The 57671-nt window shown below is 70.1% G+C and carries 14 protein-coding genes (2 of these 14 only partly in view); all 14 read right to left on the bottom strand.

All coding sequences use genetic code 11. The annotated features are described in order from the left end of the window. Positions 1 to 30832: the 5' portion of a non-ribosomal peptide synthase/polyketide synthase gene (locus JJ683_RS01965; protein ID WP_200170984.1), read on the bottom strand. 2933 nt of this gene lie to the left of the window's left edge; 30832 of the gene's 33765 nt are visible here — the first part of the coding sequence; its start codon is at positions 30830 to 30832; the stop codon falls past the left edge of the window. Between the two features lie 315 nt (positions 30833 to 31147). Next, positions 31148 to 32338, bottom strand: a complete 1191-nt coding sequence (gene tuf / locus JJ683_RS01970; RefSeq protein WP_182347946.1) for an elongation factor Tu — start codon at positions 32336 to 32338, stop codon at positions 31148 to 31150. 206 nt (positions 32339 to 32544) lie between these two features. Beyond that, entirely contained in the window at positions 32545 to 34647 is a 2103-nt protein-coding gene (gene fusA / locus JJ683_RS01975; protein WP_200170985.1) for an elongation factor G, read from the bottom strand. A 139-nt stretch (positions 34648 to 34786) separates the two neighbouring features. Next, a complete protein-coding gene (rpsG, locus tag JJ683_RS01980) occupies positions 34787 to 35257 on the bottom strand; it encodes a 30S ribosomal protein S7 (RefSeq protein ID WP_143906423.1) in 471 nt (156 codons plus the stop codon). Then, a complete protein-coding gene (rpsL, locus tag JJ683_RS01985) occupies positions 35257 to 35631 on the bottom strand; it encodes a 30S ribosomal protein S12 (RefSeq protein ID WP_200170986.1) in 375 nt (124 codons plus the stop codon). The genes rpsG and rpsL overlap by 1 nt, the downstream gene beginning before the upstream one ends. 350 nt (positions 35632 to 35981) lie before the next feature. Next, on the bottom strand, positions 35982 to 36989 hold the full coding sequence (locus tag JJ683_RS01990; RefSeq protein WP_307810631.1) for an ABC transporter permease: 1008 nt from the start codon (positions 36987 to 36989) through the stop codon (positions 35982 to 35984). Then, complete coding sequence (locus JJ683_RS01995; protein WP_200170987.1) at positions 36986 to 37984, bottom strand: ATP-binding cassette domain-containing protein; 999 nt, start codon at positions 37982 to 37984, stop codon at positions 36986 to 36988. Before JJ683_RS01995 ends, JJ683_RS01990 begins: the two co-directional genes overlap by 4 nt. Next, entirely contained in the window at positions 37981 to 38250 is a 270-nt protein-coding gene (locus JJ683_RS02000) for an MbtH family protein (protein WP_200170988.1), read from the bottom strand. Before JJ683_RS02000 ends, JJ683_RS01995 begins: the two co-directional genes overlap by 4 nt. Further along, the gene (locus tag JJ683_RS02005) at positions 38247 to 52442 is read right to left on the bottom strand and encodes a non-ribosomal peptide synthetase (RefSeq protein WP_200170989.1); all 14196 of its coding nucleotides are present in this window, start codon (positions 52440 to 52442) and stop codon (positions 38247 to 38249) included. Before JJ683_RS02005 ends, JJ683_RS02000 begins: the two co-directional genes overlap by 4 nt. A 203-nt stretch (positions 52443 to 52645) precedes the next feature. Continuing rightward, positions 52646 to 53281, bottom strand: coding sequence for a TetR/AcrR family transcriptional regulator (locus JJ683_RS02010; RefSeq protein ID WP_200170990.1), 636 nt, complete (start codon positions 53279 to 53281; stop codon positions 52646 to 52648). A gap of 56 nt (positions 53282 to 53337) precedes the next feature. Further along, positions 53338 to 54150: an enoyl-CoA hydratase family protein gene (locus JJ683_RS02015; RefSeq protein ID WP_200170991.1), complete on the bottom strand. Its 813-nt coding sequence runs from the start codon at positions 54148 to 54150 to the stop codon at positions 53338 to 53340. Between the two features lie 51 nt (positions 54151 to 54201). Then, entirely contained in the window at positions 54202 to 55362 is a 1161-nt protein-coding gene (locus tag JJ683_RS02020) for an acyl-CoA dehydrogenase family protein (RefSeq protein ID WP_200170992.1), read from the bottom strand. Continuing rightward, positions 55359 to 57479, bottom strand: coding sequence for an acetyl/propionyl/methylcrotonyl-CoA carboxylase subunit alpha (locus tag JJ683_RS02025; RefSeq protein WP_200171038.1), 2121 nt, complete (start codon positions 57477 to 57479; stop codon positions 55359 to 55361). The genes JJ683_RS02020 and JJ683_RS02025 overlap by 4 nt, the downstream gene beginning before the upstream one ends. Before the next feature lie 22 nt (positions 57480 to 57501). After that, positions 57502 to 57671 carry the 3' portion of an acyl-CoA carboxylase subunit beta gene (locus JJ683_RS02030; protein WP_200170993.1) on the bottom strand. It continues 1441 nt past the right edge of the window, so the window shows 170 of its 1611 coding nt (coding positions 1442-1611); the start codon falls outside the window, past its right edge; it ends in the stop codon at positions 57502 to 57504.

Raw genomic sequence — 57671 nt, forward strand, 5'->3', positions numbered from 1 at the left:
ACACGCACACTGGGCGCGCGGACGCGACGACATGCGCGATGCGGTCGGCTGGATGCTCCGGATCCATCGGCACGTACGCGCCCCCCGCGGCGATCACCGCGTGCACGGCCACCACCATCCGGGTCGAGCGGCGCATTCCCACCGCGACGGTGGTGCCCGGGCCGACGCCTGAGGCGATCAGGTGGCGGGCCAAGCGCCGCACCCGTGCCGCGAAATCGCGATAGGACACCGATCCGTGGTCGTCCGTGAGCGCGGGCGCGTCAGGCGTCCGCTCCGCCTGCTGATCGACCAGATCGGCGAGCGTCGCCTGCGGCACGTCCCGCTCGGTGCGGTTGAACCGCTCGAGGACGGTGCGTCGCTCCTCGTCACCGAGCAGCCCCACTGCCGACGTACGCGTCCGCGGTGCGTGCGCGACTGTGGCGAGGATGCGCGCGAGCCGCTCGGATATCGCCGTGGCGGCATCCGGCGACACCGCACCGGGAAGATGCTTGACCGTCAGCCGCAAGCGCGGATCCGCCTCGGCGAGCAGGCTCAACGGGTAATGGGTGGCATCCTGCATCGCCACGCCCGTCAACCGCATGCCGTTGATATCGGTCTGCTCGGCGAGCCCCGCCTGGTCGACCGGATAGGACTCGAAGACGGTCAGCGTGTCGAACAGCGCGCCCACGCCCGCAGCCTGCTGGATCTGCGGCAACCCCACGTGATGGTGATCGAGCAGATCGGCCTGCCGGGCCTGCACCCGCTCGATCAGGTCGACGAGGGCCTCGCCCCGGACCTCGTCGAGACGCACGCGTACCGGCACGGTATTGATGAACAGTCCCACCATCGACTCGATGCCGTTGACCGACGGTGGCCGTCCGGACACCGTCGCACCGAAAACCACGTCGGAGCTGTCGGTCATCCTGGCGAGCAGCAACCCCCAGGCGGTCTGCACGATCGTGTTGAGCGTGACGCCCCGGTCACGTGCCAGCTCGGCCAAGGCATCGGCGACCGTGTCGGGCACATCGACCGCCACGTCCTGCGGATCGCGTCCGTCGTCGCCGCCGTCCGGAGCGATCAGCGTCGGCTGCTCGACCCCGTCGAGCGCCTCGCGCCACGCCCGCATCGACGCCTGCTCGTCCTGCCGGGCGAGCCACGCCAAGTAATCCTGGTACGGCCGCACCCGCGGGAGCACTGTCGCGTCGCCGCCGGCGGCGTAGAGCACCAGCAGGTCCTTGAGCAGCAGCGGCAGCGACCAGCCGTCGAGCAGAATGTGATGGTTGGCGATCGCGAAACGGTAGTGTTCGTCGCCTGTGCGGACCAGCAGGAATCGCAGCAACGGCGGGCGCGCCATATCGAACGCGGCCGTGCGGTTGTCCTCCAGCAACCGGCGGCATTCCTCGTCGCGTCGGTCCGAATCCACCGATCGCAGATCGATCTCCGCCCACGGCAGGTCGACCGAGTCGACGATCACCTGCACGGCCTCGCCGGAATCGCCGGCGACGAAGCCCGCGCGCAGATTCGGGTGCCGCCCGACCAGCGCTTCGGCCGCCGCACGCAACCCGGACGCATCGACCGTCCCTTGGAGCTCGAGCACCACCTGCGACGTGTAGACGTCGTGGCCCCGCTCGGCCAGCAGCGCATGGAAGAACATGCCCAGCTGCAGCGGTGCAAGCGACCAGACATCGGCCAGGCGCGGGTACTGCCGCTCGAGCACCTCGAGCCGTGGCTGGTCGACCGCCACGAGCGGCACGTCCGACGGGGTGAGCCCGCCGGCGCTTCCGCCGCGCGCACGCTGCGCCAGCGCGTCGGCGGCCCGGCACCACAGCCCGGCGATGGCGCGGGCGTCGTGCTCGCCGAGCGCCCCGGCCGCATGCGCGAAGTTCGCGCGCAACACCGGCCCGGCATCCGACTCCGTGGTCACGGCGTTGATGCTCAGCACGGCCGGGGCCGCCATGCCGTCGTCGGCGGCGCCGCCCAGGGCGGCCGACTCGCCGTCCGGGAGCCAGCCGACGCCCGACAGATCCGCCGACACTGCACTCGAGCCCATCCGGCCGAGGTAGTTGAAGCTCACCTGCGGCACCGCGAGCCGCGCCAGCTCCTCGCCCGCGTCGTCATCGAGGTAGCGCAGCATGCCGAAGCCGACGCCCCGGCCCGGCACGGCCAGCAGCTGCTCCTTGACGGCTTTGACCGCGGCGTCCGCGCCTTCCCCGGCCGCGTAGGCGTCGTCGACGTCCACGCCGGTGAGGTCGAGCAGCACCGGGTACATGCTCGTGAACCAGCCGACGGTGCGCCCCACGTCCGCGCCCGGTACGGCGTCCTCTTCGCGCCCGTGACCCTCCATGTTGATCAATGCCGACGGGACATCGGAACCGTGCCCGCTCTGCGCGCGCCACGCAGCCACTGCAAGCGCCAGCGCGGCGAGCAGGCCGTCGTTGGCCCCGCCGCGGAACGCCGCCGGCAGATCCGTCAGCAGCGCCTCGGTCGTCTCCGCCGACAACGACACGTCGAATCGCTCAACGGTCGCCATTACGTCGATCGCCGGATCGAATCGGCGCGAGCCCAACGCGGGATCGTCGTACCCGAGCACCGCGCGCCAATGGTCCATCTCCGCGGACCGCCCACCGGAGCGCGCCTGCTCCTCGAGCGCATGGGCCCAGCGTCGCATCGAAGTCCCCCCCGGCGCGAGCACAGGTTCTTCGCCGGCGGCGACCTGCGACCACGCCGAGGCGAGGTCTGGCACGATCAGGCGCCACGAGACCCCGTCCACCGCGAGGTGGTGCACGAGGACGAGGAGCCTCCCGTCGTGCGCGTCCAGCCCGCCGGCCGGGGCGAACCAGACGAACCGCACCATCGTTCCGCCACGCGGATCGAGGCGGGCCGCAGCCGCCTCCTGCGCGTCTTCGGCCAGCCGCGCGAAGGCGTCGGACCCTGGTGCGTCGGTAAACTCGATGCACTCGATGAGATCGTCCACGGACACGGCACCGGGCGCGGGCACCGCGAAGCGCATTCCCTCGCCACCGGACCGCGCTGCGTCGGCCTCCACCCGCGCACGCAGCATGTCGTGGCGATCGAGCACCGCCTGCAGCGTGCGTACCAGGCGCGGGCGGTCGATGCCCTCCGGCAGCGTCAGCAGACTCGCCTGGGAGAAGCGATCGTAGCCGCCGCCGTTACCCACCAGCCACTGCGCGATCGGAGTGAGCGGGAACGTGCCCACCGCCCCGCCAGGCAGCTCGTCGAGGGTGCGGATGGCGTCAGTGTCGGAAGCCCACTGCGCGATATCAGCGAGGCCGGCGACGGATTTGCGCTCGAACACGTCGCGCGCGGTGACGACGATCCCGGCTTCCTTGGCGCGCGTGACCAGCTGGATCGACACGATACTGTCGCCGCCGAGCGCGAAGAAGGAGTCCTCCACGCCCACGCGCTCGAGCCCCAGCACCTCCGCGAACACCGCGGCGATCGATCGCTCCATCGCCGTCGACGGCGCGACGTACTCGGCCGACGAGTCGACGAACACCGGCTCCGGCAGCGCCTCGCGATCGACCTTCCCGGATGGCGTGAGCGGGAACTCGTCGACGACGGTGATAGCCGACGGCACCATGTAGTCCGGCAACGTGCCGGAAACGAATGCGACGAGCTCGGGTACGTCAATCTCGGCGCCGTCGACGGCATGCACGTACGACACCAAGGTCGTCGTCGCGCCGGTGCGTTCGTAGCCGATGGTCATCGCGAAATCGACGGCCTCGTGACGCCCCAGGGCCGCGTCGATCTCACCGAGCTCGATGCGGAAGCCGCGGACCTTGACCTGGAAGTCCGTACGCCCGAGGTACTCGAGTGCGCCCGGCCCGCCACCACCGTCGGTGATCCACCGCGCCAGATCCCCGGTGCGGTACATCCGTTCGCCGGCTCCGCCGAACGGGTTCGCGACGAAGTTCGCGGCAGTCTGCCCCTGGCGCTGGTGGTACCCGCGTGCCAGGCCCGACCCCGCGATGTACAGCTCTCCCGATACCCCCACGGGAACGGGCTGCAGCCGCTGGTCGAGCACCAGCAGGCCGACGCCGCGCACCGGTCCGCCGATAGTGACGGGCAGCGCGGGATCCAACGCGCCGGTCGCCGTCGACCACACCGTGTCTTCGGTGGGGCCGTACAGGTTGAACATCGCGCGGCCCGGGGCCCACCTCGCCATGAGTTCAGGCGGGCATGCCTCGCCGCCCACGCTGAGCACCTCGAGACTTTCGAGTCCGACCGGTTCCATCGACGCAAGCGCCGCCGGAGTGATGAAGGCATGGGTCACCGCGTGCGCACGCAGCAGCTCGGCGAGCTCCTCGCCTCCGAACACGCTCGTGGGGACTATCACGATCGTCGCAGAGGCTCCGAAGGCGAAGAGATACTCGAACACCGACGCATCGAAACTCGGCGATGCGAAATGCAGTACACGCGACGAGGAAGTCGTACGCATACGTTCCCGTTGTTCGGTCGCCATGGTCTCGAGGCCGCGATGCGTCACGACGACGCCCTTCGGAAGTCCCGTGGATCCGGAGGTGTAGATCACGTATGCCGCGTCTTCACCGCGCACCGGGCCGCGATCGACGTCCGTCACGGGATCAGTCGCCGCTCCGTCGATCAACGCGCGGACAGTCGGGTCGTCGAGGACCAGCCACGTCACATCGTCCGGCAGGTGCGCACGGTGCGCCGACGTCGTCACGCCCACCTTCGCCCCGCAGTCCGAGATCATGTGCGCTATGCGGTCGGCGGGATACTCGGGGTCCACAGGCACGAAGGCGGCCCCGGTCTTCACGATCGACCAGATGCCGAGCACGGATTCAAACGACCGCGGCAGACCCATCACCACCGTCGAACCGGAACGGACGCCCTGGCCCAGCATGACGCGTGCGAGCCGTGTCGATTCCGCGTCGAGTTCTCCATAGCTCACGTGACGGTCGCCGACGATGAGCGCAGTCGCCCGCGGTTCGCGGGATGCCGCCCGCGCCAGGATCTCGGCGAACGTCGCCTGCGGCGCCGGCCGCAGTCCACGCACCGGAGCCATGTTCTCGGTCTCCTCGCGGCCGAGCACGGGCAGATCCCCCACGGGCGTGTCCGGCGTGCCGACCGCCCCGGCGAGGAGGCGCTCGAAAATCTGCGCGAACCTGCGGATCGTGCCCTCGTCGAACAGATCGGTCGCGTAGATGAAGTTCGCGTCCAGTCCACCGCCGGGAGCATCCGAGATCGTCAGTTGCAGGTCGAACTTCGCAGCCGCCACATCGGTGTCGACCCCGGACACGGTCAGACCGGGCAGTTCCAGATGCGCCTGTTCGATGTTCTGGAACGCGAGCACCACTTGGAACAGGGGCGAGTGCGCCGTGGAACGCTCGGGTGCGAGTTCGTCGACGAGTTGCTCGAAGGGCACGTCCGTGTGTGTGAACGCGGCAAGGTCGTCCTCACGTACGCGGCCGAGCAGGTCGGCGAACGATTCGGCCGGATCGACGGCCGTGCGCAGCACCAGGGTGTTGACGAACATTCCCACCAGATCGTCGAGCGCGGCCTCGCCGCGCCCCTCGATCGCGGAACCGATGGCGATGTCGCCGCTTCCGCTCAAACGGGACAGCAACACCGCCAGTGCGGCGTGGACGACCATGAACGACGAGGCGCCCCGCTCGCGCGCCAGCGCGTCCACGCCGGCGCGCACGTCCGTGTCGATGACGAAGTCGAACTGCGCGCCGCGCATCGACTGCACCGACGGGCGCGGCCGGTCCGTCGGCAGCTCGAGCACCTCCGGCAGCCCTGCGAGGGCGTCCTTCCAGAAGCCGAGCTGGCGGGAGACCTCCGAATCGGTGTCCGCCGCGTCTCCGAGCACTTCCCGCTGCCACAACGCGTAATCGGCGTACTGCACGGCCAACGGCCGCCACATCGGCTCGTCCCCCGCGGCGCGGGCTCCATAGGCGGTCATCACATCGCGTGCCAACGGCGCCGTCGAGGCCGCGTCGCCCGCGATGTGGTGCAGCACCAGCACCAGCATGTGCTCCGCGTCGCCGAAATGGATCAGACGCGCGCGCACGGGAACCTGCGCCGCGACGTCGAATCCGCGCTCCACCTCGGCGGCGACCAGTGCGCGAAGGTGCGACTCATCGGCGGCGTCGTCGACGGCCAGAGCGGCGCCATCGACGACGTCCAACGGCAGAATCCGCTGACGCGGGCCGGACCCGTCGTCCGGGTACACGGTGCGCAGGATCTCATGCCGCGAGACGACGTCGACGACCGCCGAGCGCAACGCCTCGACGTCGAGCTCCCCGGATAGACGCACCACCAGCGGAATGTTGTACGCCGCCGAGGATGTGTCGAACTGGTTGATGAACCACATCCGCTTCTGCGCCAGCGACAACGGCACCCGATCCGGTCGCGCCACAGGCTCGAGCGCCGGCCGCGCCGTACCGGTGCTCTGCTCTGCGCGCTCGGCCAGCCGCGATACCGTCGGCGCCTCGAAAAGCTCCCGGACACCGATCGAGACATCGAGCGCCGCGTTGACGCGCGCGATGACGCGCGTACCGATCAGCGAATTGCCTCCCAGATCGAAGAAGTCGTCCTCGATCCCGACTCGCTCCTGGCCGGTGACGTCGGCGAAGACGCCTGCGATGATCTCCTCGACCGGAGTGCGCGGCGCGACGTACGCGCTCCGCGCGGAATCGAGGTCCGGCAAGGGAAGCGCCTTGCGATCCAGCTTCCCGTTCACGCTCAGCGGGAGTGCATCGAGCATCATCACGACCGACGGCACCATATATCCGGGCAGCCTGCGCCCGGCCGCTTCCTGCACGCGCTTGGACTCCAGCTCCGCGCCCGGGGCCGCCACGACGTAGCCGACGATGCGGGCACCGGTGCGCGCATCCTGGTGGACGACCACCGCCGTCTGCGCAACGCCGTCCTGCGCCGACAGCGCGGCTTCGATCTCGCCCAGCTCGATGCGGAATCCGCGGATCTTGACCTGGAAGTCGGCGCGTCCCACATAGTCGAGCTCGCCACCGTCCGTCCAGCGCGCGACGTCCCCGGTGCGGTACATCCGCTCCCCCGGCCCGCCGAACGGGTCGGCCACGAAACTTTCGGCAGTCAAATCGACGCGCCCGAAGTACCCGCGGGCCAGTTGCGTGCCCGCCAGGTACAGGTCTCCCGCGACACCGGCGGGGACCGGCTGCAGGCGCGCGTCGAGCACGTACGCGCGAACGTTCCACTCCGGACGACCGATCGGCACCGAACCGATCTCCTTTACCGCGCATTCGTGGTAGGTCACGCTCACCGCGGCCTCGGTCGGTCCGTACAGGTTGTGCATCGACGCATCGCAGAACGCGCGGAAGCGCGTCACCGTCTCCGCCGGCAACGCCTCGCCGATGCACAGCACGCGACGCAGCGAAGCGACCCGTTCCGGTTCGACGACGGCCATGAAAGCCGTGAGCAGCGAAGGTACGAAGTGCGCCGCGGTCACCCCGTGCCGCTCGATCAGCCCGCCGAGGTATTCGGGGTCGCCATGCCCGTCGGGCCGGGCGACGACGAGCCGTGCACCACTGGTGAGCGCCCACCAGAACTCCCAGACCGACAGGTCGAAGGTGAACGGGGTGCGCTGGAGCACGGCGTCGTCGGAGCTCAGCGGGTAGGCGTTCTGCTTCCAGAGCAGCTGGTTGCAGATGGCCGCGTGCGGCACTGCCACGCCCTTGGGCCGGCCGGTCGAACCCGAGGTGTAGATGATGTACGCCGTGTTGCCCGGCCGCAGCGGCGCAGTCCGCTCGTTATCGGTGATCGGCGTCGCAGCGAATCCGTCTACCTCGAGCAGTTCCACCGCAACGCACTCGACCGTATCCGGCAGCTGCGACGCCGCCGCCGCCGTCGTGAGCACGAACGCCGGACGTGCGCTGTCGAGAACGTACTCGTTTCGCGCGGCGGGGTGGTCCGGGTCGATAGGCAGATACACGCCGCCCGTCTTCGCGATGGCGTACATGGCGACCAGCAATTCCACCGATCGCGGAATCGCGAGCCCCACGATGACCTCGGGACCAACGCCCTTGTCGATCAGGCAGCGGGCCAGCCGGTTGATCCGCGCATCGAACTGCGCATACGTCAGTTCTTCATCTTCGAAGATCAGCGCGGTCGCATCTCCGTGCCGCGTGACTGCATCGTCGACCAAGTCTGGCAATGTACGAGCGGGAAGCGGCACGTACGTGTCGTTCCACTGCTCGATGATCCGAGCGCGTTCCGTCGATTCGAGCAGTTCCGCGTCGCCTACAGCGTGGCCCGGGCGGTCGAGCAGCTCACCGAACAGCCGCACGAATCGTTCGGCAATGCGCTCGACCGTCGACCGCTCGAACAAGTCCTCCGCATAGGTGAAAACGCCCGCGATGCCGGCGGGATCGCCGGATTCGTCGTACTCGTCCTGCAGGATCAAGTGCAGGTCGAACTGCGCCGTGTCGCCGCCGGCCTCGAGCGGCGTGATCGTCATGCCCGGAAGTTCCAGTTCCGTGCGCGTGGTGTTCTGGAACGAGAAACCCACCTGGAAGATCGGGTGGTGCGCAGTGCTGCGCGCAGGGTTGAGCGCCTCGACCAAGCTCTCGAACGGGATGTCGGCGTGCGCGAACGCCGCGAGGTCACGCTCGCGTACGAGCCCGAGCACGTCCGCGAACGACGCGGCCGGATCCACTTGCACACGCAGCGCCAGGGTGTTGACGAACATGCCGATGATGTCGTCAAGCTCGGGTTCGCCTCGGCCTGCGATCGGCGTGCCGACGACGATGTCCCCGCCGTCGGCCAGGCGGCTGAGCAGCACGGCGAAGGCGGCATGCGCCACCATGAACGGCGTCGCACCGTGCTGCTTCGCCAGCGCTTCGATGCGCTCGTGCATCCGCCGGTCCACTGGGAAATCCACCCGGTCGCCGCGCAACGTCTGAACCGCCGGACGCGTATGGTCCGTGGGCAGTTCGAGCACGTCCGGCGCGCCGCTGAGCGCGTGGCGCCAGAAGGCGATCTGCGCCGCGGCGAGACTGTTTGCGTCGTCTTCGTCGCCGAGCAGGTCCCGTTGCCACAGTGCGAAGTCCGCGTATTGGACCGCCAGCGCGGTGAACTCCGGCGACGTGCCCGCGTGCCGTGCGACATAGGCGGACACGAGGTCGCGGACGAACGGCGCCGTCGATTCGCCGTCGGTCGAGACGTGGTGGATCACGGCGGCCAGCACGTGGTCGTCTTCGCCGAGCTCGAAGAGGCGCAGGCGCACCGGCACCGCCGCCGTCACGTCGAACCCCGCGGAGACCAGCTCCAGGAGGAGGCGGGGCAACTGGTCTTCATCCACGGCTCGCGCAGTGAGATCGAATGAGACATCTCCGGCCGGCAGCACCAACTGGTGGGGTCCGTCCTCGGCGTCCGGATACACCGTCCGCAGCGTCTCGTGGCGTTCCGCCAGGTCGTCGACCGCCGCTGCGAGGGCCGCCATGTTCAGCCGCCCCTGCAACCGAACGGCCAGCGGAATATTGTAGGCGGCCGAGTCCGGGTCGAACCTGTTGAGGAACCACATCCGCTTCTGCGCCAGCGACAGCGGCAGGCGATCCGGACGCGGCCCGGCCACCAGCGGGGGTCTGCCGGCCCCGGAGCCGATGTTCGGCTCGAGACGCTCGGCGAGCAGCGCCACCGTCGGCGCCTCGAACAGTTCGCGCACGCCGACCTGCGTGTCCGTGGCAGCGCGGATGCGCGAGACGGCGCGGGTGGCGATCAGCGAGTTTCCGCCCAGATCGAAGAAGCTGTCGTCGATGCCCACCTCGTCGAGCCCCAGGATCTCGCCGAAGACGCCGGCGATCGTATGCTGCAGCGACGTTGAAGGCGCCCGATACACCGCGACGGACGATGCCGACAAGCGCGGCTCAGGCAACCGCTTGCGGTCGAGCTTACCGATGGGCGTCAGCGGAATCTCGTCGAGAACGATCACCGCCGACGGCACCATGTACGACGGCAGGGACCGGGCGACGACACCCGTGAGATCCGCGGGATCGGCGATGTGCCCGTTCGCCGCGTGCACGTAGGAGACCAGGGCGGTCTGCCCGGACGGGTCCTCGACGCCGACGGTCACCGCGAAGTCCACGGCATCGGAGGCGGCCAGCACCGAGTCGATCTCGCCGAGTTCGACCCTGTTCCCCCGCACCTTCACCTGATGGTCCGAACGCCCGAGATGCTCGAGGACGTGATCGTCGCCCCACCGGGACAGGTCGCCGGTGCGGTACATCAGCGATCCCGGAGCCCCATGGGGGTTCGCCACGAACCGTTCCGCGGTCAAGTCGCTGCGTCCGAGGTAGCCGCGCGCCAGGCCCGGGCCCGCGATGTACAGCTCGCCGGGCACGCCCCGCGGCACGGGCCGCAGTCGCTCGTCGAGCACCAGCGCGGTGACGCCGCGCATAGGCGCACCGATCGTGACCGGCGCGCCGGGCCGCATCGGTTCGGTGATGGTGACGAGGACCGACGTCTCCGTAGGGCCGTACCCGTTGTGGAAACGGTGTGCGCCGCCCCAGCGGGATACCAGTTCAGGAGGGCACGCATCGCCACCGACGGTGACCGAGCCGACGGTGTCGAGGCCCGCCGGGTCGACGGTCATCAAGGCCGTCGGGGTGAGTACGACGTTGGTGATCCGGTTCGCCGCGATGAAATCCGCGAGCTCGTCGCCGCCGAACACGTCCGGAGGCGAAACCACCAACGTGGCACCCGCGCTGAACGCCGCGAGCATCTCGCCGACTGAAGTGTCGAAGTTCGGCGCAGCGACCTGCAGCAGGCGCGCGCCCGGGTTCGCCTCGTAACGATGCCGAAGGTCCATCGCCAGATTCGCCAGGCCGCGGTGCGTCACCACGACACCCTTCGGCTTTCCCGTCGAGCCGGAGGTGTACAGCACGTAAGCCGGATGGTCGACGAGCAGCGTGCGAAGGCGGTCGGCATCGTCGATGGGGCCGCTCGGAGACTGCGCAAGCAGTTCAGCGGTGGCCGTGTCGTCGAGCACGATCCACTCGATCGAGTCTGGCAGTGCATCCCGGTATGCGCGCAGCGTCAGCCCGACGGCGGCACCGCTGTCCGCGACGATCTCCCCGTTGCGTTCCACGGGGTGCTTCGGATCGAGCGGAAGGTACGCACCGCCCGCTTTCTCGACCGCCCAGATCCCCACGACGGTGTGCGCCGAGCGCGGGATGGCGATCGGGACCACCGACTCCGGCCCCACCGCGCGGGAGATCAACACGTGTGCGAGCCGGCTCGAATCCTCGTCCAGCTCGCGGTATGTCATCCCGGTGCCGTCGGCCTCGACCGCAACGGCTTCGGCATCGACAGCGACGCCGTCCGCGTACAGATCCGGCAATGTGCGCGACGGCAAGGCGCTCGCACCCTGCTCCTCAACAAGCACAGCGCGCTCGCGGCCCGAAAGGATTTCGATGTCGCCGACAGTGACGTCGGGGTCGGCGACGACCGCCTCGAGGATCCGCAGCAGCCGGTCTGCGAATCCACGGACCGTGGCTTCGTCGAACAGATCGGTGGCGTAATCAAACGCGGCGTCGATTCCCGCGCCACGTCCCGCATCGTCGTAGCGCTCGCGCACGCTGAGCTGCAGATCGAATTTCGACACGGCGAACGGCGGCTCGACCGGAGCGATGTGCAGCCCGCCGAACTCGAAATCGACCGCCTCGTTGTTGTCGAACGACAGCGCCACTTGGAACAACGGCTGGTGCGCAGTGGAGCGCGGCACGTCGAGCACCTCGACGAGGCGTTCGAAAGGCACGTCCGCGTGCCCCATGGCCGCCAGATCGGTCTTGCGCACCTGCGCGAGCAGATCGCTGAACGAGGCGTCGGGGTGCACGGCGGCCCGCAGCACCAGCGTGTTGACGAACATTCCTACGAGCTCGTCGAGCTGTGCGTCATTGCGGCCGGCCACCGGGGTGCCGATGGCGACGTCCGGCTGGGCGCTGAGCCGTTCGAGCAGGACTGCAAGACCCGCGTGCATGACCATGAACATGGTCGTGCCGGTACGCCGCGCGACCTCCGCGAGCGCACCGTGCAGATCAGCGTCGAGCGCAAACGGCACGCCCGCCCCGCGGAACGATTGCACGGGCGGTCGCGGGCGGTCGGCCGGGAGCTCGATCGATTCCGGAAGCCCTCCTAGAGCAGCGTGCCAGTAGTCCAGCTGCCGCCTCACCAGAGATTCCGCGTCCGCTTCGTCGCCGAGCAGGTCCCGCTGCCACAGCGCGAAGTCCGCATACTGGACCGGCAGCGGTTCCCACGCCGGCACCTGCCCTGCGGACCGTGCCGCATACGCGGTCATCAGGTCCGAGAACAGCGGTGCGAGCGACGCCCCGTCCGCCGAGATGTGGTGCACCACCATCATCAGCACGTGATCGGTCGCGCCCAGCTCGAAGCACGCCACTCGCACCGGTACGGACCGAGTGACATCGAATCCCTCACCGGCCATGGCCGCCATGCGGGCCATCATGTCCTGTTCGCCGGCAGAAGCGACGACGGGCAGCTCCGCCGACGCTTCGGAGGCGTCGACGATCACCTGGCGGGGCTCGCCGTCCGAGTCCGGGTACACCGTCCGCAGCGTTTCGTGCCGCGCGACTACGTCGCGGTACGCCTGACCCAGGGCCTCGAGATCGACAGCTCCGCGCAGGCGTACCGCGAGCGGCATGTTGTAGGCCGCCGAGGCGGTGTCGAACTGGTTGATGAACCACATGCGCTGCTGCGCCAGCGACAGCGGGATGCGCTCCGGGCGCTGCCGGGCCGTGAGCGGCACCCGGTGCGCGTTCGTCCGTCCGTCGAGACGATGCGTTATCGCCGAGACGGTGGCCCCGTCGAAGAACTCCCTGACGCTGAGGTCCGCATCGAATACGGCATTTATCCGCGCCACCGCCCGCGTCGCGGAAAGCGAGTCCCCTCCCAGCTCGAAGAACGGCTCCGCGGCACTGACCTGATCAATTCCGAGCAGTTCCGCGAAAATCGCCGCGACGGACCGCTCCGCCTCCGTCTCGGGCGCCACATAGTCGCGCGTGAACATCGCGGGATCCGGGTCCGGCAGCGCCTTGCGATCGAGCTTGCCGTTCGCGTTCAACGGCATCGCCTCGAGCTGCATGATCGTGTCCGGCACCATGTATTCCGGCAGCGTGGCGGCGCACGCGGACATCAGCGATTCGACGTCCACGGGCGCATCGGCGACGACGTATCCGACGAGGCGCTGCCCCGACACGCCCTGATGAACCGTCACCGCAGCCTGGCTCAGCTCGTCGCGGGACAACAGCGCTGATTCGATCTCTCCGAGCTCGATCCGCAGGCCGCGGATCTTGACCTGGAAATCGGTACGCCCGAGAAACTCCAATTCGCCGTGGTTGTTCCACCGCACGAGGTCGCCCGTGCGGTACATGCGTTCGCCCGGAGCACCGAAGGGGTCCGCGACGAATCGCTCGGCGGACAGATCCGCCCGGCCCTGATACCCCCGGGCAAGCTGGATCCCTGAAAGATACAGCTCCCCTGCGACTCCCTGCGGTACCGCCCGCAGCCGGGAATCGAGCACGTAGCCCTGCGAGTTGAGCAAGGGCACGCCGATCGGCACGGACGCACCGAACGGATAGTCCAAAAGCGAATACGTCGCCGTGACGGTGAATTCCGTCGGACCATAGGTGTTGACCAGTTCGGCGTCACTCGTCTCACGGAACCGGTCGATCAGTTCGGGGGAGAGCGCCTCTCCGCCGGCCACGACGAAACGGACAGAATCCAGGACGTCGCCGAACTCTCCCGAAATGAACACGTCAAGCATCGAGGGGACGAACTCCACGACGCTGACCCGCTGCGTCTTGATCAAATCTGACAGATAATCCGGCTCACGGTGCCCGCCGTGCCGTGCGATGACCACTCGCGCGCCGACGAGGAGCGGCGCCAGGCACTCCCACATGGCCACGTCGAAGGTGTACGGGGCCTTCTGCACGATGCGGTCCTCTTCGGTCAACCGATATTGGTCAACCGTCCATTGCATCTGGTTGTCCAGGCCCGCGTAGGTGCACACGACCCCCTTGGGTCTGCCGGTGGAGCCGGAAGTGAAGATCACGTACGCGGCATTGTCGCCGCGCAGGACACTCAATCGATCGGCATCGGTGATCGGCCCGTCGCCCACCCCCGCCGCATCGAAGTCGTCGACCTTCACCACCTGCGCATCGTCCGGCAACGCGATCCGGTCTGCACGACGGGTCAGTACAACGACGGGACGAGCGGCCTCGATGACATAGGCGGTCCGCTCCGCGGGGTGCTCCGGGTCCAGCGGCACATACGTACCACCGGCCTTGAGCACCGCATGAATCGCGACCATCGCCTCGAGGCTGCGCTGCATCCCGATCGCAACGGGGCGGTCCGGCCCCACACCCATCGAAATGAGGTGGCGCGCCATGACGTTCGACCTGCTGTCGAACTCGCGGTAGGTCAGTTCCGTTCCCTCGAAATGCAGGGCGACCGCCTCCGGCGCCCGCCCGACCTGAGCGACAAAACGGTCCATCGCACGCGGAACCTCCGCGACGCCCGCGCCGGCGGTGGCGTCGGCAACGAGGCCTGCGAGCAGACTAGCGAAGTTGGCCGCGAAATCCGCACTGTCCTCGCCATCGAGGACCCCCGGCAGAAGCGTGGTCAGCGCGACGGTCACTGCCGCCTCGGCACCGACCCCCATGCCCGCGAGCGACGTCGCCAGTTCCGCTGATTTGTCGTGCAACTGCTTGTAGGTGACATCGATGCCGTTGTGCGAGACTGCGACATCGCCCGGACGCAACGCCGCGGCCGTGTCCAGCAACTCCGGCAACGGCTTCGCCTTCAAGTCGTCCGACACCGCTTGCGACGACAGGGAGCCGGGCGGTGCAGCCGATACGGCACCCGGCTTCTCCTGCGCCGTGAGGATGTCGATCTCCTCGACTGCGGTGGCCGGTTCGGCGGTGCCGGCGCGGAGCACGGAAACGAGCCGCTCCGCGAAGCGTTTCGCCGTGCTGCGATCGAAGATGTCGGTCGCGAACTCGAGGTAACCGTCCCAGCCGCGTGCCGAACCGTCCGCATCGAATCGCTCGACCAGAGTCACACCGAGATCCGACTGCACCTCGCCGAAGTTCGCATCGAGGGCTTCGACCGCCAGCCCGGCCATTCGCACGGACGGCTGCTGGAGGTTCTGGAAGCTCAGCATCACCTGCGCGAACGGAGTGTACGAATCCGACCGCGCCGCGCCGAGCGCGTTCAATACACGTTCGAAGGGAATATCGGCGTTGTCGAACGCGTCCAGGTCCAGTCTTTTGACCGCGTCGACGAGATCTGCGAACGACGTCGTCGGATCAACGTCCGCCCGCAGAACGAGGGTGTTGACGAACATGCCGACCAGATCGTCGAGAGAGGCGCTGCCCCGCCCGGCAACCGGCGTGCTGATCGGAATCCGCGCCGCACCGCTCAACCGCGACAGCAGGGCACCCAGCGCAGCGTGGACGATCATGAACGGTGTGGCGCCGTGCTCGCGCGCGAGCTCGCGGATGCGGCCGACCACTTCCGCATCGACCCGGAACTCGACGATTTCGCCGACTCCCGACCGCGATGCCGGGCGCGGCCGGTCGACAGGAAGCTCGAGGACTTCCGGCAATCCCGTGAGCCGGTCCCGCCAGAATTGCAACTGCGCGGACGCGACGGAGCGCGGATCGTCTTCCGAACCGAGAAGCCCGCGCTGCCACAGCGCGAAGTCCGCGTACTGGATCTCCAGCGGATCCCAATGCGGAGCCTCCCCGCCCGTTCGCGCGTCGTACGCGATCATGAGATCGCGGGACAACGGGGCCATCGAGGAACCGTCGGCGCAGATGTGGTGCGCGACGACGACCAGCACGTGCTCGTCGCCCGCAGTCTTGTACAGCCGGGCGCGCACTGGTAGCTGCCTTGTCACATCGAATCCCGCCGAGGCCAGTTCGACAGCGCGCGACCGTGCTTCAGCGTCGTCGCGGACATCCTCGAGCGGCAATGCCGAATCCGCGGCCTCCGCGACATCCAGAACCTTCTGGCTCGGTCCGTCGACGGAATCCGGGTATACGGTGCGCAATGACTCGTGCCGGCCGATCACGTCGCGCAGAGCGGCGCGCAGCGCTTCGACGTTCAAAGATCCGGACAGTTTCAGCGCCAGCGGGATGTTGTACGCCGCGGAATCCGGGTCGAGACGATTGAGGAACCAGATCCGCTGCTGCGCCAACGACAGCGGGATGCGCTCCGGCCGCTGCTGCGGCACCAGCGGGGGCCGCTCGGCCGACCGACCACGCAGCTCTTCCAGTCTGCGGGCCAGCTCGGCCGCGGTCGGTGCCTCGAAGAGCACCCGGACCGGGGCGTCGGCGCCGATAGCCTCGTTGATCCGCGCCATCGCCTTCGTCGCCACCAGCGAGTTCCCGCCCAGGTCGAAGAAGGACTCGTCCACACCGATCGCGTCCGCACCCAGCACCTCGGCCAGGCGCTCCGCGACGAGCCGCTCCAGTTCCGTGCGCGGCATCCGCTTGTCCTCGGCGCTCGCGAAGAACTCCGGCCGCGGCAGCGCGCGGCGGTCCAGCTTGCCCACGGGCGTGAGCGGCACTTCGTCGAGCACGGTGATCAGCGATGGAACCATGTAGCCGGGCAGGAACCCGCGCACGTGCTCGCGCAGTGCCGCGGTGTCGATCGAGCGCCCCGCCACCGGCAGGACGTAACCGACGATCACCTCGTCCCCGGAGGGGCCGGCCACCGTCGCCGCGCTCGCGAATTCCACGTCCGCATGCCCGGCCAGCGCGGCCTCGATCTCGCCGAGCTCGATGCGGAAGCCGTGCACCTTGACCTGGAAGTCGCTGCGGCCCACGTACTCGACGGCGTGGTCCGCGGTCCAGCGCACCACGTCACCGGTGCGGTACATCCGCTCGCCCGGCTCACCGTAAGGATCGGCGACGAAGCGCGCCGCCGTCAGCCCGCGGCGGTCGTGATATCCGCGGGCCAAGCCCGGGCCGGACAGGTACAGCTCGCCGGCGACACCTGCCGGCACCGGCTGCAGCCGATCGTCCAGCACCAACTCGCGCACGCCGCGCACCGGCCCGCCGATGGTCACGCGGTCCCCTGGCCGCACCGGGTCCGAGATATTCGTCATGATCGTGGCCTCGGTAGGCCCGTACCCGTTGTGCAGGTGGCGGCCCGGCCCCCACCGGTCGGCCAGCTCGGCCCCCCAGTGCTCGCCGCCCACGACCACCACCGCGAACTCGTCGAGCCCGGACGGGTCCACCGATGCGAGCGCCGCAGGCGTGATGAACGCATGCGTCACGCGCCGGTCGCGGAGGAATTCGCCCAGGTCCGTCCCGCCGTACACGTCGGTCGGGGCGATGACCATCGTCGCCCCCGCCCCGGTCGCCAACAGCAATTCGAGCACCGAGGCATCGAAGCTCGGCGACGCGAAGTGCAGTGTGCGCGAATCCGTCGTGACCTCGTAACGCTCGCGCTGCTCGAGCGCGAAGTTCGCCAACCCGCCGTGCGTGACGACGACGCCCTTCGGCCGCCCCGTGGTGCCGGAGGTATAGATCACGTATGCCGCATTCTCCGGCGCTACCACCCCCCTGCGCTCCGCATCGGTCACTGCGGCGGCCAACTGCCGCGCGCACCGCTCGGCGCACGCTTCCGAATCCAGTTCGATCCAATCGACGCCCTGCGGGAAGTGGTCCGCATCTGCGGACACCGTCAGACCCACCCGCACGCCGGAATCGGCGACCATGTGCGCGATGCGCTCCGCCGGATACGTGGGGTCGATCGGCACGTACGCGCCGCCCGCCTTCGCGACGGCCCAGATGCCCAGGATCGACTCGACCGAGCGCGTGATGCCCAGCGCCACGAAGGTCTCGGCGCCCACGCCGCGATCGATCAGTACCCGCGCGAGTCGGTTGGACCGCTCATCGAGTTCCCGGTAGGTGACCCGGCTGTCGCCGGATTCCACCGCGATACCGTCCGGGTTCGCTTCGACTGCGCGCGCCAGCAGGGCAGCGAGGGTCCGCGCTTCCACGCCGGAGACCCCGCGCACGGGCACCAGGGTGGTGCGCTCGGCAGCGCTGAGCACGTCGATCCGCCCGATGCGCGCGGAATCGTCCGCCACGACCGCCTCGAGCACCCGCAGGTAGCGCTGGATCAGCGATTCGACTGTGCCGGCATCGAAGATGTCGGTCGCGTACCCGGTATGGATGCCGATACCGCCGGGGGTGCCGTCCGCATTCCAGCGCTCGGAGAGGTCGAAGGTGAGGTCGAACTTCGCGACCTCCACGTCCACGGCGCCCGGCGTGACCTCCAGCCCCTCGAACTCCAGGGTGGGCACTGCATCCGCCTGGTGGGTCATCATCACCTGGAACAGCGGGGTGTGCGCCGTGGAACGCGGCGGGTCGAGGGCCTCGACGAGCCGCTCGAACGGCACGTCCGCATTGCCGAACGCGCCCAGGTCGGCCTCGCGCACGCGGCCCAGGAACCGGGCGAAGTCCAGCTCCGGATCCACATGCGTGCGCAGCACCAGGGTGTTGACGAACATGCCGACGATGTCCTCGAGCGCCGGCTCGCCGCGCCCGGCCACGGCCGCCCCGACGGCGACGTCCTGCGTGCCGCTCACGCGGGAGAGCATGACCGCGAGCGCGCCGTGCAGCGCCATGAACAGCGAAGCGCCGTTGCGGTGGGCCAGATCCGCCAGCGCGCGATGCATCTGGGGGTCGATAACCGCCATCACCGCACCACCGCGCATATCACGCGTCGTCGGCCGCGGCCTGTCCGTCGGCAGCGCGATCGACTCCGGAATCCCGCCCAGGGTCTGCGACCAATAGGCGATCTGCCGTGCACCCCGGGCGTCCGGGTCGTCGTGCGCGCCCAGAAGCTCGCGCTGCCAGATCGCGTAGTCGACGTATTGCACCGCCAGCGGCAGCCGGTTCGGGGCCTCGCCGCGCACGCGGGCCGCGTAGGCGGCCATCATGTCGCCGGCCAGCGGCGCCGACGATGCACCGTCGGAGGCGATGTGATGCAGAACCAGGGCGAGCACGTGCTCGGTGGGGGACGTCCGGAACAGCCGGACACGCAGCGGCGCATCCGCGGTGAGGTCGAATCCGCGCGCGGCGATGGCGAGCAGCTCGTCCGAGAGCCCCGCTTCGTCGACGTCCACCGGGGTGAGGTCGATCTTCACCTGCGCGGCGGGGAGGATCACCTGCTCGGCCTCGCCGTCCGCGCCGGGAAACACCGTGCGCAGGGTCTCCTGGCGCTCGACCACGTCCCGCAATGCCGCTGCCAACGCGTCGGTGTCCAGCGATCCGGAGAACCGCACGGTCAGCGGGATGTTGTAGGCGGGCGACTGCGGATCGAACCGGTTGAGCAGCCACATGCGCTGCTGCGCCATCGACAACGGCAGGTGCTCGGGGCGTTCGGCGGCGACGAGCGCCGGACGGGCGGCGCCCTCCCCTTCGGCGTGTTCCGCGAAGTCCGCGAGCAGCGCGACCGTGGGCGCGTCGAAGAGGTCCCGCATACCGATTTCGACGCCGAACGCCTCGCCCACGCGTGCGGTCACACGGGTGGCGCTCAGCGAGTTCCCGCCCAGGTCGAAGAAGGACTCCTCGACGCTGACGCGGTCCAGTCCGAGTACGTCGGCCACGATGCCGGCGACCACTTCCTCGGCCACGCCGCGCGGGGCGACGTACCGGCTCTCGCCGGCATCCATCACCGGCGCCGGCAGGGCCTTGCGGTCGATCTTGCCGCTGGGGTTCAGCGGCATGGCGTCGAGCACCACGACGGCCTCCGGCACCATGTACCCCGGCAACTGCCCGCCGAGCTGCGAGATCAGGTCCGATTCCGCCACCGACGCACCGTCGCGGGCCGTCACGTAGCCGACCAGATGCTGGCCGCGATCGTCCTCATGCACCACGACGACCGATTGCATGACCCCTGCTGCGGCGGTCAGCGCCGTCTCGATCTCCCCGAGCTCGATGCGCAAGCCGCGGATCTTGACCTGGAAGTCGCTGCGGCCGATGAACATCAGCTCGCCGTCGGGGCGGCGCCGCACCAAGTCGCCCGTGCGGTACATACGCGTTCCCGGCTCGCCGAACGGGTTCGCGACGAATCGGGACGCCGTCATCGCGAACATCCCGCGGTAGCCGCGACCCAGGACGATGCCGCTGATGTACAGCTCGCCCGTCACCCCCGCCGGCACCGGTCGCAGCCGACTATCGAGCACGTGGTACCCCGCACCGGCGAAGGCATCCCCGATCGGGATATCGCCGTCCTCCGCATCCAGGGAGGAGAGGTCCACCTCGAAGCAGGAGGTCGTGTCCGACGTCTCCGTGGGGCCGTACGTGTTCAGCATCCGCGTGCGCGTGCCGATCAACGGCCTGCGGGCCGCCTCGCGGATGGGCTCACCGCCCAGGACGATCCACTCGAGGTTGGCGATCGCTGATGCGGTGTCGAGATCCACCAGCACCTCGAAGGCGCTCGGGGCCATGTTCGCGACCGCGATGTCCCCGGTGGCCAGTTGCCGCAGAATCGACTGCGGATCGAACCCGTCGGCGGCGAGGTGGAGAACGCCGCCGAAGCCGAGCGAGAGCCAGATGTTCTTCTGCGTCTGATCGAACAGCGGCGAATTGGCGACGAGCACGCCGGTGCCGGCACGGAAGTCCAATGCGCTGCGGTACCACTGGAAGTCGTTGGCCACACCGCGCATCGGCACCATCGTCGGCTTCGGTTTGCCCGTCGATCCGGAGGTGGTGATCACGTACGCGAGCCGGTCCCCCGCCGCGGCGTCCGCCCAGGCGTCCGGGAGGTCCGTGTCATCGCGGTCTGCCAGACGTACGGCCGTGGCGGGATCATCCAGAGCGATCGTCGTGAACGGCAGATCGGACCCCGGCCGCCAACCGGACGTGGTCACCACCGCCGACGCATCGAGCACGCCGACGAGATCGATGATGCGCTCGAGCGGCCACGCCGGATCCAGCGGACAGTACGCCGCACCCGCCTTCCACGCCGCGAGCATGCCGACCACCCATTCCGCCGAACGTGGCACGATCAGCGGAACCACGTCGTCGGGACCGACGCCGCACGACTGCAACTCCCGGGCGAGAGCGTTGGCGCGGGAGTTAAGTTCCGCGCGGGTGAGCCGCTGTTCGCCGGAGACGACCACAAGCGCATCCGGATCCTGCGCGGCCAGTTCCTGCCAGCGCCCCGCAGCGCTGGTCAACGGCCAGCCGTCCGGATCCGGTTCGTCGCCGGGCGCCGTGTGCACCGCTGGCTCGTCAGGCACGATCTCGATATCGCCGACCAGGGCGTGCGCGTCCGCGATGACCTGGTCGAGAACGGCTCCGAAGCCTTCGGGCGCGGTCATTATCGTCGGCACCAGCCCGGACAGGACGACGGAGACGATCGCCTGGTCATCCATCCCGCGCTCGGCCATCGTCCCGGCGAGCAGCTTCATACGCTCGTCGAACTCGCGGTAGGTCACCCGCATGCCGTCTTGCTCCACGGCGATCGCCTCGGGATCGACGCGCACAGCCGCCGCCAACAGTTGCGGCAATTCACGGACCGTCATCACACGCTGTGATTCGGCAGGAGCCAACTGGGCTTTCTCCTTGTCGGTGAGTATGTCTATATCGCCAATCGCCACGGCCGCGTCCGACGCGAACGCTTCGAGGACGAGGACATACCGCTGCACGATCAATTCCACGGTCGACCGGTCGAACAGATCGGTCGCGTACGTGCAGCGCGCGTCGATGCCGCCGCCCGCGCCGTCTTCACCGACCTGTTCGGAAAGCGTGAACGTCAGATCGTATTTGGCGGACTCCGCCATGTCCGCAAGCACGTTCACCCTGAGCCCGGGCAACTCCAGAGTCGCCTGCGCGTTGTTCTGGAAGGCGAGCATGACCTGAAACAGCGGCGCGTACGCATTGGAGCGCACGACCCCCTGGGACTGCACGACAGTCTCGAACGGCACGTCGGCGTTGTCGAATGCCGCAAGATCCGCTGCCCGTGCAGAAGCGATCAACTCCGAAATCGGAGCCGCCGGATCCACTTCGGTGCGGAGGACCAGCGTATTGATGAGCATGCCCACCAAATCGTCCAGTGATCGGTCCCCCCGGCCGAACATCGGAGTACCGACCGCGATGTCGTCGCTGGTGGAAAGCCGCGCAAGCAGTGCGGCGAGCGCGGCGTGCGCGAACATGAACAACGTCGCATTATGCGAGGCGGCGACGTCGTTCAGCCCCCGGGTGAGTTCCGCATCGATCGTGAAATCGATGTGGTCGCCGTTCATCGACTGCCGCGCCGGGCGCGCACGGTCTGTCGGCAATTCGAGACGTTCGGGCAGCCCCGCGAGTTCGCGCCCCCAGAACGCCAATTGGCGCGCGGCAAGGGAATCGTCGTCCGCCGGATCGCCGACGACCTCATGCTGCCACAATGCGAAGTCGGCGTACTGAACCTCCAGCGGCTCCCACTGGGGCGCGCGGCCGGAGCAGCGCGCCGTATACGCCACCATGACGTCCCGCGCGAGCGGCATCAAGGAAGCTCCGTCCGCCGCGATGTGGTGCACCACGAGGATCAAGTAGTGGTCGTCTGGCCTCATCTCGAACAGACGAATGCGCACCGGCACTTCTTCGGCGACGTCGAAGCCCAGTGCAGCGAAGTCGTTCAGCGTCTTGTGCAGATCAGCGTCGGTGACCGGCTGCCGAACCAGGTCCGTGGCGACGTCGTCCGCCGGAATGATCCGCTGGTACGGCCCTTCGTCCGAATCCGGGTAGAAGGTACGCAGCGACTCGTGCCGCCCGAGGACGTCCCGCACCGCGGCCGACATCGCCTCCGCGTCGAGTTCCCCGGTCAGGCGCACCGCCATCGGGACGTTGTAGGCGCTCGACGAGCGATCGTAGCGGTTCATCAGCCACATGCTGCGCTGTGCCAGCGACAGCGGAATCCGCTCAGGCCGCGTCCGCGCAGCCAGGGCGGGGCGCGCGCCGCCGGCCGTTCGAGCCGAGTCGAGCCGCGCAGCCAGGTCCGCCGCACAGGGCGCCTCGAACAGATCGCGAACTCCCAGCCGCGCTTGTTCGTCCGCATTGATCCGCGCGATCACCTTGGTGGCGATCAATGAATCGCCGCCGAGCTCGAAGAATGAATCCGTGACGCTGACGGACTCCACACCGAGCACTTCGGCGAAGACTCCGGCGACCAGGGCCTCTGCCGGATCACGGGGTGCGACGAACTCGCCGATCGCCCCGCTGATATCGGCTTTCGGCAGTGCAGCGCGGTCCAGTTTTCCGACGGCCGTCAGCGGAATCTCGCCGAGGATGACGACCGCGGACGGCACCATGTAGGACGCCAACGATTCGCCGACGAATCGGGTCAACTCGGCCGTGTCCAGCTCGGCCCCGTCGCTCGGAAGCACGTAGGACACGAGCGCTTTCGCGCCCGACGGCAATTCCTGGCCGTGGGTCGTCGCGAACTCCACGTCCGGATGCCGGGTCAAAGCCGCGTCTATCTCACCGAGCTCGATCCGGAAGCCGCGGACTTTGACTTGGAAGTCGCTGCGACCGACGTATTCGATCGTCAGAACGCCGGCATCATCCTCGATCCACCGCACGACATCGCCCGTGCGGTACATGCGCGTGCCGTCGCCGCCGAAGGGATTGGCGACGAACCGTGCAGCGGTCAATGCACCACGCCCATGGTATCCGCGCGCCACATTCGGCCCGCAGATATAGAGCTCGCCGCGGACCCCGACCGGGACCGGGCGCAACCGATCGTCCAGGACCAGCGCCTCCACCCCGCGGACCGGTCCGCCGATGGTCACACCGTCGTCCGGGTGCAGACGATCGCTGATGTTGGTCATGATCGTCGTCTCGGTCGGGCCGTAGCCGTTGAACAACCGCCGCCCCGGAGCCCAGCGCTGCACCAAGTCCGACGGAACCGCTTCGCCTCCCGCCACGACGTACTGGAAATCGTCGAGACCCGACGGATCCACCGACGCAAGCGCCGACGGAGTGATGAAACCGTGGGATACGGCTTCCTCCCGCAGGAAGCGCGCGAGCTCGGGGCCGCCATAGAGGTCGTTCGGAGCGATGACCAGGGTTGAACCCGAACCGAAAGCGAGCAGGAGCTCCAGTACGGACGCGTCGAAGCTCGGCGACGCGAAATGCATCGGCCTCGAGCTGGTCGACAGCTCATACCGTTCGCATTGTTCGGCCGCGAAGTTCGCCAGCCCGCCGTGCGTGACCACCACACCCTTGGGCAGCCCGGTGGTGCCCGACGTGTAGATCATGTAGGCGGCGCCGTCCACCGACACCGGCGCGAGTCGCTCGGCGTCCGTGAGCGGCGCGTCCGAGTACCCTGCGGTGAGCGCCGCGACGGATTCGGCGTCGATGTCCGTCCATGCAAGCGCGTCTGGCAGGGCGGTGCGCTCCGAGGGAACGGTCAGCCCCAGCACCGCGCCGCTGTCGCCGACCATGTGCGCGATCCGGTCGGCAGGGTACGTCGGGTCGACGGGGACATACGCGCCGCCCGCCTTGGTGATCGCCCAGATGCCCAGGATCGATTCGATCGAGCGGCTGATCGCCAGCGCCGTGAACGATTCCGGGCCCACGCCGCGGGCGACGAGCACGCGCGCGAGGCGGTTCGACAGCCGATCGAGCTCGCGGTAGCTCATCCGCCGGTCGCCGGATTCCACGGCGACGCCGTCCGGGTTCGCCGCGGCCGCCCCTTCGAGGATCTGCGCCAGCGTGCGCGGCTCGAGCGCCGGACCGCCGCGCACCGAGGTCAAGCGCGCCAGCTCCTCCGGATCGAGGATCTCGATACCGTCCGCGGGCGCGGACGGGTCGAACGCCATGCCGTCGAGCACGCGCAGCAACCGCTCGACGAGCTGGCCCACCATCACCCGGTCGAACGACGCCGGCAGGTATTTGATCCGGAACCGCAGCTCCGGGTCCTTCAGCGCCATCAGCGCCAGCGGATAGTGCGTGGAATCGACCACGGACACGTCGTCGACGAACATCCCGGCGATGTCCGTCTGCGCGGTGAGCCCGCTGCGGTCGACGGGATACGACTCGAAGACCGTCAACGTGTCGAACAGTTCGCCCACCCCGGCCAGGCGCTGGATCTCCGCCAGGCCCACGTGGTGGTGATCGAGCAGCGCGGCCTGCGCGTCCTGGATCCTGCGCAGCAAGCCCTCGACCGCCTCGTCCGCCGCGAGCCGGACCCGCACAGGCACGGTGTTGATGAACAGGCCGATCATCGACTCCACGCCCGTAAGCTGCGGGGGGCGTCCGGATACCGTGGCGCCGAAGACCACATCGCGGCTGCCGGTCAGCCGCGACAGCACGATCCCCCACGCCGCCTGCACCACGGTGTTCAGCGTCACGCCCGCGTCCGCGGCGAGGCGTTCGAGCCCGTCGCGCAGGCCCGGGTCCACGTCGACGTCCAGATCCACCGGCTCGGCGGGCGCATCCGGGTTCGGGCTCCGCGGCGCGAGGAACGTCGGTTCACCGATGCCGGAGAGCTCCCGCGCCCAGGCCTCGCGTGATGCCTCGGCATCACGCCGCGACAGCCAGCTCAGGTAATCGCGGTACGGCCGCATCCGCGGCAGCACCGAGGCGTCCCCGTCGCCCGCGTACAACATCAGCAACTCGCGCACCAACAGCGGGGTGGACCAGCCGTCCAGCAGGATGTGGTGGCTGGTGATCGCCAGCCGGAACGTATCGGGAGCGAGCCGCACCAGGCTGAACCGCATCAACGGCGGTGCCGCCATGTCGAACTTCCGCGTGCGGTCGTCCGTCTGCATCCGATCGAGCTCCGTGTCACGCTCCTGCGGCGGCAGATCGGTCAGGTCCACGACGCGCCACGGCGCATCGAGCCCGTTGAGCACGATCTGCGCCGGCGCACCGGACTCGTCCTGCACGAAGGCGGCCCGCAGGTTCCCGTGCCTGTCGATCAGACGCTGCGCGGCGGCGTGCATGCGCTCGGCGTCAACGCTGCCGTGCAGGTCCAGCACGATCTGCGCCGTGTAGACGTCGAGGCTCCGCTCCGCGAACAGCGCGTGGAAGAACAACCCCTCCTGCAGCGGCGAGAGAGACCAGACGTCGGACATCCCGGCATGGTCGCGGGCCCAGGCATCGAGCTGGCTTTGGTCGGCGCACACCAGCGGCACGTCCGACGGCGTCAGCCCGGCGCCGCCGTCCGCGACATGCGCGACGAGCGCCCGCAGCGCGGACGTCCACAAGTCGGCCAGGTGCTGCACGCGGTGCTCGTCGAGTACGCGCGAAGCGAAGGAGAAGGCGGCCGCCAGCCGCTCGCCGTCCGCGCCCGGAGCCGAGATCGCATTGATCTCCAGCGGAGAGTTCAGCGCCATCGCGCGGCCCATGGTGGCCTTCAGATCCCCGGCATTGCCCGCGGGCATCCAGCCGAACTCGCGCAACGCCTCGGGAATGTCGCCCGCCGAGACCCGCCCGAGATAGTTGAACGTGAACTCCGGGGCAGGCAGCTCCCGCAACACGGCCGCGGATTCCGGGTCCAGGTGGCGCAGCAGGCCGAACCCGATCCCCCGGCCGGGTATCGCCCGCAGCTGCTCCTTGACGGCCTTGAGCGCCTCTCCGGCCGCCGCACCGCCCGCCAACGCGTCATCGACATCGATCCCGCCGATGTCGAGGCGCACCGGGAACTCGGAGGTGAACCAGCCGACCGTGCGTGAGACATCGGCGCCCGGAAGGAGATCCTCCTCCCTGCCGTGCCCCTCAAGGCTCACCAGCGTGGAGCCATGCGCCGCGCCGTATTCTGCGCGCCACCGTGCGACCGCGAGAGCCAAGCCGGTGAGCAGCACGTCGTTGACGTCCGCCCCGTACGCCGTCGGCACCGTCATGAGCAGATCGCGGGTTTCGGCGGCGGACAACTCCACGGACGCGCGGCGCACCGTCGCCCCGGTGTCGAGGGCGGAATCGAACGGGGCGGTCCCGATCATCGGATCCGGCTCGTCGAGCATCGAGCGCCACTCGTCCAACTCGCCGCGTCGCGATGCCGCCTTCTCCTGAAGGCCGTAAGCCCACCGGCGCGCGGAGGTGACCGCGGGGGCCAGATCCGGCGCCGCACCCGCCGCGCATGCCGCCCATGCGGCGGCGAAATCCGGGAGCAAGATCCGCCACGACACCCCGTCGACGGCGAGGTGATGGACGACGATCAGCAGCCGCTCGGCAGCGGCGCCATCGGCATCGTCAGCCGGTGCGTCGTTGTCACCATCGCCGCCGGACCGGGCCGCATCGCCGCCCTCGGGAGTGAACCACACCAGCTCGATCATGCGGCCGGCATGCGGATCGAGACGGTCCGCCGCGGCCTCAAGCGCCGCATGCTCGACCTCGGCGAAACGCTCGGGATCCCCCATCACGTCGGATCCGACCCGGCAACGCTCGACCATCGGGGTCGCATCGACCACTCCGGCGGGCTGGAACACCAGCCGGTCCCGATCCAAACGGGCCCGCAGCGCATCGTGGTGGTCCACCACATGCTGCAGCGTGGCCACCAGGCGTCCGATTTCCGCCCCCGCCGGCGCCGTCACCGCCATTGCCTGCGCATAGCGCCCGTAATCGCCGCGCTCCCGCATCGCATGCGCGATGGGGGTCAACGGCGCCGGACCCACGCCGCCGCCCGAGTACTCCTCGAGCACCTCGGCCCGCGCCCGGTCCGCAGGCTCCGCCACTTCGGCCAGCCCCGCAACTGTCCTACGCTCGAAGACGTCCCGGGCCTTGAAGACCAGCCCCCGCTCCTTCGCGCGGGTGATCAGCTGGATGGCCACGATGCTGTCCCCGCCGAGCGCGAAGAACGAATCGTCGACCCCCACTTCGTCGACCCCGAGGACCTCCGCGAACGCCCCGGCCAACGCCTGCTCGACCTCCGTCGTCGGGGCCCGGAACTCGGCGTCGCCCCCGGCGAACTCGGGGACCGGGAGGGATCTGCGGTCCAGCTTCCCGCTGGGACTGAGCGGCAGCTCCGCGAGCGGGACCACGATGTCCGGCACCATGTAGCCGGGCAGTGCAGCGCCGATTCCGGCCAGCACGTCCGCCGAGTCGATCTCGGCGTCGCCGGCGGGCACAGCGTAGGCGACGAGCCGACGCCCGAGCGGAGTGTCGACCACGGCGGCGGCAGCGGCGCGCACGCCATCCTGCTCGAGCATCACCGACTCGATCTCACCGAGCTCGATGCGCTGCCCCCGCAGTTTCACCTGATGGTCCGCGCGCCCCACATACTCGAGCTGCCTGTCCGTCCGCCAGAGAACCAGGTCCCCCGTGCGGTACATCCGGCCGCCCGGTGCACCGAAGGGGTCCGCGACGAACCGATCCGCAGTCAGATCGCTGCGCCCCGCATACCCGCGAGCCAATTGCGCGCCCGACAGGTACAGCTCGCCCACGGTCTCCACCGGGACGGGCCGCAGCCGGGAGTCGAGCACGTACGTGCGCGTATTCGCCACCGGGCCGCCGATCGGCACCGCGCGGGCGCCGTCCGTCTGCACCGGCGCCGCAGTGGCGTGCACCGCGGCCTCCGTCGGACCGTAGAGATTGTGCAACTCCGCACTGCTGAACCGGGCGAACTGATCGGCGGTCGGGCCGGACAGCACCTCGCCTGCCGCGAGAACCAACCGCAACGACGAGCTGTCCTCGGGGCGCGTGGCGTCGATGAATGCGGACAGCATCGACGGCACGAAGGACGTGGCCGTCACCCCGTGCTCCGCGATCGCCTCCGCGAGCCGCACCGGATCCCGGTGCGCCTCCGGCTCGGCGATGACCATCTGCGCACCGGCGGCCAACGGCGCGAACAGTTCCCACAGGGAGACGTCAAACGTGAACGGCGTCTTCTGCAGGACGACATCCTGCGGGCTCAGCGCGTACCGGGACGCGAGCCACTGAACCTGGTTGGCGATCGCCTTCCTGCCGACCTCGACGCCCTTCGGCCGGCCGGTCGAGCCGGACGTGTAGATCACGTAGGCGGCATTGTCGACCCGGACTGGCTGCTTGCGGTCGGCGTCGGTGACCGCCGATCCGTCGTAGGCGTCCAGGGAGAGCTTGTCGATCGCCAAGCCGCCGACACCGCTCGGCAGGTCCGGTGCATCGGCGCGTGTCGTCAGCACGCACTCGGGATGCGCCGACTCGAGCACATAGCGTTTCCGCTCGACCGGGTGCTCCGGGTCGAGCGGCACGAAGGCACCGCCGGCCTTGAGCACCGCGTACATCCCGGCGACCATCTCGACGGACCGGCGCGTCGCCAACGCGACCCGCGATTCCGGTCCCACGCCGAGGCCGATCAGGTAGCGGGCGAGCCGATTGGTCAGTGCGGCGAACTCCGCGTAGCTCCACTTCCGCCCGCCGAAGGCGATCGCCGTCGCGTCCGGGGTGGCGGCGGCCTGGGCATCGAACAACTCGATCAGCGTCGCGTGCTCGTACGACTCCGCCGTGTCGTTCCACTCATACAGCACGGTGTCGCGCTCCGCGCGGCCCACCGGCTCGAGATCCCCCAGCGCCGTCGATTCGTCGACGCCCATAAACTCGCCCAGGAAATGCAGGAAACGCTCGTGGTGCCGGCCGAGTTTCTCCTGCGCGTACAGCGCCGGGTTCGCCTCGAAGTCCACGTGGATCTGCGAGCCGGCCACCGACTGGTAGATGTTGATCGCCAGGTCCTCGACCGGGCCGGTCGAGAGCACGTTCAAGTGCCCCGTCGCGCCGCCGAACCGCACCTCGCTGTGGAACAGCATGATGTTCACGGCGGGGCCGAAGAAGCCGCGGTGCGTCGAATCGAAGCCCGCATCGCGGCGAATGTCCTCGTGGCGGTACCGCTGGTGGCGCAACGCCCCCATGAGCTCGGTCTGCACGCCCGCGACGAGGCCGCCGACGGTCTCCTCCGGCACCACGCGCACGCGCAGCGGCACCACGTTCGACACCATTCCGCCGGAGTTGCGCATGACCGCCGTGGTGCGGCTCGACACCGGCAGGCTGAGCACAACGTCGTCGCGGCCGGTGACGCGCGCCAGGTACACCGCCGCGCCGGCGATGAGCATCGGCGCGACCGACGAGCGCCCCACGTTGTTCTCGAGCGCCTCCTCCGCCGCCGGCGGCAGGGGGGTGCTTGCGACCATGCTGGGCACCTGCGCCTCCGCCTGCCTGCCCGCCAGGCTCAGCGGCTCCGGCAGGTCATGCGTGCGCTGGGCCCAGTATTCGCGGTCCGCCTCGAACCGCGAGGAGCCGCGGTACTCGAGCTCGGCGGCGTGGATGCGATCGAGCTCGCGCGCCTTGGACTTCGGCGGCTCGCTGCCCTCGACCAGCGCGCTGTACACCTCTGCGAGGCGGTTCATCATCGTCATCCCGCCGAAGCCGTCCAGCGCGATGTGGTGCACGCGGGTGTAGAGGAAATAGCGCTGCGCTTCGAGACGGAGCACCACCGCGACCGTCAACCGGTCCGCATAGATGTCCAGCGGCGCGGAATACTCGCGCCGCATCCACGCCAGCGCCGCCGCCTCCGGATCCGCCGCCGAGCGCAGGTCCACGTAGGACACCGAGTCCTCGATGGCGCGGTCGACGATCTGGTACGGGCGCCCGCCCGCCTCGATCAAGCGCAGGAACGCCGAGCCCAGCTCCCGGCCGACGCGGACATTCGCCTCATTGTATATGTCGAAGTCGAGCTCGCCCCGCACATCGATGTACTGCGCGATGTTGACCGGTACGTCCGGCGCGACCTCCTGCGCCGCCCAGATGCCCGACTGCGCGGGCGACAACGGGAACGCGCCCTCCGGAACCTCTCCGGCCGGACCCCCGTAGATCCCCTCGACCCCAGGCACCAACATCCGCTCCCTTCGCACCGCTCGGACAGCTGCCCCGAGACAGGCTGCACGCGCACGCTTCACATTGCGGCCGTCGCCGATACGCCGACCACCCGAACCCGACCCGGCCGATTCCGCTACCGGTTGCTACATCGCCGCACCGGTGCACCTCCGTTACCCGGAATGGTGCCATTCAACCACTGGCATTACCACCAGCAGACCACCCGACGATACCCACTGGCGCTCCCCGACAGAAAATCCATCGTTTAGCCGACACCAGGCACGACTGCGGCGCCGACCCCGCAGGATCGGCGCCGCTCCTCGGCTGTGGTCAGTCGATCACTTGATGATCTTCGTGACGCGGCCGGCACCCACGGTGCGGCCACCCTCGCGGATCGCGAAGCGCAGGCCCTCGTCCATGGCGACCGGCTGGATCAGCTTGACGGACATGTCGGTGTTGTCACCGGGCATGACCATCTCGGTGCCCTCCGGCAGCTCCACGACGCCGGTGACGTCGGTGGTGCGGAAGTAGAACTGCGGGCGGTAGTTGTTGAAGAACGGCGTGTGACGGCCGCCCTCGTCCTTGGACAGGATGTAGGCCTGGCCCTCGAACTCGGTGTGCGGGGTGTAGGCGCCCGGCTTGATGACGACCTGGCCGCGCTCGACGTCCTCACGCTTGATGCCGCGCACCAGCAGGCCGACGTTGTCGCCCGCCTGGCCCTGGTCGAGCAGCTTGCGGAACATCTCGATGCCCGTGATGGTCGTCTTGGTGGCCGTCGGCTTGATGCCGATGAGCTCGACGTCCTCGTTCACGTTGATCACGCCACGCTCGATACGGCCGGTGACGACCGTGCCGCGACCCGTGATCGTGAAGACGTCCTCGACGGGCATCAGGAACGGGTGGTCGGTGTCGCGCACCGGGTCCGGGATCGACTCGTCGACGGCCTTCATGAGGTCGAGGACGGACTGGGTCCACTTCTCGTCGCCCTCGAGAGCCTTGAGCGCGGAGATCGGGATGATCGGCGCGTCCTCGTCGAAGTCCTGGCTGGCCAGCAGCTCGCGGACCTCCATCTCGACGAGCTCGAGGATCTCCTCGTCGTCGACCATGTCGGCCTTGTTCAGGGCGACCAGGATGTAGGGCACGCCGACCTGGCGGGCGAGCAGCACGTGCTCACGCGTCTGCGGCATCGGGCCGTCGGTGGCGGCCACGACCAGGATCGCACCGTCCATCTGGGCGGCGCCTGTGATCATGTTCTTGATGTAGTCGGCGTGACCCGGGGCGTCGACGTGCGCGTAGTGGCGCTTGTCGGTCTGGTACTCGACGTGGGAGATGTTGATCGTGATGCCACGAGCCTTCTCCTCGGGCGCCTTGTCGATCGTGTCGAACGCCGACGGCTCGTTGAGGTCGGGGAACGCATCCGCGAGCACCTTGGTGATGGCAGCGGTGGTGGTGGTCTTGCCGTGGTCAACGTGACCGATGGTCCCGATGTTGACGTGCGGCTTCGTCCGCTCGAACTTCGCCTTCGCCACTGGTTGTCCTCCTGGACTTATCGTTGCGTGCTGCCTGGCAGCAGTGCAGTTGATGTTCTGGTCAGTACTTCTGGTCGTGCACAGGGCCCGACCGGCGGGAACCACCGCGAACACTGTGTGCCGATCACTGTGTGGATCGAACACGGCGTGTCAACAGTGCAGTGTCCCACCGTCGCCCTGGTGTCCGGCGCGCGATGAGACGAAGATTACTCTCCGTGGGCCTTCGCGACGATCTCCTTGGCCACGTTCGCAGGAACCTCGGCGTAGGAGTCGAACACCATGGTGTAGTTCGCTCGGCCCTGTGTCTTCGACCGAAGGTCTCCGACGTAGCCGAACATCTCCGACAACGGGACCGTGGCCTTGACGACCCTGGCACCGCTGCGTTCCTCCATGGCCTGGATCTGGCCACGGCGGGAGTTCAGGTCACCGATCACCTCGCCCATGTAGTCCTCGGGCGTGATGACCTCGACCGCCATCAGCGGCTCGAGGATCACGGCCTTCGCCTTCGGCGCGGCCTCCTTGAAGGCCATCGACCCGGCCACCTTGAACGCCATCTCCGAGGAGTCCACCTCGTGGTAGGCGCCGTCGAGCAGCGTGGCCTTGACGTTGACCATGGGATATCCGGCGAGGACACCGTACTGCATGGCGTCCTGGATGCCGGCGTCGACCGACGGAATGTACTCGCGCGGCACGCGGCCGCCGGTCACCTTGCTCTCGAACGCGTAGGTCTCGCCTTCCTCGCCCTCCCAGGGCTCCAGCTTGATGATGACCTTCGCGAACTGGCCCGAGCCGCCGGTCTGCTTCTTGTGGGTGTAGTCGTACTTCTCCACCGTCTTGCGGATGGTCTCGCGGTAGGCCACCTGCGGCTTGCCGATGTTCGCCTCGACCTTGAACTCGCGCCGCATGCGGTCGACGAAGACGTCCAGGTGCAGCTCGCCCATCCCGCCGATGACGGTCTGGCCGGTCTCGTCGTCCAAGTGGACCTTGAAGGTGGGGTCCTCGTCGACGAGCCGCTGGATCGCGGTGCCGAGCTTCTCCTGGTCGGACTTGGTCTTCGGCTCGATCGCCACCTCGATGACCGGCTCCGGGAACGACATCGACTCGAGGATGATCGGGTTGGCCGGGTCGCAGAGCGTGTCACCGGTGGTGACGTCCTTGAGCCCGATGAACGCGTAGATGTGGCCGGCCTGGGCCTCATCGATGGCGTTCTCCTTGTTGGAGTGCATCTGGAAGAGCTTGCCGATGCGCTCCTTCTTGCCCTTGGTCGAGTTGATGACCTGGGTGCCGGAGGAGATGTGGCCCGAGTAGACGCGCACATAAGTGAGCTTGCCGAAGAACGGGTGCGCCGCCACCTTGAAGGCGAGGCCCGAGAACGGCTCGTCCTTGGACGGGTGCCGGACGAGGACCTCTTCGGGGTTGTCCACCGCGTGGCCCTGCACGGCCTCGACGTCGACCGGGGTCGGCAGGTAGTCGAGGACGGCGTCGAGCATCGGCTCGATGCCCTTGTTCTTGAACGCCGTGCCGCACAGCACCGGGTACTGCTCGCTGGCGATGGTGACCTTGCGGATGGCGCCCTTGATCTCCGAGGTGGTGAGCTCCTCGCCGCCGAAGTACTTCTCCATCAGGGCCTCGTCGGTCTCGGCGACCGCTTCGAGGAGCTTCTCCCGGTACTCGTCGACCGTCTCCTGGAGGTCCGCGGGGATCTCCTCGATGACTGGCTCGGTGCCCGGCGCCACAGTGCCGCGCCAGGTGAGCGCCTTCATCTCGACGAGGTCGACGACGCCGTCGAAGTGGTCCTCGGCGCCGATCGGCACCTGCAGGACCAGCGGCGTCGCGCCGAGGCGCTCCTTGATGGTGCGCACCGTGAAGAAGAAGTCCGCGCCCAGCTTGTCCATCTTGTTGACGAAGCAGATGCGGGGGACGTCGTACTTCTCGGCCTGACGCCACACCTGCTCGGACTGCGGCTCCACGCCTTCTTTGCCGTCGAACACCGCGACAGCGCCGTCGAGCACGCGCAGCGAACGCTCCACCTCGACGGTGAAGTCGACGTGGCCCGGCGTGTCGATGATGTTGATCTGGGTGTCTTTCCAGAAACAGGTGGTGGCGGCGGAGGTGATCGTGATCCCCCGCTCCTGCTCCTGTTCCATCCAGTCCATCGTGGCGCCACCGTCGTGCGTCTCGCCGACCTTGTAGTTGATGCCGGTGTAGTAGAGGATGCGCTCGGTGGTCGTGGTCTTGCCGGCATCGATGTGCGCCATGATGCCGATGTTGCGGACCTTCTTGAGGTCGGTTAGCACGTCCTGTGCCACAGGATTCTTCCCCGCTCGTGACTCGGTGATTCGGTGGACCCTGCTGGGGCCCGGGATTCTCTTGCGCCGGCGTGTGACCGACCGGCACCGTGACCCTCCCGGTGGGGGCCGGCCGCAGCCCGCCCCCGCCGGAGTCGGATCACCAGCGGTAGTGCGCGAACGCCTTGTTGGCCTCGGCCATCTTGTGCGTGTCCTCGCGCCGCTTGACCGCCGCGCCCAGGCCGTTGCTGGCATCGAGGATCTCGTTCGCCAGACGCTCGACCATGGTCTTCTCGCGCCGCTGACGCGCGAAGGTCACCAGCCAGCGCATCGCCAGCGTGGTCGAACGGCCCGGACGCACCTCGACCGGCACCTGGTAGGTGGCGCCACCGACACGGCGGCTGCGCACCTCGAGGGCCGGCTTGACGTTGTCGAGCGCGCGCTTGAGGGTGACGACCGGATCGGTGCCGGTCTTCTCACGCGTCTGCTCGAGGGCCTGGTAGACGATGCGCTCCGCGGTGGACTTCTTGCCGTCCTTGAGGATCTTGTTCACCAGCTGCGACACGAGAGGCGATCCGTAGACCGGGTCGTTGACCAGCTGACGCTTCGGGGCGGGACCCTTACGAGGCATTAGCTCTTCTCCTTCTTGGCGCCGTAGCGGCTGCGTGCCTGCTTGCGGCCCTTGACACCCTGGGTGTCGAGGGAACCGCGGATGATCTTGTAGCGCACACCCGGCAGGTCCTTCACGCGACCGCCGCGGACCAGGACCATCGAGTGCTCCTGGAGGTTGTGGCCCTCGCCCGGGATGTAAGCGGTGACCTCGACGGCGGTGGTCAGGCGCACACGTGCGACCTTGCGAAGAGCGGAGTTCGGCTTCTTCGGCGTGGTCGTGTAGACGCGGGTGCAGACGCCACGGCGCTGGGGGCTCCCCTTGAGCGCAGTGGTCTTACCCCCCACCGTTTTGTCGTGGCGGCCCTTGCGGACCAGCTGCTGAATGGTTGGCATAACCGTCTTTCTCTGTGGCTCGGCCGGCGCGGCTGACTCAGTCGGCCGGTCGAGACGAACATTGCTGATGTGAAATTAGGGTTTTCGCAGTTGGGACAAGGTAGCTACTGCCCCTCACCCGAACCCCACGGTCGGGCGTGTCGCATCCCCTCACAGCGCAGCCAGCTGCTCGCCCGCGCGCGCAGCGCGGGAACGCACACTTGGCCATACCGTCGGGTAGGCACACAGATCGACCCGGCAAGCCGGGCACGGCCGTCTACGATACCCGGCCACAGCACAGGCGGTCAAAGCGGGCACGGCGCGCCGGACATCGTATCGGGGCAGAGGTCGACCGCAGGACGGGATCCGCGTCAGGCGCGAGCCACCCGGCGGTAGGACAGCAACGACAGCGTAGCGAACACGACGATGATCACGACCGCGCAGAGCAGCGCGTACATCGATGCGTTGTCGGCCGACCACCCCGAGGCCACCGGAAAGTCCGGGGGCGCCGGGTTGCCGAAGAGCTGACGGCCTGAAGTGGCGACGGCGGTGATCGGGTTCCACTCGGCGATCGCGCGCAGTGGGCCGGGCAGGCTCTGCGCGGAGATGAACGCCGACGAGATGAAGGTGAGCGGGAACATCCACAGGAAGCCCACGCTTTGCGCCACCTCGACACTCCGCGCCAGGAGTCCGGTCAGCACGCCCACCCAGGACATCGCGAACGCGAACAGAGCGAGGATCCCGAAGGCCGCCAGGGCCGCGCCGACGCCGCCGGTGATCCGCCAGCCGATCAGATATCCGCACCCCACCATGACGATCACGCTGATCGCGTTGACGGCGAAGTCCGAGACCGTCCGTCCGAGCACCACTGCCAGGCGCGACATCGGCAGCGACCGGAATCTGTCGATGAGTCCGTGCTGCAGGTCGCCGGACAGCCCCACCGTGGTGAACGCAGCGTTGAACACCACCGTCTGGGTGAAGATTCCGGCCATCAGGAACTCCCGGTACTCGCCGCCGCCGAGCGAGGCGCCGAAGACGTACGCGAACAACACGACGAACATCAGCGGCTGCACCGTGGCGCTGACCAAGAGCGTGGGGACGCGCCGGATCGTCAGGATGTTCCGGAAGGCGATGACCGCGCTGTCGGTGAACATCCGTCGTATCCGGTGGCCCTCGGCCGCGCGCAGGTGGGCAGCCACATCCGTCGCATCTCCATCGTCATCCGGCACCGGGCCGGCGGTGGATCCGTCCATGCCCGCGGTCGTGCTGCCGCCCGCAGTCGAACCCTCGTCCGGCCCGGTATCGGCCGGGGGGCGTTCCCCCGGGGCGCGTTCGTCACGGTCCGCCGTGTGCGTCGCGAGCGATTCCAGCTTCGTCACCTCGCGACCCCCGTCGTCGCATCGCCGTCCGTACCGACGCCGCGCCCGGTGACGGCCAGGAAGAATTCGTCCAGGCTCGTCTCTGTGAGCGAAGCGTCCTCCACTCGGACCCCGTCGACGGCGAGCCGGGACACCGCCGCGGCGAGCGACCGGCTGCCGTTCTGGGCGCGCGCGGACACGGTACGGCCGCCCACCTGCGGATCGCCGTCGCAGACCGCGCCCAGGGCACGGACGGCGTCCGGGACGTCGTCCGGCTCGCGCACCCGGATCGACACCACGTCGCCGCCGACTCGCGCCTTGAGCTCATCCGCGGTGCCGCGGGCGATCACCGCGCCCCGGTCGATCACCGTGATCGCATCTGCCAGCCGATCGGCCTCCTCCAGGTACTGAGTGGTCAGCAGCACCGTCGTCCCGTCGGAGACAAGGCCCTCGACGACCTCCCACATCTCCCGGCGGCCGCGGGGGTCCAGGCCCGTCGTGGGCTCGTCGAGGACTATGACGGCCGGGAAGGCGACGAGCGCGCCCGCCAGGTCAAGTCGACGCCGCATACCGCCCGAGTAGCCAGAAGAGCGCCGGTCTGCGGCGTCTTCGAGGTGGAACCGGCCGAGCAGTTCCCGGGCCCGTGCCGTGGCGACGCGCCGCGGCAGTCCGTACAGGCGCCCGATCATCCGCAGGTTCTCGAAGCCCGTCAGGTTGCCGTCGACGGCCGCGTACTGCCCGGAAAGCCCGATCCTGCGGCGAACGCGGTCCGGCGACGAGACGACATCCACGCCGTCCAGCAGCACCGTGCCCTCGTCAGGGCGCAAAAGGGTGCTCAGGATGCGTACGACCGTGGTTTTTCCGGCACCGTTGGGCCCGAGGACGGCGGCGATCGTGCCTCTGGCGATCTCGAGGTCGACACCGTCCAGCGCGCGGACGACGCCTGCCCGGCGCCGGCCGGGGCCGGGGCCGAACCGCTTCTCCAGTCCCCGGATCTCGACCGCCGGCCCCGTCATCGCGTCCGCTCCTCCGCCGGCGAACCGGACGATCCGCATATCGCATGCACGAGGCTGGCGGGACGCATGTCGGTCCAGTTCCGCTCGACGAAGTCCACCGCGTCCTGCCGGGACGACTCGCCGAGGCGGATGGTCCACCCGTCGGGGACCGGGGCGAACACCGGCCACAAGGAATGCTGGCCCTCGTCGTTGACCAGCACGAAGAAAGCGGATTCCTCGTCGTCGAAGGGATTCGCCGCGGGGCCGTGTCGGGTGGGTGTGCTCATGATGGTCCTCCTGTCGTGGGTGCTGCGATGCATTCGTGCCGTACGGCGTCGCGCGTCGCACGGTCGTTCCGGGTGAGGCTGTCGCCTCGGGTGAGGAAGGCCTCGAGCGCCGGACCGACGACGGCGAGCGCCTCCGGGGACGTCATCTGCGCATGGACGCAGTCGACCGTGATCTCCCTCATTTCCCCGCCGACGTGCCGCGGCCAGTCCGTGAACGCCCGCGGGCCGCCGGGTCCACCGCGGGCGGCGGTGACGAACAGGACGTCCCCCTCGAACAGATCGGGCCGGAAAGCGGCCGCGAGTGCGACGCCCTTCGCGTAGGCGTCGTACATCCGCCGAAGCTCATCGATACCCAGGTCGGCGAGGGCGCTGCCGGATTCGGGCAGCAGCGCTGCCGCGTCCTCGATGGTCATGTCCGGGTCTGCGATCGTCCCGTCGGCGCCCGCCGCGCCGGGCACGGTGTGCGCACCGGTCAGCTCGGCGACGAGCTCCGCGACGCTCGGCATCGCGCGGTACTCCGGCCCGCGCTGGCCCGGAAGGAAGCTGTCGAGCATGGTCAGCGTGGCCACGTCCTCGCCGTCGGCGGCCAGCAGCGTCGCCATCTCATGCGCGATCAGCCCGCCGAGCGACCACCCCAGCAGGTGGTATGGACCGTGCGGGGCCACGCGCCGCATCTCCGCGACGTAGCGCTCCGCGAGCCGGGGAATCGAACCGGGCAGTTCCTCGGCGCCGCGGAGGTTCGGCGCCTGCAATCCGTACACCGGGCGGTCGCGGCCCAGATGTTCGAGCAGTCCGTTGTACCCCCACGACAGCCCCATGGCCGGATGCACGCAGAACAGCGGCGCCCGCGTTCCGCCCGTCCGGATCGGCAGCAGCACCGCCAGAGCATCGGCGTCCGCGGCGTTCCGATCCGCACCGTGGGCGTCGCCCGCTGCGTCCGGCCCGCCTTCCGGAACATCCCGACCCTGCGCCGCCGAACACCGCCGCGCGAGGTCCGCAGGAGTCGGGTCGGTGAACAACCACTGCGGCGAGATCCGTCGCAGCTCCGGCAGACCGGAAACCCGGAGCTCGGCCACGGCGCGTGTCGCCAGCAGCGACGTCCCGCCGAGCTCGAAGAACCCGTCCTCCGCGCCGACGGTCCCGTAGCCGAGCACGTCCGCGAAGACCGCGCAGATCGCCGTCTCCAACCGTGTCCCGGGACCGCGCCCGCGGCCGGCGTCCTGCAGTTGAGCCGCGGGCAACGCCGCCCGGTCCAGCTTTCCGACGGGGGTGAGCGGAATCCGCTCGAGTGCCTGCACGGACGCGGGCACCATGTGGCGGGGCAGCACCGCCGCCGCGTAGTCGCGCAGCAGACGGCAGTCGAGCCGCATGCCGTCCACGCGGCCGGGCCCGCTGGTCTCGCCCGGCCCGGCGCCCGACGCGGGCTGCACGTAGGACACGAGCACCGTGTCTCCACCGGGTCCGGATACGGGAACGGTGACGGCGGCTCCGACATCCGGATGCCGGGCGAGCACCGCGTCCACCTCCGTGGGCTCGATACGGAAGCCCCGGATCTTGACCTGGTGATCGATGCGGCCGCGGTACTCGATCGTCCGGTCCGCCCGCAGCCGCGCCAGGTCGCCGGTGCGGTACATCCGCGAGCCGGGCCGGCCGAACGGGTTCGCCACGAAGCTTCCGGCCGTCAACGCCTGCCGGCGGTGATATCCGCGGGCCAGTCCGGGTCCAGCAAAATACAGCTCTCCGACCACGCCTGTGGGAACCGGGTGCAGGCGTCGGTCCAGCACCATCGCCTCGACACCGCGGACGGGTCCGCCGATGGTGATCGGCCCGTCCCCGACCGGTCGGCTCATCGTGGTGACGATGGTCGTCTCGGTGGGTCCGTAGACGTTCGACAGCACCCGGCCCGCGGCCCAACGCTCGGCCAGGTCCGGCCGCAGCGCCTCGCCGCCGACGAGCACGGTGCCGAGTCCGGGCACCCGATCCGGGTCGACGGTGTCCAGCGCCGCGGGGGTGATGAAAGCGTGCGAGACCCGCTGCCGCGCCAGGAGCCCGGTCAGTTCGTCGCCGCCGTAGACATCGGCCGGCGCGATCACCATGGCCGCACCCGACGGGAACGCCAGGAGTGCCTCAAGGATCGCGGCGTCGAAGCTCGTCGACGCGAAGTGCAGGGTGCGGCTGTCCTGTCCGATGCCGTACCGCTCGCCCACCTCATCTGCGAAGTTCGCCAGGCCGGCGTGCGTGACGGTGACGCCCTTCGGTGTGCCGGTGGAACCGGAGGTGTACACGAGGTAGGCCGGGTGCCGCGCGTGCAGCGGCTCCATGCGGTCCACGTCGCGGACCGGATCCGGCGACGCCGCCGCGCACTCTCTCAGGAAGGCCGGGTCGTCGAGTCGCATCCACCGCACCGATCCGGCGCGGCCGCCCGGTACCCGGGCGTCGGACACCCCGAGCCGGGCACCCGAATCCGCAAGCATCCGCTCGATCCGCGCCGGCGGATAGTCGCCGTCGATCGCCATGAACGTCGCACCCGTCTTGGCCACCGCCCACAGGCACAGCACGGATTCGATCGAGCGCCGCACCGCGACCGCCACCGGAATCTCGGGCCTCGCGCCGCGGGCGATGAGAACGCGGGCCAGCCTGCTCGACCGGGCGTCGAGTTCGGTGTAGGAGACCGTGTTCGCGTCCTGCACCAATGCCGGCGCCTCGCCCCTGCGCGCGACAGCCGCCGTCAGCAGGTCCGGCAGCAGCCGCGCCGCGGCATCCCGCTCGGAGGCCGGATCGCAGGCGCTGCGCAACGGCACGGTCGCGGCGCGTTCGGGCCCGGTCACCAGCACGATGTCGCCCACGGCCACGTCGCCGTCGGCGTCCAGCGCCTGCTCGACGATCGACGCGAACATCCGGGCGTACGCGTGTGCCCGGTTGCAGTCGAAGAGGTCGGTCGCATACTCGAGCGCCGCGTCGACCGTGCCGTCGGACCGTTCGCGCACCGTCACCTGCAGATCGAACTTCGTCGTCGCCGTCGCCACTTCGTCCACCGCGACGTCGAGCCCCGGCAGTCCCGCGGCCTGAAGGCCCGCACCTGTCGCCTGTGCACCGACCACCGACAGCGCCACCTGGAACAGGGGATGCCGCGCGGGGTGGCGTGCCGGATTCACGGCGGCGACGACCTGCTCGAATGGGATGTCGGCATGGCCGAACGCGTCCAGATCCCGGTCCCGCACGCGCAGAAGCGCTTCGACGAACGTCTCGCCGCGGTCGATCACGGTGCGCAGCGCGACCGTGCCCGCGAACATGCCGACCAGGTCCGCCAGACCCGGCCTGTCCCGTCCGGCCACCGGCGTGCCGATCGTGACATCGGGCTCGTCGGCGACCCGTGAGATCAGCACGGCGAGAGCCGTGTGCAGCACCATGAATGTGCTCGCGCGCCGGCCCCGCGCAAATCTGCGCAGTGCCGCCATCGTGTCGCCGCACAACGGGATCGGCACCTCCCCGCCGTGTCCTGACGGCGCGGGGGGCCGCGGACGATCGGCCGGAACGCCCGATTCCTCCGGCGCGCCTGCCAGCTCCGCTACCCAATAGTCGAGCTGCCTGCGGGCTTCGGCGGACGGGTCCGCCGCACCGCCGAGCAACGCACGCAGGTCCGCGGCATGGTCGGCGTACCGCAACGGTAGTGCGGGAAGACGGGGCCGCCGACCGGCCGCACGTGCACTGTAGAACTCGGCGAAGTCGCGCATCATCGGTGCGAGGGACGCGCCGTCCGCAGCGACGTGATGCAGCACCAGGAGCAGAACCGCCCGGCCCGGCCCGTTCCCGTTCGTGTGCCCGTTCCCGTTCGTGTGCTCAGCCCCGCCGGAGTGCAGCAGTACGGCGCGGAACGGTGCTTCGCCGGTGAGGTCGAAGGGACGGACCGCATGCCGCCGGATTGTTTCATCCATTTCCCCGGCCCCCACGCAGTGCGACGCGAGCACCCGTGTCTCGTCGGGCGCGTCCAGGATCAGCTGGTGCGGTCCGTCGTCCGAATCGGGCAGCACGGTTCGCAACGGTTCATGCCGCTCGATCAGATCGTGGACGGCGCCACGGAGCGCGGAGACGTCGAGCGCGCCGCGCAGACGCACCGCGAGCGGGATGTTGTACGAGGCCGAGTGTTCCGCGATGCGCTCGAGCACCCACAGGCTGTGCTGCGCCGGGGCGAGAGGGACGATCCCGGTACGGTCCCGTCCGGCAGCGCCGAGAAGTTCCGGCCCGGCAGGACCGGGCTGCTCCGTCCGCGCGGTCGTCCCGGCACGGCCGCGGCGCTCCGCCTGGCCGGCCCACTCCGCCAACTGCGCGACGGTCGGGTTGTCGAAGAGCGCCCGCACCGGGATGTCCACCGCGCACGCCTCCGCGAGATCGCGGGCCGCCCGGGTGGCGAGCAGCGAGTCGAGTCCGAGATCGAACAGGTCTTCCAGCACCCCGATGCGGCGGGCATCCAGCACCGCGCCCACGACGTCCCGGACCTGCTGTTCCCGTTCGGTGCGCGGAGCCACGTACTCGTCGACGGCCGCGTCGAAGTCGGGTTCGGGCAGGCCGGCGACGTCGAGTTTGCCGTTGACCGTCAGGGGCAACGCGCCCACGCGGGTGATCGCGGCCGGCATCATCTGGCGCGGTAGCGCCGCGCGCGCCCGGTCCCGCACCTCGCGCAGATCGGTGCCGGGCTCCGTTACGACGTAGGACAACAGCCTCTCGTCCCGCACCATGCTCACCGCGTAGCGCACCCCGCTGTGCGCGGTGAGCGCTCCGTTGACCTCGGCGGTCTCGATCCGGTGGCCGCGCACCTTGATCTGGCCGTCGACGCGGCCCAGGTAGCGCAGCGCACCGTCGCCACGGCCGCGGCGCACCAGATCCCCGGTCCGGTAGAGCCGTTCACCGGGCGCGCCCCACGGATGCGCGACGAAGCGCGATGCGGTGAGCCCCGCTCGGCCGTGATAGCCGCGCGCCAGACCCGCGCCTGCCAGATACAGCTCACCGGTCACGCCGTCCGGAACCGCGTGCAGCCGGGAATCGAGCACGTACGCGGCCGCACCGTCGACCGGATGCCCGATGGTGACGTCCGCGTCGGGGGCCAGCGGGCCGCTCATGGTGGCGACGATCGTCGCCTCGGTTGGCCCGTAGGCGTCGAGTACGGTCCGGCCGCCGGCCGCCCACCGCTCGACGAGCGCAGGCGGGCACACGTCCCCGCCGACCGCGACCACCCGCAGCGCGTCGATGCCGGCCGGGTCGACCGACATCAGCGCGGCGGGGGTGATGAACGCGTGCGTGATCTGCTCCGCGGCGAGCAGCGACGCCAATTCCACTCCGCCGTAGACGTCGGGGGGCGCCACCACCAGCGTGGCGGCCGCGCCCGTGGCGAGCAGGATCTCAAGCATCGAGGCGTCGAAGCTCGGCGAAGCGAAGTGCAGGATGCGCGAGTGCGCACTTGTCCCGTACCGCTCGTTCTGGGCGCGGACGAGCCCGGCGAGGCCGGCGTGCGTCACCATGACGCCCTTGGGCCGGCCGGTGGTACCCGAGGTGTAGATCATGTAGGACACCTGGCCCGGCTGCACAGGCTCGGGTAGGTCGGCATCCTCGATCGGGCGGGCGGGATCCACCTCGCCGGGCTGTGCCGCCTCCGCGTCGTCGATCGCGAGCCACCGCATTCCGGTCGTACCGGGCGCGGCCGCCGCCGACCCGCACAGGCCGATCCGGGCGCCGGAATCCTCGATCATGTGCGCGATCCGCTCAGGCGGGTACGCGGTGTCGACCGGCACGAACGCCGCGCCGGTGCGCGCCGCCGCCCAGACCGCGAGCACCGATTCGACGGAGCGCGGAATCGCGATCGCCACCGGTGATCCAGGCCCTGCCCCGTGCGCGAGCAGCGTCCTGGTCACCCGGTTCGCGCGTGCGTCGAGCTCCCGGTAGGTCAGCGATCGTGCCGCGTCCCGGATCGCGGCCCGGTCCGGTTCACGCCGCACCGCATCGTCCAGGATCTCGGCGAGCGTGCGGTGTTCCGAATCCGGCGGCGAGGCGGTCGCCGCCGCACGCTCCGCCGCGGAAAGGATCGGCACGTCGCCGACGGCGGTGCCGGGCGCATCCGCCACCGCTGCCGCGACGCGGGCCAGCCGCGCGCCGAACGCCCCCGCCGTCGACTCATCGAACAGCGCCCGGTCGAAAGCGATCGTCCCGACCAGGTCGCCGCCGCCACCCGGCCGTAGCCGGACCTCGAGATCGAACTTGCCGGCGGCGTTGCCGACGCTCGACGTCGTCGCCGCGAGCCCCGGCAATCGCACAGCCGGCGCTTCCCCGTCCTCGAGCGTCAAGGCAACCTGGAACAGCGGGTGCCGGCCGGCGAGCCGAGGCGGGTCGCAGGATGCGACGACGCGTTCGAACGGCACATCGGCGTGTGCAAGCGCCTCGAGGGTGGCGGAGCGGGAGGCGCGGAGCAGCCCGGTGAAGCCGGCCCCCGGATCGACGACCGTCCGCAGCGCCACCGTGTTGGCGAACATGCCGACGAGCCGTTCGCCCCCCTCCGTCCCGCGTCCGGAGACCGGGGTGCCGATGGCCACGTCGTCGGAGCCGCTCATGCGGGCGAGAAGCAGCGCCAGCAGACCGTGGACGGCCATGAACTCTGTGGCCCCGGCCTGCTGCGCGAGCTCCGCGAGCCGCACGCGGACGGCGGCCGGGATCGCGAATCGGGACTCGCCGACCTCGATGCCGCGCGCGTCGTGGCGCGCCGATCCGGCGGGGCGCGGCCGGTCCAGCGGGGGCAAGGACTCGGCGGGCAGGCCGGCGAGCTTCTCCTGCCAGTACCGCAGCTGCGCGGCGCCGCGGCTGCGGGGGTCCGCCGCGTCACCGAGCCGCGCCTGCTCCCTGAGCGTGTAGTCGCGGTACTGCACTGGCAAAGGCCGCCACCGCGGCGGCCGGCCCTCGCCACGGGACGCATAGGCTTCCGTGAGGTCACGCGCCAACGGCTCCATCGATCCGCCGTCCGCGGCGATGTGGTGCAGCACCAGCAAGAGCACGCAGCCCCCGTCGTCCCCGTCGAGCAGGCGGGCCCGGAAGGGAATCTCGCGCTCGAGGTCGAACGGTCGTCCCGCCGCCTCGGAGACGCGTGCGGACCTGTTCTCGGCAGTGACGGATTCGACCGGGAGCACGTCCCCGACCTCCTCGACCGGCCGCACGAGTTGCGCGGGCCCGAGCCCGGAGTCGACGATCACCGTGCGCAACACCTCGTGCCGCTCGAGCAGGTCCGCGACCGCAGCCTGCAGCGCGGCGATATCCGGCCCCCCGACGCCGACGGGGAGATCAGTCCCCGACGCAGCACGCAGGTCCACGGCGACGGCGATGTTGTATTTGTCCGACGCCGGTTCCTTGCGGTACTCGAGCCAGATCTGCTGCTGGGCGGAGGACAACGGCACGCGCTCGTGCAGCCCGGCGACCCGGTCCGCGCCGGGTTCGCCCAGGCCGCCGTCGGGAACGGCGCCGCGGCCCTCGACAACGGCGGCGAGTGCTGTGATCGTCGGGTGGTCGAAGACCTCCCGCACGGACAGCGCGGTTCCCGTCGCCGCGGAGAGCCGCTCGGCCACCTGCACGGCCAGCAGCGAGTTCCCGCCGAGCGCGAAAAAGCTGCGGTCCACCTCGAGCGCCCCGGAGCCGTCCTCCAGCTCTTCTTCTGTCGCTGGGGCCCCTGCCTCCTCGGTTCCGTGCGTCGTGCCGTCGAGGACGCGCGCGAAGGCCTCCGCGACGAGCCGCTCCGCCGCCGACTCCGCCGTCCTGCCCCCCGCGGCCGTGATCTCCGGCTGCGGCAGCGCCGTCGTGTCGAGCTTGCCGGACGCCGTCCGCGGAAATTCGGGGAGCGCGACGACCGATGCCGGCACCATGTGGCCGGGCAACCTGCCGCTCAGCGCGTCGAGGATCTCCGCCTCGGCGGGTCCTGCCGCCCGTGCCGCGTCGGTCAGAACGTAGGAGACCAGCCGCGCCGAGGCACCGCGCCCGAGCACCCGCGTGCGTGCTTCACGGATCCCGGGGAGAGTCACGAGCTCGGCGTCGACCTCGCCCGGTTCGATGCGGAATCCGCGTACCTTCACCTGGGAGTCGGCGCGGCCGGCGAAAGACAGTCGCCCGTCCCGGTCGGCGCGGACGAGGTCCCCGGTGCGGTACATCCTCGTCCCACGGGCGCCGAACGGGTTCGCCACGAACCGCTCTGCGGTGAGCGCGCGGCGGCGGTGGTAGCCGCGGGCCAGCGCCGGACCGGCTAGGTAGAGTTCACCGGTCACTCCGGGCGGGACCGGGCGCATCCGGCCGTCGAGGACGAGCAGTTCCGCCCCCTGCACTGCCGACCCGATGGTGTTCCCTCGTCCGGGCGCCAGCGGCCCGCTGACCGTGACCGCCACCGTGGCCTCGGTCGGACCGTACGCGTTCACCATCTTCCGGTCCGGGGACCAGTCCGCCACGACGCCGGGCGGGCACACGTCGCCGCCCACGACGAGCGTCTTCAGCGACGGGAGCCGGCGCTGTGGCAGCGACGTCAATGCCGCCGGAGTGATGAAGGCGTGCGTAACCTGCTCGCGCTCCAGCAGGTCGGCGAGTTCGCGACCGCCGACCATTCCGGCGGGGGCGATCACCAGCGTCGCCGACGAGCCGACCGCCATCAGGATCTCCAGCACCGATGCGTCGAAGCTGGGCGAGGCGAAGTGGAGGACGCGGGCGTCGCCGTCCACGGCGAACCGTCGCCGCTCGGTGTCGGCGAGATCGACCAGTCCGCGGTGCGTGACCACGACGCCCTTGGGCAGGCCGGTCGAGCCCGACGTGTAGATCAGGTATGCGGGCTGTCCGGGGGCGGCCGGGCGGACGAGCTCGTCGTCCCGGACAGGCGCGGCGGACACGCGGGCGCACTCGTCGCGCGCGGCGACCGAATCGACGACGACCCAATCGATGTCCTGCGGGAGACGATCGGTCCCGTCCTCACCCGGCAGTCCGTCGTCCCCCGGCAGGCCGGCCTCGCCTCGCACATCGTTCACGTTGGCGAGGTCGTCCTCGGTGCACAGTCCGCACCGCACGCCGGAATCGACGAGCATGTATTCGATGCGCTGACGCGGATAGCCCGGGTCGACCGGCAGAAAGGCGGCGCCGCATTTGGCGACCGCCCAGATCCCGACCAGCGCGTCCACAGACCGCCGGATCGCCACCGCGACGAAGGACTCCGGGCCGATTCCGCGCGCGATCAGCGTCCGCGCCAGTGCGTTCGACCGCTCGTCCAGCGTCCGGTACGTCCACCCGCGCCCGTCCGCGGCGACGGCCTGACCACCGGGGTTCGCCGTCGCCGCCCGCGTGAGCATAGCGCCCAATGTCGGCGGGACGGAGACTTCCGAGGCCTCCGGGTACTGCGGCGGCTCCGGGGCGCGCATCGGGACGGTTTGACTGCGCTCATCCCTCGAGAGGATCTCGATCCGGTCCAGCGGAAGTTCGGGCGCACGCACCGCAGCGTCGAGGATCCGGACGAACCGCTCGGCCATCGCAGCGACGGTCTCCTCGTCGAACAGGCCGTCGTCGTAGGCGAAGGAGCCGCGGATGCCGCCGGCGCCGTCCTCGCCGGTCGGATCGTCCGCCCCCTGTGCTGCGGCAGCACCCGGGTCGTCGATGACGACCTCGAGGTCGAACTTGACCGTACCCGTCCGGATCGGCTTCGCCGTCGCCGCAAGTCCTCCCGTCACCAGCCGAGTCGCCGGCCTGTCCTGCAGCGAGAGCACGGCCTGGAACAGGGTCGGCTCGCGATCCCGCTCGTCCTCCGGGCGGGCGGCGCGCACCTGGTCGACGATCTCCTCGTACGGCAGGTCCGCGTGCGACTGCGCCTCGAGGGACGCCTCCCGGGCCGTGTGCAGCAGCGCATCGAAGCCGCGCGCCGGATCGATCGGCGTACGCAGGACGAGCGTATTGACGAACATGCCGACGAGCCCGGCCAGGTCACGGTCGGTGCGGCCGGCCACCGGCGTGCCGATGCCGACGTCGACGGCGCCGCTGAGCCGGTGGACGAGGGCGGCCAGCGCCGCGTGCAGGACCATGAACTGTGTCGTCCCGTGGCGACGTGCGAGTTCCTGCAGCCCGTCGGCCGCCTCCGCGCCGATCCGGAAATCGACGAGGCCGCCCGTCCCCGTGCGTCGGCCGTCGGACGACGGCGCGGACGGCAGCACATCCTGATCAGCGAGCCCGTCGAGCGCCTCGGCCCAGTGCGCACGCTGTCGGCACTCACGGCTGTGCGGGTCGTGCGGGTCACCGAGCCTCTCCAGTCGGCGCATCGTGTGATCCGCGAACTGCAGCGGCAGCTCCTCCCACCCGGGCACCGCACCACGGCTGCGGGCGTCGTACGCCACGGCCAGATCGTGTGCGAGCGGGGTGAGCGACCACCCGTCCGCGGCGATGTGGTGGATCGACACGGCGAGCACGTACCGCACGGCTGCCCGGTCCTGCGGATCGCCGACGAGGAACAGAGCGGCGCGCAGCGGACGGTCACGCGCGAGGTCGAACCCCTCTGCGGCGAAAGCGCACAGGCGCGCGGCGACCGCGTCCTCGGCCACCCTCTCCTCCGGAAGCCGCGCCGCCTGTGCCGGCAGCACCAGCTGGCGCGGCCCGGCCTCCCCCGACGGATAGACGGTGCGGAGGACCTCGTGCCGCGCCGTCACGTCGGCGAGCGCCGCGCCCAATGCCGCGCGGTCGGGTTCGCCGGCGAGATCCAGCGCGAACGGGATGTTGTAGTTGCCCGTCCCGGGATCGAGCGAGTTGAGGAACCACAACCGCCGCTGATCCGGCGAGAGCGGGACCACAGCGGGGCGCGACGGCAGTGCCCCGCCGTCGGCGTGCGGGTGTTCGACGGAGAAGACGACGTCGCCGGGAAGCGCTGCGGCGAATGCTGCGACCGTCGGCGCGTCGAACACGTCGGCGATCGTCAGCTCGAGGCCGGTCCACGCACGCAGCAGGGCCACGAGCTGCGTCGCCAGCAGCGAGTTGCCGCCGGTGTCGAAGAAGTCGGCGTCCGCGCCCACCTTCGGCACCTCGAGGATCTCGGCGAAGGCGGCGGCCACGGCCCGTTCCGCCGGTGTCTGCGGCTCCCTGTCGTCGGCGCGCGCACCGAAAGCCGGTCGCGGCAGCGCCGCACGGTCGAGTTTTCCGTTCGCAGTCACCGGCATCGCGTCGAGGACCACGATCGCCGCGGGGACCATGTACTCGGGAAGCCGCGCGCGGACCCGCCGGCGAAGGCCGCGCCCGTCCGGCCCGGGCCCGGACGATCCGGCCCTGGTCGCGGCCGGGTCTCCGACGACATGCGCGACGATCGCCGCGTGCGCGCCCTCACCGAGCACTGTCGCGACCGCCTGGCCGACGCCGGGCTCGCCGGTCAGCACGGCTTCGATCTCGCCGAGCTCCACGCGCTGCCCGCGGACCTTGACCTGCGAATCGGTGCGCCCGAGGAAGTCCAGGCGGCCGTCGGACCGCCACCGGGCCAAGTCGCCCGTGCGGTAGAGCCTCCCACCGCCGCCGAACGGGTCCGCGACGAACGCGCCGGCCGTCAGCGCCGGGCGGCCGGCGTAGCCGCGCGCGAGCTGCGTGCCCGCCAGGTACAGTTCGCCGACGGCACCGACGGCCGCCGGCCGCAGGGCGGCGTCGAGTACGTAGGTGCGCGTGTTCCATACCGGCGCACCGATCGGGATCGCCTCGCCGGACAGGTCTCCCGGCAGGCATTCGGTGGCGGTGACGTCGACCGCCGCCTCCGTCGGGCCGTACAGGTTGTGCAGCGCAGCCTCCGACACCGCGCCGAAGTCCCGGACCGTTTTGGACGGCAGCGCCTCGCCGCTGCAGAAGACCATCCGCAGCGAGGTGCATGCGGCCGCGTGCGGCTCGGCGACGAACGCCGCCAGCATCGACGGCACGAAGTGTGCGACAGTCACGCCCGCACGACTGATCAGCCGCGCCAGATAATCCGGGTCCCGGTGCCCGCCGTCGAGCGGCAGGAGCATCGTGGCGCCCGCCTGCAACGGCCAGAACAGCTCCCACACAGAGACGTCGAAGGTCATCGGTGTCTTCTGCACGACGGTGTCCTCGGAGCCGAGTACGTACCGGTGCTGCATCCACCGCAGCCGGTTCGTGATCGCCCGGTGGGTGACGGTGACGCCCTTGGGCCGCCCCGTCGAGCCGGAGGTGAAGATGATGTACGCCGCATCGTCGGGGTGGGGGTCGCGCAGTTCCGCGCCGCTGCCGTCCGTGCCCGTCCCGAGCAGTGCGCCCGCGCCGTCGATCCGCAGTATCGGCGCGGGTCCGGCCGGGCCGCCGGGTTCGGGGTTCGCGGGCGGCATCCGCGCCGCCTCCGCCACGTCGTCCGCGAGGTCTGCTGCAGTCAGAACGCAGGCCGGACGTGCCGCGCGCAGGACGTGGGCAGTGCGTTCGGCCGGATGGGCCGGATCGAGCGGCAGGTACGCCGCACCCGCCTTGACCACCGCGTACACGGCGACGATCGCGGCCACCGATCGCGGCGCGGCGATCGCCACGGTCGATCCGGGCCCGACGCCCCTCGCGCTCAGCATCCGCGCCAGCCGCTCGGCGCGATCGTCGAACTCCCGATAGGTCAGCGAGTCCGCACCCGCCTCGTCGGAGGCGAGGGCGACCCGGTCCGGATACCGCGCCACGGCCGCCCGGAACATTGCGGGAAGCGTCGTCGCCTCGAGTTCGACGTCCGTGTCGTTCCAGGTCCGGAGAACCAGCCGCCGCTCCGCCTCCCCGGCGATCGGCAGACTGGTGAGCGGTGTCGACGCATCGGCCGTGGCGACGGCGTGCAGCAACGAGAAGTACCTGCCGTGGTGATCCTGCAGGTCCCGCGCGTCGTACAGGTTCGGGTTGGCTTCGAAGTCGACGACGGTCCGACTGCCGCCCTGCGTCGGATACACGTTGACCGACAGGTCTTCCACCGGCCCGGTCGACAGAATGTGCATAGTCCCCTTGACCGGACCGAAGTCGATGCCGTCGTGGAACATCATGATGTTGATCAGCGGACCGAGGAATCCCCGTCGCCCGGTGGACGCCCCGGCGTCCCGCATCATGTCCTCGTACCGGTAGCACTGGTGCTGCACGGCGGTCCGGAGTTCGGCGTTCATCCCATCGACGAGATCGCCGACGGTCGTCTCTGCGCGGAAACACGCCCGCAGCGGGACGATGTTCGACAGCACGCCGCCCGGTCGGCGCAACTCCCGCGTCGGCCGCGCCGCGACGGGCAGGCTGAGTACCACCTCCGGTTCCCCTGTGATGGAGGCGAGGTAGTACGCCATCGTCGCGGCGATCACCGATTCCGGACGGATCCCGCGGCCGGCGCACATCCGCACGATCGCCGCGAAGGTTTCGTGCGGCAATGCCGCCCCGGCTCGCAGGCTGGAGGGATCGGCGGGCGCCGTCCTACCCGCTGCGAGCGTGTGCACCGACGGCAACGGGTCCAGCTTGCCCGCCCAGTGTTCACGGTCGGCGGCCCACTGGTCCGACCGCCGGTAATCAGCAGTCTGCTGTTGCACCACCGCCGCACCGGCCGTCTCGAGCGGAGCCGCGTCCTCCCCCGCGATGAGCGCGCCGTACCGCTCCGCCACCCGTTCAGCCACCTTCATCGCCGAGAATCCGTCGAAGACGATGTGGTGACCGCGGCAGAACCAGATGTAGTGTTCGTCGCCCACACGCAGCAGCGCGTTGCAGACCAGCCGGTCGCGGACGGCGTCGACGCATTCGGCCGCCCGGGCCCGCATCCACGCCATCGCGGCCGCACGAGGTGCGGCCTCGCCCCGGAAGTCGTACTGCTCGACGTCCAGCCGAACGTCCCGGTCCACCACCTGGAACGGTTCGCCGTCACGCAGAACGATGCGGGTCTGCGCCGCGTCCACCTCGTCACCGGTCATCCGCACCGCGTCGGCCACCGCCTGCGGGTCCACCGCGCCCGGCAGGTCGAGATACTGGGCGATCGTGACCGGCACGTCCGGCGCCAGCAGCTGCGCCTCCCAGAGGCCACGCTGGGCGTCGGTCAGCGGGTACAGCCGTCCCATCTCAGCGTGCGCACCCGCCCGGCACGCCCCGGCAGCACCGGAGCCCGCTGAATCGGGGCCGGCGGCACCGGGCTCCTGTGCCTCGCGATCGTGCACGACGTGGCGTTGCATACGTGGCTCCCTCCGCGCTGGTCGTCCGGGCACGACGGCGGAGGGCGCACTGCGTTCAGCAGCTGCGCACGCGGCGCGCGGCGGCCCCTCGCCGACGAATCGGCTCTCGCGTAGGACTTCGGCGCCGAGCGTCGAGCGGATGGGTCGCGGCGGAGAACGGGCGGCAACCGCGCCACGTCATACGGCCGGTGGAAACCCCGGATTCAGGGACGGGAGCGACCGGCGCCGGCGGAATCCAGGGCCGTGTGCAGCGTATCCGCCCACTGGCGCACGATGCGCTCGCGGCGGGCGGAATCGTCGGTGAGCACGTCCGCCAACCCGAGGCCGCGCGCCATGTCCAGGGTGGCCTGCACGAGCGTGTGCACCACCGGGTCAGCGTCGTCCGCACCGAGCATCTCGATGGTGGTGCGGTGCGCGTGCCGGCCGAACTTCGCCTCCAGCGGCACGATGCGGGCCCGCAGCTGCTCGTCCGCCGCCGCCGCCGTCCACACCTGCAGAGCCGCCTTGAACAGGTTCCCGGTGAAGTGGTCGACCACCCCCTGGACGACGTGCAGGGTGCGGCTCGGGCCCGCACCGATCTCGGCCGCGCCGCCCCGGAGCTCGGTCATGCGGCCGTCGAACATGTACTCCAGCGCGCCCGTGATGAGGTCCTCGCGCGTCGGATAGTGGTGCTGTGCGGCCCCCCTCGACACCCCGGCGTGCTCGGCCACCTCCGCCACCGTCGACCCCGCCCAGCCGTGCACGGCGAGCAGTTCGATCGTCGACTCGAGCAGCCGCTGCCGGGTGGCCCGGCTCCGGTCCTGCTGCGGTTCGCGCACCTCGGAACGACGGCCGGTCATCCGTACTCTCCTCCCCGCTTTCGTCCACGCGCACGCGCCCGGACCGGGCCGCGCCGTCACTCCGCCCAGGCCGGCGCCCTCTTCTGCAGGAACGCCGTCATGCCCTCGATCGCCTCCGGCGTCCCGAACAGCTGCGCGGACCGCTCGCACAGGCGCTCCGCATCGGCGTCGAAGCCGGCCAGCACCGCCCGGGTGAGCAACGCCTTGGATTCTGCCAGTCCCTGCGGGGATGCCTTGCGGAGCTCGGCCACCAGCACGTCGATCACCGCGGCCGCGTCGTCGGCGGCCACCGTCACCAGACCCATCGCCTCGGCGCGCGCCCCGTCGAACTTCTCGCCGGTGAGAAAGTACCGCCCGGCCGCGCGCGAGGTCATCCGGGGCAGCACGGTGAGCGAGATGATCGACGCGGCGAGCCCCAGGCGCGCCTCTGTGAGCGCGAAGGTGCACCGCGGCCCGGCCACCGCGACGTCGCACGCGCCGACCAGCCCCATGCCGCCCGCCCGCACGTGCCCGTCGATCAGTCCGATCACGGGCTTGGGGCATTCGAGGATCGCACGCAGCAGGCCCGCCATCGCCTCGGCGGGCGACTCCCCGCCGCCGGCGGCGGTGTCGGCGTCGGTCGCGGTGTCGTCGCCCCTCCCGCCGGTGGCCGCGCTCAGGTCGGCGCCCGCGCAGAAGGTCCCGCCGGTGTGCGTGAGCACGACCGCCCGGACCTGCGGGTCGTCCTGTGCCCGCGCCAGCCCCGCCCGGAAGTCGGCGATGAGGCGCGGGGAGAGCGCGTTGCGGTTGTGCGGCGAGTCCAGGATCAGCGTGGCGCGCACGCCGTCGGTGCCGTAACGGACGAGGGGCCCGTCCTGCTTGTCGGTCATCGCTGTGCTCCTAGAATGTCGGTGTGCGAGTGTGGCGCGGCGCCCGCGTGGTCAGTACGACCGCGGCAGGCCCAGGCTGTGCTGCGAGACGAAGTTGAGGATCATCTCGCGGCTCACGGGGGCCACCCGCGCGATGCGCGCGGCGCCGAGCATCGCGGCCAGACCGTGTTCGGCCGCGAGCCCCCCGCCGCCGTGCGTCTGGATCGCCTGGTCGAGCGCCTTGATGCTCGCCTCCGCCGCGGCATACTTGGCCATGTTGGCCGCTTCCGCGGCGCCGCCGTCGTCGCCCGAGTCGTAGAGCACCGCGGCCTTCTGCATCATCAGTTTTGCCAGCTCCAGCTCGATCTTCACCTGCGCGAGCGGGTGCGCGATGCCCTGGTGCGCGCCGATGGGCGCATCCCACACCGCGCGTTCGCGCGCATAGGCCGTGGCCGCGTCGAGCGCGTAGCGGCCCATGCCCACGGCCATCGCGGCCCCCAGGATGCGCTCGGGGTTGAGCCCGGCGAACAGTTGCATCAGCGCCGCGTCCTCCGCGCCGACGAGGGCGTCGGCCGGCAGCCGCACGTCATCGAGGAACAAAGTGAACTGGTTGTCGGGCTCGACGATGTCCATCGCCATCGGCCGGGCGGTGAACCCCTCGGCGCCGGTGGGCACGATGAACAGCGCCGGCTTGAGCCTGCCGGTCCGGTGGTCCTCGGTGCGGGCGACGATGAGCACCGCGTCCGCCTGGTCGACGCCGGAGATGAAGACCTTGCTGCCGCCGAGCACCCATCCGCCGTCGTCGCGCCGTGCCGTGGTGGTGATGCGGTGGGAGTTCGAACCCGCGTCGGGCTCGGTGATCCCGAACGCCATCTTCCGGCTGCCGTCCGCCAGGCCCGGCAGCCAGGCGTCCTTCTGCGCGTCGGTGCCGTACTTGCCGATGATGGTGCCGCAGATCGCGGGCGAGACCACCACCAGCAGCAGTCCGGCGCCCTTGGCCGCGAGCTCCTCCTGCACCAGCGACAGCTCGTAGATGCCCGCTCCGCCGCCGCCATATTCCTCGGGCAGGTTGACCCCCAGGAAACCCGCCTTGCCCGCCTCGTCCCACAGCTCGGTGAGCGGTTCGCCGCGACGGGCGCGCGGCAGCACGTAGTCGACGTATCCGTACCGCGCCGCAAGGCCCGCCACCGCCGCGCGGAGCTGCTTCTGCTCGTCGGTCTCGATGAAACTCATGCTTGTTCTCCTGACTGTCGTGGCGCGTCGGATCCTTCGCCATCGGGCCCCTCGGCCGCGTCCGGGGCGGACACGACCGCGAGGACCGCGCCGACCTCCACCTGCCTGCCGGCCTCCACCGCGACCTCGGTGAGCACGCCGTCCGCCGGCGCCGCGATGGCGTGCTCCATCTTCATCGCCTCGAGCCACAGGACGGGCTGGCCCGCGGTGACCGTGTCCCCCACCGCCGCGCCCAACCGGATGACGGTGCCGGGCATCGGCGCAAGCAGCGAGCCCGCCGCCTGCATCTCGGACGGGTCGACGAACCGCGGGACCGCGTCGAAGGCGCAGGGCCCCGACGACGAGTCGACGTGCACCCGGTCGCCCGCGGGGCCGCCGTCGTACCGGGCCACCGCGTACTCACGGCGGAGCCCGTCGACGGTGAGCACCACCCGGTCCGGCGCCGCCGAGACGAGGCCGACGCCGTCGACGAAGCCGGTGGCGAGGCCGTCGCGGGTCAGCCGGTAGTCCACCTCATGGGTGCCGCGGGCGCCACGGAAGTCCTTGCGCTGGGGCTGCGAGGGCACGTTGCGCCACCCACCGGGGAGGCCCGCCACCACTGTCGCAGACGCCCGGTTCGCCGCGGCCTGCGCCAGCGCGGCGGCGAGCGCCGAGACGCGCTCGGCCCCGGCGTCGGCGAGCGGCGCGGACAGGGCGTCGAGCCCGTGGCGGTCGAAGAACGCGGTGTCGGTCTCGCCGGCGAGGAACGCCGGATGCCGCAGCACGTTGACCAGCAGGTCGCGGTTCGTCACCAAGCCGTGGATCCGGGCCCGGGCCAGCGCCGACGCGAGGATGCGCGCCGCCTCGCCGCGGTCCGGTGCCCACGCGATGACCTTGGCGAGCATCGGGTCGTAGTGCACGCCCACCGCAGAGCCGTCCTCGATCCCCGAGTCCAGCCGGACGCCCCGGTCCGCGGGCGGGGCCGCGAACTCCGCCGTCACCCCGGGCACCGAGAACCGGTGGACGGTGCCGGACTGCGGTTGCCACTGGAGCGACGGGTCCTCCGCGTACAGGCGCACCTCGATCGCGTGCCCCCGGGCCGCCGTGTCCGTCCCACGTCCTTCGCCCTCCCCGAACCTGGCACCCTCCGCCGCATGGAACTGCATCTCCACCAGGTCGATCCCGGTTGTCAGCTCCGTGACGGGATGCTCCACCTGCAGGCGCGTGTTCATCTCGAGGAAGTAGAAACGGCCCTGCTCGTCGGCCAGGAACTCCACCGTGCCCGCGCCCTCGTAGCCGATCACCGAGGCGGCCAGCCGGGCGGCGTCGAAGAGTCGCCGACGCATGTCCCCGCCCGCCCCGTCGATACGCTCGACCAGCGGCGACGGCGCCTCCTCGACCACCTTCTGGTGGCGGCGCTGGATCGAGCACTCCCGCTCGCCGAGCGCGAGCACGGTCCCGTGGGAATCCGCCATCACCTGCACCTCGATGTGCCGGCCGGTCTCCAGATAGCGCTCGCAGAACACGGTCGGATCGCCGAACGCGGAGGCGGCCTCGGCCCGTGCGGCCTCAATCTGCGGACGCAGGTCGGCCAGGTCGCGCACCACGCGCATGCCGCGTCCGCCGCCGCCCGCCGACGCCTTGATGAGCACCGGCAGCTGGTCGGCGGTGACCTGGTCCGGATCGAGCTGGTCGAGCACGGGGACGCCGGCCGCGGCCATCCGCTTCTTCGATTCCACCTTGGAGCCCATCAGCGCGATGGCCTCGGCGGGCGGGCCGATCCACGTCAGCCCGGCGTCGACGACGGCGCGGGCGAAATCGGCGTTCTCCGAGAGGAACCCGTACCCGGGGTGGACGGCATCGGCGCCGGCCGCGTGCGCGGCCGCCACGAGCAGGTCGCCCCGCAGGTACGTCTCCCCGGGAGCCGCGCCCGGCAGCCGGACCGCGGCGTCGGCCTCGCGCACGTGCGGCGCGTCCGCGTCCGCGTCGGAGTAGACGGCGGCGGTGCCGCGCCCGGTGCGGCGCGCGGTGGCGAACACGCGCCGGGCGATCTCGCCGCGGTTGGCCACCAGGACGGTGGTCACCGGGGCAGAGCTGCTCACCGGGGCTGGGCTGGTCACCGGCGTGGACGTCGGCATGACGGTATCGGTCACGGCAGGCTCACATTCTGAAGACACCGAAGTCGCCGGTGCCCTCGATCGGTGCGGACGCGATGGCGGACAGGCACATGCCCAGGACCGTCCGGGTATCGCGCGGGTCGATGATGCCGTCGTCGAACACACGGCCGGACAGGAACATCGGCAGCGACTCGGCCTCGATCTGTGCTTCGA

Origin of the sequence: Tomitella cavernea, assembly GCF_016599145.1 — a bacterium.
In the GTDB taxonomy this organism is placed as follows: domain Bacteria; phylum Actinomycetota; class Actinomycetes; order Mycobacteriales; family Mycobacteriaceae; genus Tomitella; species Tomitella cavernae.

Coding starts and splice junctions, on each gene's coding strand:
- rpsG (WP_143906423.1), bottom strand. CDS start 35,257: ATGCCTCGTAAGGGTCCCGCCCCGAAGCGTCAGCTGGTCAACGACCCG.
- rpsL (WP_200170986.1), bottom strand. CDS start 35,631: ATGCCAACCATTCAGCAGCTGGTCCGCAAGGGCCGCCACGACAAAACG.
- JJ683_RS01995 (WP_200170987.1), bottom strand. CDS start 37,984: ATGACGGGGCCGGCGGTCGAGATCCGGGGACTGGAGAAGCGGTTCGGC.
- JJ683_RS02000 (WP_200170988.1), bottom strand. CDS start 38,250: ATGAGCACACCCACCCGACACGGCCCCGCGGCGAATCCCTTCGACGAC.
- JJ683_RS02005 (WP_200170989.1), bottom strand. CDS start 52,442: ATGCAACGCCACGTCGTGCACGATCGCGAGGCACAGGAGCCCGGTGCC.
- JJ683_RS02010 (WP_200170990.1), bottom strand. CDS start 53,281: ATGACCGGCCGTCGTTCCGAGGTGCGCGAACCGCAGCAGGACCGGAGC.
- JJ683_RS02015 (WP_200170991.1), bottom strand. CDS start 54,150: ATGACCGACAAGCAGGACGGGCCCCTCGTCCGTTACGGCACCGACGGC.
- JJ683_RS02020 (WP_200170992.1), bottom strand. CDS start 55,362: ATGAGTTTCATCGAGACCGACGAGCAGAAGCAGCTCCGCGCGGCGGTG.
- JJ683_RS02025 (WP_200171038.1), bottom strand. CDS start 57,479: ATGCCGACGTCCACGCCGGTGACCAGCCCAGCCCCGGTGAGCAGCTCT.